This window comes from Brachyspira sp. (assembly GCF_029258575.1).
In the GTDB taxonomy this organism is placed as follows: Bacteria; Spirochaetota; Brachyspiria; order Brachyspirales; family Brachyspiraceae; genus Brachyspira.
Map to the genome: position 1 here is coordinate 1 of NZ_JARHYI010000120.1, position 41580 is coordinate 41580.

At 27.2% G+C, this 41580-nt stretch carries 39 protein-coding genes; 9 read left to right on the plus strand and 30 right to left on the minus strand.

What is annotated here, in order from left to right; all coding sequences use genetic code 11:
* The 3 genes from Q1J76_RS09195 to tmk form a co-directional block, all read left to right on the plus strand.
* A partial coding sequence (locus Q1J76_RS09195) for an NCS2 family permease (protein WP_300369770.1) occupies positions 1-853 on the plus strand: 853 nt, incomplete at its 5' end.
* A 256-nt stretch (positions 854-1109) separates the two neighbouring features.
* Positions 1110-2258: a phospho-N-acetylmuramoyl-pentapeptide-transferase gene (gene mraY / locus Q1J76_RS09200; RefSeq protein WP_300369771.1), complete on the plus strand. Its 1149-nt coding sequence runs from the start codon at positions 1110-1112 to the stop codon at positions 2256-2258.
* A gap of 53 nt (positions 2259-2311) precedes the next feature.
* A complete protein-coding gene (tmk, locus tag Q1J76_RS09205; RefSeq protein WP_300369772.1) occupies positions 2312-2923 on the plus strand; it encodes a dTMP kinase in 612 nt (203 codons plus the stop codon).
* Here tmk and Q1J76_RS09210 read toward each other — a convergent pair.
* Together Q1J76_RS09210 and Q1J76_RS09215 are read right to left on the minus strand one after the other, a co-directional pair.
* Positions 2892-3308, minus strand: a complete 417-nt coding sequence (locus Q1J76_RS09210) for a single-stranded DNA-binding protein (RefSeq protein ID WP_300369773.1) — start codon at positions 3306-3308, stop codon at positions 2892-2894. The genes tmk and Q1J76_RS09210 overlap by 32 nt on opposite strands.
* A gap of 67 nt (positions 3309-3375) precedes the next feature.
* On the minus strand, positions 3376-4416 hold the full coding sequence (locus Q1J76_RS09215; RefSeq protein ID WP_300369774.1) for an RsiV family protein: 1041 nt from the start codon (positions 4414-4416) through the stop codon (positions 3376-3378).
* Between the two features lie 161 nt (positions 4417-4577).
* Here Q1J76_RS09215 and Q1J76_RS09220 point away from each other — a divergent pair, with 161 nt between their 5' ends.
* A complete protein-coding gene (locus tag Q1J76_RS09220) occupies positions 4578-5456 on the plus strand; it encodes an AAA family ATPase (RefSeq protein ID WP_300369775.1) in 879 nt (292 codons plus the stop codon).
* A gap of 533 nt (positions 5457-5989) precedes the next feature.
* Here the strand turns inward: Q1J76_RS09220 and Q1J76_RS09225 are convergent.
* The 4 genes from Q1J76_RS09225 to Q1J76_RS09240 form a co-directional block, all read right to left on the minus strand.
* Positions 5990-6658, minus strand: a complete 669-nt coding sequence (locus Q1J76_RS09225) for a DNA alkylation repair protein (RefSeq protein ID WP_300369776.1) — start codon at positions 6656-6658, stop codon at positions 5990-5992.
* Positions 6659-6676: 18 nt separating this feature from the next.
* Positions 6677-7681, minus strand: a complete 1005-nt coding sequence (locus Q1J76_RS09230) for an Ldh family oxidoreductase (protein WP_300369777.1) — start codon at positions 7679-7681, stop codon at positions 6677-6679.
* A gap of 150 nt (positions 7682-7831) precedes the next feature.
* Positions 7832-8083: a PepSY-like domain-containing protein gene (locus Q1J76_RS09235; RefSeq protein WP_300369778.1), complete on the minus strand. Its 252-nt coding sequence runs from the start codon at positions 8081-8083 to the stop codon at positions 7832-7834.
* 23 nt (positions 8084-8106) lie between these two features.
* Positions 8107-8652, minus strand: coding sequence for a PepSY-like domain-containing protein (locus tag Q1J76_RS09240; protein WP_498034138.1), 546 nt, complete (start codon positions 8650-8652; stop codon positions 8107-8109).
* 263 nt (positions 8653-8915) lie between these two features.
* Here Q1J76_RS09240 and Q1J76_RS09245 point away from each other — a divergent pair, with 263 nt between their 5' ends.
* Positions 8916-9989 (plus strand): aspartate-semialdehyde dehydrogenase, encoded by a 1074-nt coding sequence (locus Q1J76_RS09245; protein ID WP_300369779.1) that lies wholly within the window; start codon positions 8916-8918, stop codon positions 9987-9989.
* Positions 9990-10320: 331 nt separating this feature from the next.
* Here the strand turns inward: Q1J76_RS09245 and ulaA (Q1J76_RS09250) are convergent, their stop codons facing one another.
* The 13 genes from ulaA (Q1J76_RS09250) to Q1J76_RS09310 all read right to left on the minus strand — a co-directional run bounded on the left by ulaA (Q1J76_RS09250) (position 10321) and on the right by Q1J76_RS09310 (position 24095).
* Positions 10321-11589, minus strand: a complete 1269-nt coding sequence (ulaA, locus tag Q1J76_RS09250; protein WP_300369780.1) for a PTS ascorbate transporter subunit IIC — start codon at positions 11587-11589, stop codon at positions 10321-10323.
* Between the two features lie 18 nt (positions 11590-11607).
* Complete coding sequence (locus tag Q1J76_RS09255; RefSeq protein ID WP_300369781.1) at positions 11608-11892, minus strand: PTS sugar transporter subunit IIB; 285 nt, start codon at positions 11890-11892, stop codon at positions 11608-11610.
* Positions 11893-11905: 13 nt separating this feature from the next.
* The gene (locus tag Q1J76_RS09260; RefSeq protein ID WP_300369782.1) at positions 11906-12376 is read right to left on the minus strand and encodes a PTS sugar transporter subunit IIA; all 471 of its coding nucleotides are present in this window, start codon (positions 12374-12376) and stop codon (positions 11906-11908) included.
* 17 nt (positions 12377-12393) lie between these two features.
* On the minus strand, positions 12394-13341 hold the full coding sequence (locus Q1J76_RS09265; RefSeq protein WP_300369783.1) for a transketolase family protein: 948 nt from the start codon (positions 13339-13341) through the stop codon (positions 12394-12396).
* Between the two features lie 25 nt (positions 13342-13366).
* Positions 13367-14176: a transketolase gene (locus Q1J76_RS09270; RefSeq protein ID WP_300369784.1), complete on the minus strand. Its 810-nt coding sequence runs from the start codon at positions 14174-14176 to the stop codon at positions 13367-13369.
* A gap of 52 nt (positions 14177-14228) precedes the next feature.
* On the minus strand, positions 14229-15497 hold the full coding sequence (gene ulaA / locus Q1J76_RS09275; protein WP_300369785.1) for a PTS ascorbate transporter subunit IIC: 1269 nt from the start codon (positions 15495-15497) through the stop codon (positions 14229-14231).
* Between the two features lie 13 nt (positions 15498-15510).
* Positions 15511-15786: a PTS sugar transporter subunit IIB gene (locus Q1J76_RS09280; RefSeq protein WP_300369786.1), complete on the minus strand. Its 276-nt coding sequence runs from the start codon at positions 15784-15786 to the stop codon at positions 15511-15513.
* 96 nt (positions 15787-15882) lie between these two features.
* Positions 15883-17742: a tRNA uridine-5-carboxymethylaminomethyl(34) synthesis enzyme MnmG gene (gene mnmG / locus Q1J76_RS09285; RefSeq protein WP_300369787.1), complete on the minus strand. Its 1860-nt coding sequence runs from the start codon at positions 17740-17742 to the stop codon at positions 15883-15885.
* 345 nt (positions 17743-18087) lie between these two features.
* A complete protein-coding gene (gene scpB / locus Q1J76_RS09290) occupies positions 18088-18759 on the minus strand; it encodes an SMC-Scp complex subunit ScpB (protein ID WP_300369788.1) in 672 nt (223 codons plus the stop codon).
* A gap of 133 nt (positions 18760-18892) precedes the next feature.
* Positions 18893-19627 (minus strand): ATP-binding cassette domain-containing protein, encoded by a 735-nt coding sequence (locus tag Q1J76_RS09295; RefSeq protein ID WP_300369789.1) that lies wholly within the window; start codon positions 19625-19627, stop codon positions 18893-18895.
* 22 nt (positions 19628-19649) lie between these two features.
* A complete protein-coding gene (locus Q1J76_RS09300; protein WP_300369790.1) occupies positions 19650-20642 on the minus strand; it encodes a FecCD family ABC transporter permease in 993 nt (330 codons plus the stop codon).
* A gap of 32 nt (positions 20643-20674) precedes the next feature.
* A complete protein-coding gene (locus Q1J76_RS09305; protein ID WP_300369791.1) occupies positions 20675-21799 on the minus strand; it encodes an ABC transporter substrate-binding protein in 1125 nt (374 codons plus the stop codon).
* A 13-nt stretch (positions 21800-21812) separates the two neighbouring features.
* Positions 21813-24095 (minus strand): tetratricopeptide repeat protein, encoded by a 2283-nt coding sequence (locus Q1J76_RS09310; protein WP_300369792.1) that lies wholly within the window; start codon positions 24093-24095, stop codon positions 21813-21815.
* A gap of 141 nt (positions 24096-24236) precedes the next feature.
* Here Q1J76_RS09310 and Q1J76_RS09315 point away from each other — a divergent pair, with 141 nt between their 5' ends.
* A complete protein-coding gene (locus Q1J76_RS09315) occupies positions 24237-24407 on the plus strand; it encodes a hypothetical protein (RefSeq protein ID WP_300369793.1) in 171 nt (56 codons plus the stop codon).
* A gap of 178 nt (positions 24408-24585) precedes the next feature.
* Here the strand turns inward: Q1J76_RS09315 and Q1J76_RS09320 are convergent, their stop codons facing one another.
* Genes Q1J76_RS09320 through Q1J76_RS09340 form a run of 5 tightly spaced genes read right to left on the minus strand, consistent with a single transcriptional unit; the run spans position 24586 to position 30245 of the window.
* Complete coding sequence (locus Q1J76_RS09320) at positions 24586-26196, minus strand: peptide ABC transporter substrate-binding protein (protein WP_300369808.1); 1611 nt, start codon at positions 26194-26196, stop codon at positions 24586-24588.
* A gap of 26 nt (positions 26197-26222) precedes the next feature.
* Positions 26223-27569, minus strand: a complete 1347-nt coding sequence (gene bioA, locus Q1J76_RS09325; protein WP_300369794.1) for an adenosylmethionine--8-amino-7-oxononanoate transaminase — start codon at positions 27567-27569, stop codon at positions 26223-26225.
* 20 nt (positions 27570-27589) lie between these two features.
* Complete coding sequence (gene bioD / locus Q1J76_RS09330; protein WP_300369795.1) at positions 27590-28255, minus strand: dethiobiotin synthase; 666 nt, start codon at positions 28253-28255, stop codon at positions 27590-27592.
* Positions 28256-28265: 10 nt separating this feature from the next.
* Positions 28266-29267 carry a biotin synthase BioB gene (gene bioB / locus Q1J76_RS09335; RefSeq protein ID WP_300369796.1) on the minus strand — a complete coding sequence of 334 codons (1002 nt, stop codon included), beginning with the start codon at positions 29265-29267 and terminating at the stop codon, positions 28266-28268.
* Entirely contained in the window at positions 29268-30245 is a 978-nt protein-coding gene (locus tag Q1J76_RS09340; RefSeq protein WP_300369797.1) for a biotin--[acetyl-CoA-carboxylase] ligase, read from the minus strand.
* Positions 30246-30615: 370 nt separating this feature from the next.
* Between Q1J76_RS09340 and Q1J76_RS09345 the strand changes: the two genes are divergently transcribed.
* Both Q1J76_RS09345 and Q1J76_RS09350 read left to right on the plus strand, forming a co-directional pair.
* A complete protein-coding gene (locus tag Q1J76_RS09345; RefSeq protein WP_300369798.1) occupies positions 30616-31071 on the plus strand; it encodes an Hsp20/alpha crystallin family protein in 456 nt (151 codons plus the stop codon).
* 52 nt (positions 31072-31123) lie between these two features.
* Positions 31124-31549: an Hsp20/alpha crystallin family protein gene (locus tag Q1J76_RS09350; RefSeq protein WP_300369799.1), complete on the plus strand. Its 426-nt coding sequence runs from the start codon at positions 31124-31126 to the stop codon at positions 31547-31549.
* 99 nt (positions 31550-31648) lie between these two features.
* On the opposite strand, the gene Q1J76_RS09355 is transcribed toward Q1J76_RS09350, so the two are convergent.
* From Q1J76_RS09355 to Q1J76_RS09375, 5 genes are all read right to left on the minus strand, one after another.
* Entirely contained in the window at positions 31649-31774 is a 126-nt protein-coding gene (locus tag Q1J76_RS09355) for a hypothetical protein (protein ID WP_300369800.1), read from the minus strand.
* Positions 31775-32125: 351 nt separating this feature from the next.
* Positions 32126-33094 (minus strand): beta-ketoacyl-ACP synthase III, encoded by a 969-nt coding sequence (locus Q1J76_RS09360; protein ID WP_300369801.1) that lies wholly within the window; start codon positions 33092-33094, stop codon positions 32126-32128.
* A gap of 224 nt (positions 33095-33318) precedes the next feature.
* A complete protein-coding gene (locus Q1J76_RS09365) occupies positions 33319-34773 on the minus strand; it encodes a DUF4026 domain-containing protein (protein ID WP_300369802.1) in 1455 nt (484 codons plus the stop codon).
* Between the two features lie 59 nt (positions 34774-34832).
* Positions 34833-35531, minus strand: a complete 699-nt coding sequence (locus tag Q1J76_RS09370; protein ID WP_300369803.1) for a M48 family metallopeptidase — start codon at positions 35529-35531, stop codon at positions 34833-34835.
* Positions 35532-35534: 3 nt separating this feature from the next.
* A complete protein-coding gene (locus tag Q1J76_RS09375) occupies positions 35535-38687 on the minus strand; it encodes a type I restriction endonuclease subunit R (protein WP_300369804.1) in 3153 nt (1050 codons plus the stop codon).
* A gap of 367 nt (positions 38688-39054) precedes the next feature.
* Here Q1J76_RS09375 and Q1J76_RS09380 point away from each other — a divergent pair, with 367 nt between their 5' ends.
* Positions 39055-39927: an Rpn family recombination-promoting nuclease/putative transposase gene (locus tag Q1J76_RS09380; protein ID WP_300369805.1), complete on the plus strand. Its 873-nt coding sequence runs from the start codon at positions 39055-39057 to the stop codon at positions 39925-39927.
* Positions 39928-40157: 230 nt separating this feature from the next.
* On the opposite strand, the gene Q1J76_RS09385 is transcribed toward Q1J76_RS09380, so the two are convergent.
* Positions 40158-41339: a restriction endonuclease subunit S gene (locus tag Q1J76_RS09385; RefSeq protein WP_300369806.1), complete on the minus strand. Its 1182-nt coding sequence runs from the start codon at positions 41337-41339 to the stop codon at positions 40158-40160.
* Between the last annotated feature and the right edge of the window lie 241 nt (positions 41340-41580).

The window sequence follows — 41580 nt, forward strand, 5'->3', positions numbered from 1 at the left end:
TAATAATGATGCTACTTTATTGGGACTTGGAAACATTACTTCAGGTAGTGCTTTACTTGCTATAATAGGTATTCTCATTATGGGCATTTTATTAGCTTATAATGTTAAAGGTTCAATACTTTTAGGAATATTTATTACTACAATTATAGGGATACCTATGGGACTTACTAAAATTTCTCCCGATGCAAGCTTTATACCTCCTTCATTAGAACCTATAGCCTTTAAACTTGATTTCCGTAATATATTTACTCCAAATATGTTTATAGTTTTGTTTACTTTTCTTTTTGTAGATATGTTTGATACAGTAGGTACATTGGTTGGAGTTTGTACTAAAGCTAATATGCTTACAAAAAGTGGTGGGGTTCCTAGATGTAAACAGGCTTTATTTGCAGATGCCATTGGTACAGTAGTAGGTGCTTGTTTGGGTACTTCTACAGTTACTACTTATGTGGAAAGTGCTTCAGGAGTTGCTGAGGGTGGCAAAACAGGATTAACTTCTTTGGTTGTTGCTATATTATTTACTATTTCATTATTCTTATCTCATATATTTTTAGCTATACCTAGTGCTGCAACTGCTCCTGCTTTAATTATAGTAGGATTGTTTATGATGACACCTATATTGGAAATCAATTTCAATGATTATACTGAAGCAATACCTGCTTTTATATGTATAATATTTATGCCTTTTAGTTATAGTATAGCTGAAGGTATTACTTTTGGTGTATTATCATTTACTATATTGAAATTTATTTCAGGTAAAACTAAAGATATATCCTTGCTTACTTGGATATTATCAATATTGCTTTTAATAAAAATACTTATACCTATGATTCAGGCTCATATATGTAAATAATTTTAATAAAGAAATCTTATTTTTATTAGTGACTGTTAAATTAATTTCTGTTCCTATATATTAGAATTTTGTATTTTAATATATAGGAATAATTTTATATAATGAAATTTATTTTGTATTCTTTCTTAATTGATAAAAAAATAAAAAAAGTATAAATTAACATAATTATTTTAATTGACAAAATAATTTATATATAATAGTATAATAAAATCATTTTGAATTTAACTTAATTTTTAAACAAAGGTTATTAATATACATGTTATATGAAATTTTTTATCCTTTAAGAGAGTCGTTTTTTGGTTTTAATATATTCAGATATATTACTTTTAGAACAGCAGGAGCCGTTGCTACAGCTTTAATTCTTATTTTAATATTTGCTCCGTCAATTATTAATAAATTAAGAAAATTAAATTTTGGTCAGGTTGTAAGAGATGACGGACCTGAAACGCATTTAGTAAAGACGGGTACTCCTACTATGGGCGGTATATTTATCATAGGAAGCGTTTTGATAAGTATACTTTTATGGGGAAAGCTTGATAATTTAAAGATAGTACTTCTTACCGTTTCTCTTATTATACTTTCTATAGCAGGCTTTTTGGATGATTTTTTAAAAATTAAATATAAGAATTCAAAAGGACTTCCTGGTAAATATAAAATATTTTTTCAAACATTTGTAGGTATCATAATAGGAGTTTATCTTTATTATTTTGATAACTCAACATTTTTAATGAATTTTGAGCTTAATCAGGGAATAGGTGTATTGGAGGCTGTTAAAGTTGCTCAGGTTCCTTCCTCTACAGTATTTCTTCCATTTGCAAGCAATATATATATAGATTTAAAACTTTTATATATACCTTTTGCTACATTTGTAGTAGTAAGTATGAGTAATGCTGTAAATTTAACTGATGGACTAGACGGGCTTGCTATAGGTCTTTTAATAATAATGTCTATGGCTTTGGCTGTACTTTCTTATGTATCAGGTAACTCTTTGATTGCAACTTATTTAAAAATACCTTTTATATCCGATGCAGGAGAGGTTACTGTTTTTGTAGGTGCTTTAATTGGTGCTGGTTTGGGATTTTTATGGTTCAATGCTCACCCTGCTCAGGTATTTATGGGAGATGTAGGAAGTTTATCGCTTGGAGGAGTTTTGGGTATCATTGCTTTATTCATAAAGCATGAATTATTACTCCTTATAATTGGTGTGGTTTATGTAGCTGAGGCTTTGAGTGTAGTTTTACAGGTATTTTCTTATAAGATGTTCAAAAAGAGAATATTTAAAATGGCTCCTTTACATCATCACTTTGAAAAATCAGGGTGGAAAGAAACTCAAGTTGTATTTAGATTTTATATTATAGGTATAATAGTTGCTCTTATAGGTATAGCAACATTGAAAATAAGGTAAATTGTTTTGAGAATAATATAAATTAATTATTATAATGTATATTGGAAATTATTATGAAAGGTAAATTAATAGTATTAGAAGGTATTGATGGTTCTGGTAAATCAAGTAGCGGAATAATGCTTACTGATACTTTAAACAATATGGGTATAAAATCAATATATAGTTTTGAACCTACACATGCTTATTATGGCTCTAAATTAAGAGAGAATATGTTTTCTAAAGATTTAAAGCCTGAAGAAGAATTATCCCTATTTATAGCTGATAGGAAAGAGCATATAAAACATATGATAAAACCAGCTGTAGATGACGGATATTTTATAATATTAGATAGGTATATGCATTCATCTATGGCTTATCAAGGTGCTAAGGGCATAGATGTAGAATACATATTTAATTTGCATAAAGATTTTATAATAAGCCCTGATATAGAATTTATATTTCATCTTCCAATAGATGCAGCATTAGATAGAATCATGAAAAAAAGAGGTTTTGTTGATAGATTTGAAAATAAAAATTATTTAGAAGAAGTTGATAAAATATTCTCTTCCTTTAATGATTCATATATACATCATATAGATGCATCCAAAGATGAAAAATCTATCAATGATGAGCTTTTAAATATTATGAAAGAATCTAAAATACTTCCTCCAAATTTTCTTCAATAGAATCGGATACTATTTGATTATTAGCCATTTTAGTATAAGAAGTATTTCCTATAGATTTCTTATCTAAATTTTTTATTTCTAATGCTAGTATATAAACAGCGGTTTTTTTTATTCCGTCTTTTGAGATATAGCTGTTTTGTCTTAACTCTCCATTTATAAGTACATGTCTTCCTTTGAATAAACTTACTGCTGCTTTGTCTGCATTATATCCCCAAGTAATTAAATCAAAGAAATATACTTCCTTCTGTAAAGAACCATTGGTATAGTAATACCTATTATTTGCTATTGAAAATTTGCATAAAGATTTTCCATTTTTAGTTTTCATATAAGTAGGATCTTTTGTCAATCTTCCCTCTATAACTATTATATTAGCATTTCCAGACATATTAAAACTCCTTATTATCTTTTATGCTAATAGTTAAACAAATTTTTTTATATATTTAAGCCTTATTTTATAAAAATAAATAATATAAAGGAGAATTTTCTTTTACATAGGGTTTTAATTCTTCAAAAGTAAAACTTATTTCGGTTATACCTGTAGAGTAGGGTGCTATATCATAAGTTTGCCATATAAAATTAATAGAATTAGGAAGTATTCTAAAAGTTGAGCTTTCTAATGTTATGGAATTAAATTCAAAATAATCTTCTTTTGAAGAACCTGTTTTTAATATTTTATCTCTCATTAGTGAAATTAAATTATCATTATTAAAATTGTTTATTAAGTCTCTTATTGTTATAAGATTAGAACTTTCTAAAGAAAATACTTCCTGTATATTTGCTTTTGTTTTATTATCATCACCTGTATACATTGAAGAATAATTATCAAGTGCTATTATTTTATTATCTATATAGCCTACATTTACTGTATTATCTATTTCATAAGTAGTATTACTTTCTCCAGTACATAAAAGCCCTTTCCATTCATTATAATAATTATCAGCTTCCTCTTTAGCATAATTAATAGATGATTCCATATCTAATGATTTGATATCAGTATTTTTACTAAATAAAAGTAAAGTTTTATGATAAGAAAATATAGAATTGTTTATATTATCATTTTTATAATAATCAACTATATCAGCATAATATACTGGCAAATTTCTATTTAAATAAAATTCCATATCTTTAACTTCATTTATTTCATCATATTTTATTTCAGCATTGAATGTTATATCATCACTTAAGGTACCAGATATAGAAGCATGTATATTATTATTTTCATCTGATTCATGTAAATTCAATTTATTGTTATTAATACTTCCTGTAATCATAGCTTTTTTATCTTTTGTATAATAGTATCCGCTTATTTTGTTATTTTTGGTATTTACATATAAATACATATCAGCTTTTTCTCCTGAAATATTTCCACTTAATAGATAGAATTTAGATTCTTCTATTTTTGTATTTTTTTCATCTTTTGTTATATTATCATTTTTATTACATGAAAAAGCAGCTATTATAAGAATAAATAATATTATATGCTTATTTAACATAATAATTTCCTTTTAATTTTTTTCTTTATAAAGTATAAATATATAAATTAAATATAAATAATCAATAATGATTGTTAAAATTATTATAAATAATTGACTTTTTATAAAATTAATAATATTATTGAGCAGTTGTAAATTTCTTTTATGAAGAGGCTTAAAAAATGGAAAAAGTTCAAATAGAAAATGTGGAGCTTACATTATCTCATCCAGATAATTTAAATATAAAGTGGACAGGACAAAATGATTTAGTAAGACAAATAATGGCCTCTTGGCATTTAATTTCAGAAGATGATATACCTCTTAATCCTAGAATAGTAGGAAAACCTGGTGCAGGAAAAACTACTCTTTCTTATTATGTTGCTAAAGAACTTCTTAATAGGGATGTTTATATATTTCAATGTACTGTAGATACAAGACCTGAAGATTTGATAATAATACCTGTAATATCTGAAAATAATAAAATAAGCTATCATGCTTCTAGTTTGGTTACAGCTATGATTAAGGGCGGAGTAGCTATATTAGATGAGGGAAACAGAATGAGCGAGAAAACTTGGGCTTCGCTTGCTCCTTTGCTTGATGATAGAAGATATGTAGAAAGTGTTATAGCTGGAATTAAAATAAAGGCTCATCCTGATTTTAGGGTAATAGTTACTATGAATGATGATGCTAGTACATTTGAACTTCCTGAATATATACATTCTCGTTTGCAGCCTACTATAGAACTTCCTTTTCCTGATGTTAAAGAGGAGTATGATATATTAAAAATGAATTTACCATTTGCTGATGATGAGATATTAAAAATTACTGTAGGCTTTTTGCAAAAATCTCATATGCATAATGCTTCTTTTTCTGTAAGAGATGGTATTAATATGGCTAGATATGCTATGAAACTGCATAAAAGTAATATTGCAGGAAGCAGAGACACTGCTTTTTTAATAGCATTGAAAGCGGTACTTGGTGCTGAAGGACTTAGAATATTAAGTTTGAATATAGATGATAGAGATAATAGAAAGAATATGAATGATGATGTTAATTTATAAAAAAACAATGCATTAAACTTATTTAAATTAAGCACAAGGCATTATTTTATGAAGTTAATTAGATGCTTCATGTAATTTAAAATATTCTAATTATGAGTAAAACATTCCGTATTATTACTAACTTCTTTTTCAAAAATTGCACAACTGTGTACTAGATTTGAAAATATTTTTCTTTTAAAAATTTTTCAAAAAAAATAATCTCTTGGGCGGGCTTGCTTTCACTAATTATAACTTTCAATATAAATAAAATGATAATAACAAATAAACGCAGAAAAACTAAAGGGCGGGGAATGATAAAAAAATTTTAAATTTAATCTAAATCCCCCACCCTTAAATTTTAAAACTTTATACATTAAGAAAAATTTTTATTTTCCTTTCTGTTTAATTATAAATTTTATCCCCACCCAAGTGGATTTAAAATTTATAATCTTATAAACGCACGAAGAATAAATTAAAAAATACAGATTTATTTGTGATTCAAATTTTATTATATTTTTAATTTAGTTTACCGTGCGTATTGGAAAATAAAAAAATTAAATATATTTGCTAGCTTCTTTAATGCTGAGATTAGACATATTTTCTCTATAACGCTCTAAAAAATTACGAACCCAATCGGGATTAGTTTTACTATAATCTCTTAATGCCCATCCTATTGCTTTATTAATAAAAAACTCTTTGTTGTTTAAATTGTTTATGATGATTTGTTCTAATAGCTCTGTGTTGGTTTTATCTTTTCTTAAAAGCTGATGATCTATAGCTATTCTTCTTAGCCAAATATTTTCAGATAATGACCATTCTAAAAGTATGCCGTTTACTGTTTGATCTCTTAAAGCAATATCTCCTATCACTCTGTCTAAAAAATCTATACTGTCCCACCATGATTTTGTAAGTGCATATTTTTTTAATATGTCTATATGATTTTTATTTAAATACTTATTTTTTGCAATAAGATAATCTACAGCTGCATATTGAAATTCTCTGTATTTGTTATCATAGCATTTATCGGTGAAATCAAAATCAATAAATTCTTTTTGTTCTTTTGGAATAGTTTTAAATATTTTCTTTTCTGCTTCTTTTCTCTCTTTTGAATGAATACCCAAAAACTCAAAATTGTTTTTCATGTATTTAGCCATGAATATAGCCTCTTTTTCATTTTTTAAACTATCAAATTCTTTTGAAAGTTTACTGTATAGATCAGACATTAAGTAAAATCCTCCAAATTATTTATTAAAAATATAATTATAAATATGTTCAGGCAGAGGTATGCCGTTTTTTAAATAATCTATAGAACAAGCTTCTTTTCTCTCTCCAGGTATAGATATAGTTTCTCCTTCTTTTAAAGCAGGCTCTTTTCTTATATCATCAATGAATGACTGAACAGTATCTAAATAAGTATCCAAATCATTATAAACAGCAGGATCGATAACAAGTATAAATGTAGAAAGATTTCTTTTTTTATCCATATCGCCATACATCTTTACTAAATTATTGCAGTACACCTGTCCGAATAAAAGCCCAGTGAAAGCCTCAACCATAGTCATTATCAAATAACCTTTAACACCTCCAAAAGGTACAACATATCTTATTTCATGAGGATTGCTACTAGAATTACCGTTCTCATCTACTCCCCAATGACTAGGTACTGTTTCATTATTCTCACGAGCAGTAAATATGCGTCCGAGTGATACCTCGCTTGTAGCCATATCTCCAAGTATAAAATCTTTCTTTGCAGGAAATCCGTAGCTTATAGGATTAGTACCAAAAAATGATCTCTTTCCTCCAAATGGTATAACACAAGGATCAGTATTAACCATTATAAGAGAAACTTTGTTTTTATCTATTGCCATTTTATTATAGTAACCTAAAGAACCCGCATGACTATTATTCTTTATACCTATTAAAGCAATACCCTGCTTTTCAACAGTTTCTAAAGCCCACTCCATAGCATATTGACTAGCCACATGTCCGAATCCTCCATTAGCATCCATCAATGCAAAAGAAGGCTTTTTTATATCTATATCAAATTTGGAATTTAAATTTATTCCTCCAAGCTTTATTCTTTCAATATAATGTTCAACTCTTAAAACTCCATGAGAATGTATGCCTCTTAAATCAGCATATAAGAGTATATCTGTTATAATAGAAGCCTGCTCATTTGATACACCAGCAGATTTAAATTTATTATACACAGCGTCCATTAACTCTTTTGCTTTAACTTTAATCATACCATAAATACCTTTATTATTTCTTGATAAATATAATAAAGTTTACATAATTATAAACATAATGTCAATAACATTATAAAGAATAAGTTAAAAAAAAGAACAAGGGATTTTTATGTCTCCCTTGCTCTAATATATTAAATATTTTTTATATTAATCGTCCCATTCTTGTCCTAATAACTGACCTGCTTCATCTATATATAATTCCATCATATTGTTCATTTTCACTTTATATATATTATAATGCTCCATTTCCACCGCCCAAATTTCTGCCTGAGGATAAGTTCTTCTAGCTGTTGATAATACCGCTTGAGGAACCTGATTAAGAGGTATATACCAGTCTGCAAATAAAGCTGATGTACTCAAAACTGTTAAAACTGCCAATAAACAAATTATTTTTTTCATTTAATGCTCCTTATAATTTTATATTAATCGTCCCATTTTTGACCTAATAATTGTCCGTTATTATCAACATACAATTCCATCATATTATTTAATTTTATTTCAAATATAGTAAATTGTTTTTCTATTTGTATTATAGCAGCATTAGGATAAGTTTTTTTTACTGTATTCATAATATTAGGCGGAAGTATAGTAGAAGGCATATTTGCATAAGATTTAACTTCTTTCCAATCACCATTAGGGAAGAAATCTATTTGTGTTCCATTTTCTAAATAAACCTCTATATCATCCCAATCTCTTTCTATGAAAGTTACTTCTATATTAGAAAAATGCTGTTTAATAAAATTTTGTGCATTTTGTGGTATAGATGATAACTGCACACCATAACCATACTGAGCAGCTTCTCCCTGCTGTCCTTGCTGGCTATAAGTATCTTGATATCCTCCTTGCAGTTCGTTATCATAATAATGATATTGAGCAAATAAAACTCCTGTGTATATAGATACAACAAAAAGTACTGATATAATTTTTCTTATATTAGCCATAATATTCTCCTTTTTTTCATTACTCATAATATTCTCCTTTTTTTATTTTATAAAAATAACTCAAAGTGTTAGTAAATTATCTTTACATTTATTATTATAGTTTAATTCTAAAATAATGTCAATAAATTTTACTATTTTTTTACTAATAATTTACATTTTTTATTAGAAATTAAAGAAAATGTATAAAAATAGTTGTAAGAGTAAAATTTTTAATACATCAAAATTGTTGATTTTAATATATAATCATTATATAATTGCAAAAATAATCAAATAATATAACGGTATATAGTATGAAAAAAGTAAATTTATGTTTATTAGGAGCTTCAGGGGCAGTAGGGCAGGAGATGCTTAAAGTACTTGAGGAGAGAAAATTTCCAATTAATGAATTAAGACTTCTTGGAAATAGAGAAGCTGGAAAAAAAGTAACATTTAACGGTAAAGAATATACAATAGAAAAAACAACTAAAGATTCATTTAATAATATGGATATAACATTAGTTGCTGTAGATTCTGATTTGAGTAAGAAATTAAGTCCTTTAGCCGTTAAAGCTGGAAGCATAGTTGTAGATAACAGCAGTGCATTTAGAATGGATAAAAATGTGCCTCTTGTTGTACCTGAGGTAAATCCTGAAGATGTTAAGCTTCATAAGGGTATTATATCCAATCCAAACTGTTCTACAATAATAGCTTTAGTGGCATTAGCACCTTTACACAAATTTGGTAAAATTAAAAGAATAATAGCCTCTACTTATCAGGCCGTTTCTGGTGCTGGAAAAGAGGGTATGGAAGAGTTAGAACAGCAGATTAAAGATTATGTTGATGGTAAAAAGATTGTGAATAAAACATTTAAATATCAAATAGCTTTCAATTTAATACCTCAAATAGATTCTTTTGATAAGAATGGATATACTAAAGAAGAGCTTAAGATGACTAATGAAGGAAGAAAAATACTTCATGATTCTAATATTCAAATAAGTTGTACTTGTGTAAGAGTTCCTGTCATGAGAAGTCATAGTGAATCTATTACAGTAGAAACTGATAAAAAGATAACTGTAAAAAAGGCTAAAGAATTATTATCTAAAGCCAAAGGGGTAAAAGTAGTTGATAATCCTGCAAAATTCAAATATCCTATGCCTTTGGATACTTCTAATCAGGACAATATATATGTTGGCAGAATTAGAGAGGATATCAGTGCTAAAAATTCTTTAGCATTCTGGTGTGCAGGAGATCAAGTTAGAAAAGGTGCTGCTACTAATGCAGTTCAAATAGCTGAGCTTTTATTAGATGAATTGGATAAGTCGGCAAAAAAAGCTGCTCCTAAAACTAGAAAACCATGCATAAGAAAAACAGCTACAAAAAAATAAAAAATTATAATCATAAAATATTGAAAGGGAGGATTTATAATCTTCTCTTTTTTATTTCAAAATCTTTTATCTAATTAAATTCCAAACTTAATACAAGCTTGGGTGGGTATGCTTTTTCTATATTAGTAATAAATAAAATATAAATGAGAATTTTTATTTTACATTAACAATTTTATAGGGTGGGGTATGAAAATAGGGCAGAATATATTAATATCTGCCCCTATAAAAAAGAATTATCGTTATACTCGTCTACCCTATAGTAAGCTATTGAGTAAACTCATTAGCTGGTTCCGACTCACTTTTTATATTTTAATTCTAATATTTAAAATTATTATTTTATTAAATTGGTTATAAATCCTATTATTCCACCTACTGCTACAAAATCAGCATCACTAAATGTAGTATTTTGGAAACCTAAATCTCCAAGTATAGGTAATAATATAATAGGGAGGAATGCAAGAAGAAGTCCATTAACAAAAGATCCAATTATACATCCTCTTCTTCCTCCAGTAGCATTTCCAAATACACCAGCAGTAGCACCTACAAAGAAATGTGGAACAACTCCAGGTATGATTAAAACACCACCTACAGCACCTAATATAGCCAATCCTACCAATCCACCTATAAAGCTAGTGATAAATCCTATTAAAACAGCATTAGGAGCATATGGGAATACTACAGGACAATCTAAAGCAGGTATGGCATTAGGAACTATTTTTTCAGATATACCTTTGAAAGCAGGTATTATTTCTCCTAATATCATTCTAACACCTGATAATACTATAGAAACTCCTGCTGCAAAAGTAACACCTTGTATTAATGCAAATACCAAATAATTCTGTCCATTAGATAATTCTTTTTCTATATATTCGCTACCTGCTGCTACAGCAACAACAATATATATTATAGACATAGTTAATGCTATAGCTAATATATTATCTCTCATGAAACTTAAACCTTTTGGTAATTTCAAATCTTCAACAGAAGGAGATTTTCCCCCTATTATTTTACCTATAAGTGCTGATATACTATAAGTAACATTAGAGAAGTGCCCAAGTGCTACTTGACTTGTACTATCTCCTATAACTTTAGGCATAGCCCAATAACTTAATAAAGGAGAAAGACTCATAGCAATAGCATTTATTATAGATGCTACCACAATAAGTGTAATACCACTAAGTCCTGCTACAGCCAATATGACAGTTATCATTACACCCATATAAAATATATGGTGTCCTGTTAAGAATATAAATTTTAAAGGTGAGAATTTAGCTATGATTATATGAAATACCATAGAAAGTATCATAACCATAGAAACTTGAGTACCATATTTAGTTAATGCCAAAGAAACTATAGCTTCATTATTTGGTACAACTCCTTGAACATTGAATGCTACTTCAACCATATTTCCGAAAGGAGCCAATGAAGCTGTTATAACTCCAGCACCAGCCCCTAGTAATATAAAACCTATTAAAGATTTCATAGAACCTGCAATTATTTCACTTATAGTTTTTTTTAATAAAATGAGTCCTATCATAGTAAATAAAGCTACAAGTATAGAAGCCTGACTTAGTAAATCAACCAAAAATTTTAATACCATTATCTAACTCCATATTTTTTATTCTATTGCAAGTTTTTCTTTAATTTTATCTTTTAATTCTTGCACGCTTAATATATTTTGTAAAGTTATGATTTTGTTTTTATCAATTGAACTTACTGCTAATGATTCTGCCACATCTCTTCCTAAAACATAATAATCAGCATTTTTGAATACAGCATTTGATATATCACTATGCTCTACTTCTGCCTCTATACCTAATTCTTTTAATACTTTAGTAACATTCATTGAAACCATTAAAGATGATCCCAAACCAGAACCACAAGCTGCTATAAATTTTAACATACGAATCTCCTTTTTAATTATATTTTTTACTTAAAAGATAATTAATTATATCTTCTTTTGTATTAAATTTTTTCAAATCATTAACAACAACCCCATCTTCTTCCCCGCCGAATATATCTAATATATCAGACATTATTTCTATATGTGAATCATTGTCTGTAGCAGATAATCCTATAAGGCAATAAACAGGATTATTATTATGACTTTCAAAATTAACACCATTTTTTACTATGAGTAAACTTACACCATTTTTAAATACACCAGATTCTCTTTTGGCATGAGGCATAGCCAAGTTTTTTCCTATAAGATAGTAAAAATTAAGTTCTTTTCCCGAATCTATAACTTTTTGTATATATTCATCATTAATGTACTTTTTGTTTAGAAGCGGTTTAAAACATTCTTTTACTGCATTTTCCCAATTATCAATATTATCTATAATATTAATAGAATCTATCTCTTTTAAAACATCTATAAATCCAGCCATTATTTTTTCCTATAAAATTATTTAATAACTTCTCTAACCTTTTCTAAAACATTTTTAGCCGATACACCATATTTTAATTTAAGTTCTGTAGATTTTCCTGATTCTGTAAAAGTATCATTACAACCTACTATTTTGAGAGGAGCAGCATCTTTATGTCCTGATAACACTTCCGCAAAAGCACTGCCTAATCCACCTATAACACTATGATTTTCTAAAGTTACAATACATTTTACTTTTTTAGCATACTCCAATATATTTGTAGTGTCTAAAGGCTTTAAAGAACGTACATGTATCAAATGATATTTAATATTATTTTCTTCTAAAAGATTAACAGCAGCTATAGCCTGTTCAAAAGAAGAACCATCAAAGAATAAAGCAACATCATCTCCAGTAGAATTGATAACTTTATTTGTAATATCAAAATTAGCCTCTTCAGGAGAGTTATAAATAATAGGTACAGGCTCTCTTGAAACTCTTACATAATATAAGCCTTTATTATTCAAAGCATAACTAATAGCTGATTTAACATCATTTTCATCTAAAGGAAGAATTACATTCATATTTGGTATGCATCTCATTAGAGCCATATCTTGAGTAGCTTGATGGCTTGCTCCATCTGGACCAGCATCCAAACCTGGGTGAGTAGCTATTATTTTTAAATTAGCTTTAGCATAAGCCGCTTGTCTTATTTGTGTCCATATAGTTCCTGTGGCAAATATGGCAAAATTAACATATACAGGAAGCATTCCTTCCAAAGCTAAACCTGTAGCAGCACTTAAAGAACTTTGTTCTCCTATTCCCAATTCCCAAAAATTATTAGGATATGTTTTAGATACATCTGCAGAAGAAGTAGAAGTACCTAAATCATTATCTATAACTATAATTTTATTATTTTTTTCTATTAAGCTTGTTAAATGTTTTCCTATTATTGCTCTAGGAGCAGAAGTTTTTTCTATATTCATCATAAATTTCATTCCTTAAAATAATTATTTACATATCTAAATCTTTTTTTACTTGTTCATAATCTTTATCACTAATAGTAAGAGAATGGCAATTAGGATTATTTTCTAAGAAAGAAACACCTTTTCCTTTTATAGTTTTCATAATAATTGCTATAGGCTTTCCGCTTAATTTATCCATATTATCCAAAGCTTTTACTACTTCAGACATATTATTTCCATCTTTTAAAGTGATGACATTCCAATTAAAACTTTTGAATTTATCTTCTAATGAACCTAAATTGATTACATCATCAACAGGATCATGTGAAGATAAACCATTATTATCTATAATAGCCACTAAATTATCCAATTTAAAATGTGCTGCCTGCTGAACAGTTTCCCAAATTTGACCTTCATGCATTTCAGCATCTCCACATAAAGCAAATATCTTGTTCTTATTGCCATTAATTTTTCTAGCATAAGACATACCCATAGCAACAGCAAGTCCCTGACCCAAAAGACCTGTATTCATTTCTGTTTCTGGTATTTTATTAATATCAGGGTGCCCTTGTAAATGAGTACCTATATGCTTAAGAGTTTTTAATTCTTCCATAGGAATAATATTTTTTTCTGCTAATATAGCATACTGCATAACAACAACATGACCTTTTGATAAGACAAAACGAGATCTATTTGGATCTTTTAAATCATTAATATATCTGTCATAAACAGCCACTGCCATATCCATAGCAGACAATGATCCTCCAATATGTGCTACACCTTTGGAATCATAAACCATTTTTAAAAGTATTTGTCTGCATTTCTTAGCTTTTTTTTGTAATTCATCTACTGAACTCATTAAATTTCTCCTGTTTTTTTATTTTTATAAAAAATTAAATATTTAACATTTATTAATGAAAAATACTTAAAATAGCATTTAAAATCAAACCTACACCTACAAAGTCTGTTTCTGGGAAAGAAGTACCAGTCAAACCTATAGAGCTCATTATAGGATATATTAAAGCAGGACCTACTGCTATTAATATTCCAGTAATAAATCCTCCTAGTATAGCTCCTTTCCATCCTCCTGTTGCATTACCAAATACACCAGCAGTAGCACCTATAAAGAAATATGGAACTGCTACAGGTATAATTACAGGCGTTTTAAGAAGTACAAATATAGGTATACAAATAAGTCCACCTATATATGCTGATAAGAAGCCTAAAACAGTTGCAGTAGGAGCATATTGGAATATAACTGGACAGTCAAGTGCTGGTTTAGCATTTGGAATTATTTTTTCAGATATTCCAACAAATGCCGATACTATTTCACCCAATACCATTCTAACACCTGTTATTATAATAAATAATGATGCTGCAAAAGATAAGGATTGTAAAAATGGAAATAAAATCCAACTTACATTTCCTGATAATGATTCTACAGCTTCTTTACCTGCTACAAATGCTGATATATAATAAAATACAGCTACTGATAGAGTAACAGAAACTATATAGTCTTTAAATATCATAAGCCAGCCAGGAAGTTTTAATTTTTCAGTGCTATCTTCAGGTTTTCCAACTTTTGAGCCTATAAAACTTGATAAAGCATATGCTATAGTTACATAATGTCCCATAGCTATTTCATTTTCGCCTGTTACCTTATTCATTCCTTTTTGAGCCAATGCTGGGAATAAAGTAGCTGATGCTCCTAATATTATAGCACCCAAACATATTGTTAAACCATCTGATACACCATTTGCTTTAAATATTACAGTTAAAAGAGCAGCCAAATATAAGTTATGCTGTCCTGTTAAAAATATATATTTAAATGGTGTAAATCTTGCTATTATTAGGTTGGCAATAAAACCCGTAACCATTATTAAGGCTACTATAGGACCAAATTTATTTTGAGCTAAAGCAGTAACCGCTTCGGCTAAAGGTAAAACACCTTCCAAATTAAATGCTTTTGTAAATAGTGTTTGAAATGCATTTAATGAAGTAGTTGCCAAAGAAGAACCTGCACTAAAAATAATAAACCCTACTATAGTTTTTATAGTACCTATTGCAACTTTGTCCCATTTCTTTTTTTGTAAAATAAGACCGAACATAGCTATAAAACCAACTAATATTGAGCTAGTTCCCAATAAATCATAAACTATGAATTCTAAAACTGCATTCATAAACTTATCCCCATTAATTATTTAAAGCTTCTGATATTTTTGATTTTATTTCTTCTTTATTTGTAATGGATTCTATACCTATTACTATAGGGAATTTTCCTTGAACTTCATCGGCTAAATCTTTCATTGTTACCAATATATCAATATCATTATAACCATCCATGGCTGATGTAACATCATGATATACTTCAGCATCTACATTCAAAGCAGACACTATTTGTTCTACCTTTATTTTTAATAGCATACTGCTTCCCATACCTGTTCGGCAAACAACTAATATTTTTTTCATAAAATTAATCCTTATTTTTTTATAATAATTTATTATATAATTTGTGATAAAAAAATAAAGTTATTTTTATTTATTAAATATACAAATAAATTTATTTTAATTAGTTTTATTTTTGTTGGTAAGTGCAAGTATAAGTATATGCACAACCGATTTATCAACTTCAGGTATTCTCAAAGCCTGAGATATATTATAAGGCTTATACTGTTTTAATTTATTAATAGCATCAATCTTCACGCTCTTTAAACTAGAATAATCAAAATCTTCAGGTATAAGCATATTTTCATATTTCTCAATATCTCTTATCTCATTAAGATACCTTGCTATATATCCTTCATACTTTATAAATATTTCAGCATTCTCCAAAATATTTTTATTATAATCATCGTCTATCAAATGCAAAAGCATATCAATAGAACATTCAGGACGCTTTATTATAGAAGCCAAACTCATGGTACGGTATTCTTTAGCTTCTTTTATAAATCCCAAATCTTCTGTTTCTTTTTGAGTTAGTGTTCGTTTATTTAAAAACTCAACTAGTATCTGAGTTTTATGTTTTTTATCTATTACTTTCTCCAATCTATCTTTACTAGCAAGACCTATATTATAAGAGATTTCTGTAAGTCTTTCATCGGCATTATCCTGTCTTAAAAGCATTCTATGTTCAGCCTGCGAAGTAAACATTCTGTGAGGTTCTTTAGTTCCTTTAGCAGTTAAATCATCTATTAAAACGCCTATATATCCGTCGCTTCTTTTTAATATTAATGGAGCTTCTTTTTTTATTTTCAAACTTGCATTTATACCTGCCAGAAGTCCCTGACATGCAGCTTCTTCATAACCGCTTGTGCCATTAATTTGTCCTGCTAAAAATAACCCTTCTATTTTTTTTGTTTCTAATGTAGGTTTTAATTCTATAGGATTCACATAATCATATTCTACCGCATAAGCAGGCTTTAATATTCTCACTTCCTCAAGTCCTTTCAAAGCCCTTATCATTTTTATCTGCACTTCTTCAGGTAAACTTGATGAAAAGCCGTTTATATAAACTTCATTTGTTCTGTAGCTTTCTCTCTCCAAATGCAATTGATGTCTAGGCTTGTCTGCAAATCTCACAACTTTATCCTCTATGCTTGGGCAGTATCTAGGACCTATTCCTGTTATTACTCCGCTGTACATTGGAGATAAATGTATATTATCTTGTATGATTTTATGAATATTAGTATCTGTATAAGTAATATAGCAAGGCTCCTGAACTATATCTATTTTTTCATCTAAAAATGAGAAAGGAGTTATTTCATCATCTCCTTTTTGTATTTCTAATATATCAAAATTAATAGAATTATAATCTACTCTTGCAGGAGTACCTGTCTTTAATCTTCCAACCTCAAACCCCAAACTTCTTAAATTATCAGAAAGTCCTATTGCAGGAAGTTCTCCGATTCTGCCTGCTTGCTTCTGGTATTCACCTATATGAATAAGTCCATTTAAAAATGTTCCTGTAGTGAGTATTACAGCATGACATTCATACTCTCTACCTCTTTCTGTTCTAATGCCTTTTAATATATTATTTTCTGTGACTATTTCCGTTACTATATCCTGATGAAGTGTGAGATTATTTTGTGCATATAAGGTTTTTGCTGCCTCTTCTTTATATGAATATTTATCTGCCTGAGCTCTTGGTGCCCATACAGCTTTACCCTTACTTCTATTAAGCATTCTAAACTGCATCATAGTTTTATCTATCAAAATACCCATCTCTCCGCCGAGTGCATCTATCTCTTTAACTATAGTTCCTTTGGCAACTCCTCCTATAGAAGGATTGCATGACATTTGTCCTATAGTATCAAGATTTATGGATATAATAAGTGTTTTCATTCCAAGTCTTGCAGAAGAAAGTGCAGCCTCTATTCCTGCATGCCCAGCACCTACTACTATAATATCGTATTTATTATCATTCATGTATAATGTTCTCATTTTTTTATAAATTTTGCAATTTTTACTGTTAAAGATAATATATTAAAAACTTTTTATTGTCAAAGCAAATAGTAAAAACTAATTATATAATTTTTTTAAAATATAATTGACAATTTTTTATATTATGCTATTTTCACGAAAATTATAATTTATTATAAAGAGGTGGTGCTATGTTAAACGATGAAACTTCTTTTTAAATGTGATAATAATTTTAAGCATGATAACAGTATAAGAATTAATAAGATTTATTTTGGTTTTATATCATTACCAAAAACTTTTATTCTATTTTTACTGCCTTGTATATTTGCTTATATATAACATAAATATTTTTTATTCGTCTTTATTAAACTCCAAATCTTTAAGCTCTCTTAATTTTGGAAGATCGTCCAAACTGTTTATACCGAAATGCATTAAGAATTTATCGGTAGTTCCATAAGTTTGTCTTTTATCTAAATAATCCTTTCTTCCCTTCCAAGCAATGAAACCGTCTTCCATTAAAACTCTTAAATGATATCCGCTGTCGCTTTGTCTTATATCATCAATTTCAGCTTTAGTTAAAGGCTGTTTATATGCTATTATTGATAAAGTCTGAAGCATCGCCTTTGATATTTTTTTCTTTCTTTTCTTATCATAAATAGCTGACAATGTACCGAATGTAGAAGGTATTATGGTCATAAGAACAGAATCGCCCACTTCAAGTATTTCTATAGCACTTTTAGCTTCTCTGTATCTTTTATTGATATTTTCTATATGATTTCTAATATCTGAATTTTCGCATTTGAAAAGCGTTCTTAATCTACTTATGGGAACATTTCCTTCAACATATATTACAGCTTCCATAATCTTTTCAAGTTCTTCTTCATTATTAAGTATAGAACTATCTATTTCTAAAACATTTTTATTTTCAGTATTTTCTGTCTGAACTTCAACATTACTTTCAGAATTCTTTTCTGAAATTTCATTTTCTAAAATAGTATCGTTAGTTTCAATCATCTCATCCATAGTAATTATATCCCTAAAAAACAACTTCCTTTTTATTTTTTAATATTTAAATTATAACATATTGAAAACTTTTTTCAATATGTTTATTACATATTTTTAGGTATATTATTTTATGGGAAAATAAATTTATTTTTTAATTAATTACTGCAGATATTCCTTTTAATATTTCATCATAATCAACATCAGGAAATATATCCTTTAATATGTTTTTATTTATATCTTTTTTTGCTATTGCTTTATAATCAGAAAACTTTGAAAATTTGATTATATAATCCGATTTTGTAATTGATACTATATCATGCGATGAGAGTATTATTATTTTATCATGTTTATTATTCTCTAAATATTTAAAAAGTTTTACTTTATTTTGAAAATCTAATGAACTGTCAGGTTCATCTAAAAGTATTATATTAGTATTTTTGCATAATGTTTTTGCTAAGAATACCAATGCCCTTTCTCCGCCAGATAGATTCTCTACATTTCTATCTGCCAAATGAAGTATATTAAGAGAGTCCATTATTTCCAAAGCATATTTCTTTATTTTTTTCTCATCTGAAAATATACTGTATTTTCTATGTCCCATCATTACAACCTCAACTGCTCTGAAAGGAAAATTAACATTCAAAAACTGAGGCATAAAAGCTATTTCATTAAATATTACTTCTTTAGAAAGAGTTTTATTGTTGATATTTATGATTCCGCTTCTCTTTACACTTCTGTCCATTATAAGAGATTTTATTAATGTACTTTTACCGCTTCCATTGGCACCGAGAAGTATATATATGCCGTTTTCTGTTATATTAAGTTTATCTAATTGAAGAACTTTTTTATTTTTATATTCTAAAATCAAATCTTTACAATATATCATATATAATCTCTTTCATAAATTATCAATCATATTTGCTTCTTCTAAATAAAAATACAAATAAAAATATTGCCCCAAATAATGAAGTAGCTACAGATATAGGAAGTTCTCCTGCTATTCTTCCTCCAAATAAAGGCATTTTAATAATAGACCTTATAATCAAATCACATAATAAAAGAAGTATAGCCCCGCCGAATGCAGAATTAATCAATAACTTTGAAGAAGATGAAGTTCTCCATATAATTCTTGAAAGATGAGGCACTCCAAGTCCTACCCAGCTTATTATTCCTGTGGCTAATACAGACATAGACATGAGTATTGAAACCACAAAAAGTAATTGAAGTCTGAAAAATCTAATATCTTTAACTTTATCATAGGCATGAAGCTCTCCCAATGTAAGGGCATCTATTTTTGAAGATTGAAGCAAAAAGAAAAATAAGGCTATAATAAATACAGCAAATAATATTAAAGTATATCTTATATTAGTATTTCCCAAACTTCCCATAAGCCAAAAAGTTATTTCTCTGAGTTTTCCTATCTCAGCTATAACTTTTAATATGGAAAGTCCTGAAGAAAATACTGAATTAATAACTATACCCATAAAAAGTAGCTTTAATATAGATGTGCTTCTAAATGAAAAAACTATTGGTATCAGTACAGCTATGAAAGTAAATAAAGGAGCTATTAAAAATATAGGTAAGGAAAAAACTATAGCAAATGCCGCTCCAAATGCCGAACCTGATGATATTCCCAAAAAGTAAGGATCAACAAGAGGATTTTGAAAACAGGACTTGCATATAACGCCGCATACACCAATTATAGCTCCGCTTACAGTAGCTAAAAGTATTCTTGGAAGTCTTACATTAAGTATTGCTGTAGCCTTATTTATATCTTCATATCTATTAAAAAATAGATCTATAATTTCAAAAAAAGAAATATCCCAAGAACCTATAAATAAAGACATTATAAATAATATTATAAATATAGATGATAATATTATTAATGATTTATTTTTCATATCTGTACCTTATTATAAAACTATATAATAAACTATTTCTTTATTTGTTCAAAAAAAGGCTCTAATTTATGAAGCACTATAAGTTTATCAGTTTCTTTTATACCAAATATATCAGACATATAATTATCATATATTTCTCTTATATTTACATTCTCAGGCATATAATATATATAACTGAAAAGTATAAGCTGAACAGGAAGAAGTAATTTAGGATCTGACCACCATAAAATCTGTCCCATACTATATACTCTTTTATTTTTTACAGCATTGATATTTTGGAATATTGGATTTTTTGTATAAGTTTCTACAGCTTTTGAATATTGAGGAGAATCTATCATAGCTATAATATCAGGATTCATTTCTAATATTTCTTCTGCTCCTAGTATAGGTATTTCAGATTTTTCATAAACATTATTTATACCTAAAATAGAATAAGTATAAGCAGCTCCGCTATAATCTTTTCCATGAACATATCCTGCACCTGTTTGAGAATCTGTAAGTCCCAAGAAAAGCATTTTATCTGTATTGTTATCTTTTTTAAAAGACTTTGCCAAATCAATATAACTTTGAAGTTTCTTTATAAGTTCTTCAGATTTATCTTCTGCATTAACAGTTTTTGCTATTATTCTTATATTATCATAATAAGCATTTAAATTATCCGCTATTGTATGATCATTCAATATTATTACAGGTATTTTAAATTCATTTTCTATTCTATTAATCAATTCCTGATGATAACTATTTTCTGATAAAGAACCATAAGGCACTATTATAACCACATCAGGAGATACCTCCAATATCTTTTCAAAATCATAACTACCGTATCCTGCCCAACCTATATTTGGAATCGATAATATATTTGTAACTATATAAAAATTATCGGATTTATCTGTATTATAAGGTCCTGACTGAGGATATACTCCGCCTGTAGCCGACAATAAATCATCTTTTCCTAATGCTTTTAAAGTTTGAGGTATGAATCCCCTGTCTATTGATACTATTTTCTTTATATCTTTTTTTAATTTTACTTCTCTTCCTAAAGCATCTGTTATTGTTATATAATCAGATGAATCATTTGTACCATCATTTTTGGTATTACTGCATGAGTTAAAACAAAATACTAATAATGATACTATTATAAATAAATATTTACCCATTATAAAAAACTCCTTAATTATTATATTTGCATAGCTTTATATTTTCATCATTTAGAATTCTTCTTATAATTTCTATATTGGAATCATCAAAGCATTTAGGAAAATAAATACTTTTAATTTTTATATTCTCGTTATTTTGTAAAATTACCGTATAATCATTATTATTATTACAGCAGAATACATAAAGTAGAGATTGATAATTTATTTTATCATCTTTCGTAATAAATTTAGCAGTTTTTCCATAAATATTTTCTTCTCTATTATGCATTTTGATAACAATTGAATTTGCTATTTCATATTCTATACATATATTATTGTCATTTAAATCATTAATAGAATTTTCTAAAGATGATGAGAACGAATAAAAATTTATATTCATTTTTTCTATAATAGGTTTTATTAATATTAATTTTTTATTTTCTAAAATATTATTTTCTATTTCAGGCATATTGTTTAATAATAATTTAAGAGTGTCTATATTATAATTGATATTCTTATATAAAATTACAGAATTATTTGATTTATGAATATTATGAAACTCTAAACTTTTATTTAAAGATTTTTCAAATAAATTTAGAAAATCATCATATTTTATTATATTCGCTTTTAGTAATGTATATGATAATAGGAAAATATTATAACTTGCAAAATTATTATTTTCCAAATCAAAATTATCAATATATCTAATGTAAGTATGAAAAAGCAAATCATAATCTTTTTTCAAATAATAAATAACAGCCAAATTATTATAAAATTCAAAAATGGATTTATTTGTTTCTAATAATTTATTATAGCAAAGTATAGCATTATCATAATCCTTTATTCTATAATACGACTGAGCAAGCATATTATGAATATCATCATTTCTTACATCTGTCCTTGATGCATAATCTATAACTTTATCATAATCTTTATTATAGAAGCATACTGAAATTAATTTATCATAATACTTAAATGAATTAGGATTTTCTTCTATTATTTTATCAGCAATAAGTAATGCCTTATCATATTCTTCAAAATCAAAGTATATTTTAAACAATGTTTCATAAGTGTTGCTGTATGATGGATTAATATCCAATACTTTATTTAAATATATTAATGCCTTTTCTTTTTCGCCTAAATGATAATATGATAATCCTATTCCGTTATATGAGTCTGCATTATTATTATTTATATCAATGGACTTATTAAAGTTTTCTATTGCATTATCATAATCTTTTAAATTATAATATGCAAGTGCCAAATTATTATATGCTTTATAATATCTGTCATTTATTTCTATTGATTTATTGAAATAATTTATAGCCTTATCATATTCTTCATTAGAGGAGTAGCATATACCTATAAAATTATAAGCCTTATAAGCATTAGAATTTTTTTCTATTACTCTTTCAAAACATTCTATAGCTTCATAATAATATTTTTTAGAATAGTAGCTTATACCCAATTTATTATAATCGGTAAATGAATTTGCATCTAACTTTTTCGCCTTATCAAAATATAATGCAGCTTTATCAAACATTTTTCTATTGAAATAAACTAAAGCTAAATTATTATAAGCATTAGCATATTTAGGATTTATGTCTATTGATACATTAAAATATTTTATGGCATTATCATAATCTTTCAGAAATGAATAAACTGCTCCTAAAGTATTAGCCATTTTATATGATTTATTATTGCACTGTAGAAATCTGTTAAAGCATTCTATAGCTTTATCATAATTATTGATATTATAATAGCTCATTCCAAGCATATCATAAGCTTTAAAAATTCTTTCATCTAAAGATTTGGAATGTTCAAAAAATTCTATAGCTTCATTATATTTTTTATTTTTATAATAGAATAATGCTAAATTATTAAAAGCCTTATCATATTTAGGATTGATTTCTATAGCTTTATTAAAATTTTCTATTGCTTTGGTAAAGTCTTGTTTTTCAAAATAGCTTATTCCAAGAAGATTATAAGCTTTAAAAGAATTAGGGGTAATTTTTAAAGTTTCATTAAAACATTCTATAGCTTTATCATACTGCTTTATGGCATGATAGCTTATTCCAAGAAGATTGTATGATTTAAAAGTTTTTATATCTACTTTTCTCGCTTCTTCAAAATATCTTACAGCATCTTTAAACTCTTTAAGCTCTACGCATACTTGTCCTTTATATAGATTCGCTCTGTAATTTTTAGGTACTTTTTTTAAGATGCCGTCTAGTATTTTTAGAGTTTGATGATAATCTTCATTATTGATTCTGTATGATACCTCATTTAAAAGATTTTCCATCTTTGTATTATACATAAAAACCCCATATATATTATTATAAATATTTTACAATGAATATATATATTATGTCAACAATAAAATAATTTTTTTTTATTACATTAAATTTTTAATTTTTTGTATATAAAAATTAAATATATTATAAAGATATTATAAATCATGTATGAACCTAAAATAGTAGTACTTTACAGATTAAATTGTTATATAACTCCTAATACTATAGAGGCTAGAACTAGGATTATGCATAAAGTTTATGGAAATATAAAAGCTTTTTTGGAAACTAATTCAATAAATGTTTTAACAAAATCAATTTTCATTACTTTATCTTAATAATATTTAAAATTAAAAAAAAACTTGGGTGGGTATGCTTTTATTAATTTAGTGAAAAGATAAATAAAGGTTTTTTATTTTTAATTAAAGTAATAAATATAAAGGGCGGGGTATTAGAATAAAATTCTAAACACCTGCCCAAATATTAATGATAGCTAAAAAATATATTTAATAATTCTTAATTTTCTATATAAGAATTAAAAAATCTGTATAACCCTTGCGAATCATATTCTACACCTTTTAATTTTTGAGAAACCAGCAATGCTTCTGAATAAAAATATATAGGTATTATAGCATTATCATTCATAAAGATATTTTCTGCTAAATGAAGAGTATGCATTCTTATTCTATTACTTTTATTTGTAGAAGCTATATCTATATATTCATCAAATGTATTATTTGAATATGATCCATAATTATTAGGAGCATCACTTTTAAAAATATTCAAAAAATTAATAGGATCATTATAATCTGCATACCATAAATAAACAGCCAAATCAAAATTTTTATCATACATATTCTGCAGATAAGAAGCCCATTCATGCTTAACTATTCTTACATCAATATTCAATGCCTCTTTAAACATATTTTGCACAGCATCTGCTATATTTATATCAAACTCTCTAGTTGCTATTAATAAATCAAGCACAGGAAAATTTTTACCGTTTTCATATCCAGCTTTTGTCAATAATTTTCTAGCCTCTTCAACATCTTTTTTATAATTGTCCGTACCTATATGCATTCCACCTTTTTCTCTGAAATCGCCATTTATATCATTAATACCATAAGGCACCAAACTTCCAGCAGGGCGTTCTGATGATTTTGTAACAGATTCTACAATATATTTTCTGTCAATTGCTAATGATAATGCCTTTCTTATCTTTTCATCTTGCAATACTTGTTTATTTAAATTGTATCTGTAATAATAAGAGGCAGCTACGGGTACAATATGAACTATTCCTTTTTCTTTAAGATTTTCTATATCATTTCTAGGAAAAGGTTTGGCAAAATGAATATAATCTCCTAATACTCCTGCAAGTGATGTATTAGGTTCTTCCATCAAAAGAAAAGTTAATTTATTAGGCTTTATATTTTTTTCATTCCAATAATTAGTGTTTCTTTCTAATATTATATTTTTATCGAAATTTCTTTCAGTCATTTTGAAAGCACCGTTTCCTATATATGTTTCAGGCTTTAATGTCCATTTATCTCCATATTGATTTATAATATCTTCTCTTACAGGGTAGAAAGGCGGATACGCAGCAAGTTCCAAAAAGTACGCAGTAGGGCTGTTTAATTCTACTTGAAATGTATAATCATCAATAGCCTTAACTCCAAGTTCTTCTATACTTTTTAATCCTCCTATTATATCTTTAGCATTTTTTATTATTTCAAAATAAAAACTATATTTGTTTCCTGTTTTAGGATCAACGGCACGTTTCCAAGTATATACAAAATCTTCTGCTGTAACATTTTGTCCATCGCTCCATTTAGCATTTTTTCTCAAATGAAAAGTATATATATTTCCTGCATTATTAACATCCCAGCTTTCGGCTGCCCCTCCTATTATTTTATTTTGCTCATCTTTTTTCGTAAGTCCTTCAAAAGCATGAAGAATATATATCATAGTGAGATTATCTGTATTTAGAGTGGGATCAATTGTTAAGGGTTCTGGAGCTAAATTTATAACTATTTCATTTTTATTAATTTCTTCTTTTGAATGATTTGAGCATGATAAAAGTATTATTGAGAATAGCAGTAAATTAACAGTGAATATTTTTTTCATTATAATTTTCCTTTTTTATTGAAATTAATTTATGGATTTGCAAGTATATCATTTATAGAAGATATGCATAAATTAATGGACTTATCAATTTCTTCTTCATTTATTATTAAAGGCGGATTAAAATAAATAACATTTCCTAAAGGTCTTAATAAAAGACCTCTTTTAAGAGCTTTCTTATATATTTGATATCCCATTCTTAATTTTGAATCGAAACCCTCTTTAGTATTTTTGTCAGCTACCAATTCCATGGCATTAATAAGTCCTATATTTCTAATCTCTCCTATATTTTTATGAGCTTCTAATTTTTCTTTTAACTGATTATTTAAATATTTTGCTCTTATCTTTGCTTTATTTATAATATCATGTTCTCTCAAAATTTTTTGTACGGCAAGAGCAGCAGAACAGCCAAGGGGATTTCCACTGTAGGTATGACTATGCATAAAAGCTTTACCTTCATTATACTCAGCATAAAAGGCATTGTATATTTTATCTGTAGTGATTGTTATAGCCATAGGCATGTATCCGCCTGTAAGCCCTTTTGATATGCACATTATATCAGGGCTTATTTCAGCATGATCGCATGCAAACATTTTACCTGTTCTTCCGAAATTTGTAGCTATTTCATCAGCTATAAAAATTACATCATATTTATTGCAAAGCTCTCTTAATTTCTTCAAATAAAGTGGAGGATATATTCTCATTCCCGCACTTGCTTGAAGTAAAGGCTCTATTATAACAGCAGAAACTTCTTCTGCATACTTTTCAAATTTTTCTTCAGCATCTTCAAAGCATTCGCAATTGCATTTTTCTCTGCTAAGATTATATTTACATCTATAGCAATCAGGAGCCTCTATATGTATAGTTTCCATTAACATAGGTTTGTATATTTTAGCATATAAATCTAAACTTCCTACAGATAATGCTCCTACAGTTTCACCATGATATCCATCAGTAAGACACATAAATTTTGTTTTTTTAGTATTACCTATTTGATGCTGATATTGAAAAGCCATTTTTAAAGCAGCTTCCACAGATGATGAGCCATTATCCGAGAAATTGAATTTTGTAAGTCCTTTTGGTATTATCTTTACAAGTTCTTCGCATAATTCAATAGCTCCATTATGAGAAAAGTTAGCAAATATAACATGCTCCAACTTTTCAAGCTGAGTTTTTATACTAGCATTTATTTTTTCATTGCAATGACCGAGTAAATTACACCACCAAGAACTTACAATATCAATATACTCTTTTCCGTTTTTATCATAAAGATATATTCCCTTTCCTCTTTCTATAATTATAGGAGGAAGCTCTTCATAATCTTTCATTTGTGAACAAGGATGCCAAATATATTTCAAATCTTTTTCTTCTAATGTCATAAAAAATCCTTATGGTTAATTCATTCAAAAAGCGATTCTAAATTTCTTTCGTCTAATTTTAAAATACCATTTACAACAACACCAGCAATTTTTATATTAGTAATATCTTCTATCATTTTTTTATTATCCTCATGCATCACATTTGATATATTGAATCTATTTAATATTACTCCATTGATTTTTAAATTTCTGCTTTTCATATACTCTATTGTAAGAACAGTAGAATTGATAGTACCAAGTCCCGCATCTGAAATTATAATAGAAGGTATATTTAATTCTTTTATTATATCTTCCAAAAATATTTTTTGATGTTTATCATATCTTATAGGACATATTATACCGCCACTTCCCTCTACTATCATGTAATCATGTTTTTTTGATATATTTTTATAGGCATTTTTTATGATTTTTATATCAGGAGGATTCCCCTCAATTTGTGCTGCTAAATGAGGGGAATAGGCATGCTTATAACTATAAGATACCATTTCGTTATAAGAATCTAATAAATCAGCTTTTTCTTTTACATACCAAGCATCGCTATCTGTTTTATCTCTGCTTCCGCTTAATGCTGCCTTATAATAACCAACATTCAAATTATTATCTTTTAATGATTTTGCAATTAATGCTGATATATAAGTTTTTCCTATATCTGTTCCTGTTGCGGTTATAAAAAGTGCTTTAGTCATAATAATTTTCTCAGTCTTCTATTAATTGAATTTTGTATCCTAATTCTTCAGCCATTTTTTTATCTGTTTCTATTGATATTCCAGCAGTTGTAAGCATATCTCCTGTTATAGCGGCATTAGCTCCAGATGAAAAACATGATTTTCCTTTATCTTTCAAAAGTCCTCTTCCTCCAGCAAGCCTTATGAATGCTTTAGGATTTATAAATCTATAAATAGCTACAATTCTTCTCATATCATTTTCAGTAAGAGGTTCAATATTTTCAAAAGGGGTATTTTCTATTGGATTGAGCATATTAACAGGTATGGACATTATTCCAAGCTCTCTTAATTCCAAAGCCATATCAATTCTATCCTCCCAAGTTTCTCCCATACCCATAATACCGCCGCTGCATACAACTATTCCAGCTTTTTGTGCAGCTCTTATAGTGTTAATCTTATCATCATAAGTATGTGTTGTGCATACATTCGGAAAGAAATTTCTTGAGCTTTCTAAATTATTATGTACTCTTTTTAAACCAGCCTCTTTCATTTTTTTAAAACCATCTTCATCAAGTAATCCCAAAGAAGCACATATATATCCGTCAGTTTCTCCATTAAGAGTTTCTAAAGCTTCATAAACTTTATCCATTTCTTCGCTGTATAATGCTCTTCCTGATGTTACTATAGAGTATCTTAAAACTCCTTTATCAAAATCACTTTTTCCCTGTTCTAATATTTTTTCTTTATCTAATAAATTATAATCTTCGCAATTTGTTTCATAATGAGATGACTGAGCACAGAACTTGCAGTTTTCTGAGCATTTTCCACTTTTGGCATTTATTATAGAACACATATCAAATATATTAGAACAATAATGTTTTCTTATTCTATTTGCTAAAAAACATAAAGTTTCTAAAGGAGCATCTACTAATTTTATAGCTTCTTCTTTTGTGATATTATATCCATTCAAAATTTTTTGTTTTAGCTCTTCAAGAGATATTTCATTTTTTATAATTGATTCTATATTACTCATTCATACTCCCCTGTAATTTATACTTCCTGATACAAGTCTATCGACCTTACCATCTTGAAATTTTACTATAAGTGCAAAAGTTCTGTCTATATCTAAAACTTTTACTGTATAATCTTTATTATCTACATTGATAGAAACTTCCTTTCCGATTAAAAATGAACGTTTTATATATTCATCATAAAAAGCTACATTGTTAAAATAATATTCATACAAGTATTCCAATATTTTGGCTATTAAAATATTTCTTATATCAGCATTATTTTCTGTATTGATAGAAGATGCTATAGAGTCAATTTCTTTTGGAAAACCATTCTTTGGAAAATGTACATTTATACCTATACCTATAACAGCATATTCTAATCTTCCATCTTCAAAACTGAAAGCTCCTTCTGTAAGTATTCCGCATACTTTTTTTTCATTGATAAAAACATCATTAACCCATTTTATTTGAGTATTTTTATTGGATATTTCTTCTATAGATTTTGAAACAGCCGTAGCTGCTGCAGTTGTTATAAGTGATCTATTAAAAAATTTCTTTTTTTTTAAATTGAGTATTATACTCATATAAATGCCTGTGCCATAAGGTGAGAAAAAAGATTTTCCATTTCTTCCATATCCGCTAGTTTGTTCCTCAGCAATAATTACCGTACCACTTTCGGCTCCATTAATAGCCATTCCTCTTGCTATAATATTTGTAGATTCTACAGTTTTATATATCAAAAAATTAAATTTATCAGAATAGTTAGGCATATTATTTTTTATTATTTTTGATGATAGAATATCAGTTTCTTTTGAAAGTGCATATCCTTTATTTGATACAGAATGAATATCATATCCCGCTTCTTTTAAATTTTTTACAGCTTTCCATATAGCGGTTCTGCTTACATTTAATTCATTAGCCAATTTTTCACCAGATATGAATAATCCTTTATTTGATTCCAATATTGATATTATATTTTCTTTAATATTTCTATTCATAATAATCATTATAATAACAGAATAAATAATAATTGTCAACTTTATATTTTATATAGGTTTACAATCTTTGTTCTATTTTGTATATATACTAAACAGAAATTTATATAATGCTTATATTTTGTATAAATGTTCTACAAACATCAAATAATAGTGTATATATATTTTATATAGTTTATAATCTATATCTTAATTATATTCATTTAATTATTAATAGTGTTTTATAAATATACATTATCTGGAGAATAATTGGCATAGTTATTGCATATATAATGTTGTAAGCGATAAAGACTTACTAAAAGTCAATAAAAAAATAAAGTTAATCGCTTTAAATTAGAAATATAAAAGTTTATATAAAAAAGGAGTTTTAATTATGACTAAAAGATTATTTTTTCCAGAATTACATTCTATGTTAGATGATTTCAGAACTTTTGATGAGGCATTCGGTAATTTATATAATAATAATGAAACTAGAAAATTATCTCATTATAATATAGAAGAAGATGATAAAAATTACACAATAGAGATGGATATGCCCGGAGTGAAAAAAGAAGATTTAGAAATAGGTATAAAAGAAAATGTTCTTTCTATATATGCTGAACGTAAAAAAATAAATAAATCAAATGTTGTTATAGATAATAATGATAACAATGAAGAGAATAAAAACAATAATGAAATAGTTGTTTCTAAGTATGAGCAAAGTTTCAATATTAATACTAAAGGGATTGATATTGAAAATATAGAAGCTAATTTGACAGAGGGCGTTCTTAAAATAACTCTTCCTAAAAAAGAAGAAGTTAAATATGAGAAGAAAATAAATATAGCTTAATAATTATATAGGTTTATGAAAATTGTATTATGAAGATTAAAGGAGATTAAATATGTCAAGAAGATTATTTGTACCAGCTTTACATTCAATATTATCAAATGCTAATAGATGTAGCTCTTTAGGAAATTGCGATCATTATAATCGTTATAATGATTATTCAAGCTACAGTATAGAGGAAGATGATAAGAACTATACTATAGAGATGGATATGCCCGGAGTGAAAAAAGAAGATTTAGAAATAGGTATAAAGGAAAATATACTTTCTATTTCTGCTAAAAGAAAAAAGATGATTAAAGCAGAAAATGGAGATTCAAAGGAAGAGGTAATTTCAAGTTATGAGCAGAATTTTAATGTCAGTTCAAAAGGTATAGATGTTGAAAATATATCTGCTAATTTGGATAATGGCGTTTTACTCGTTACTCTTCCAAAGAAAGAAGAGCTAAAATATGAAAGAAAGATAGAAATTAAAACAGCATAAGAAATATATATAATAAAGCTTTAAAATCATAAAATATAATCCATAATAAAAGGCATAAGTATAATTTTACTTATGTCTTTTAATTTTTATTTAATAAATTTATTTCAATTTACTTAAATCTATTTGTTTTGTAAATTTAGTAACGGTAGCAGTAGCACATAAATCGCCTAATATATTTAAAGCAGTTCTAACTATACTGAGTAAAGCATCTATTCCAAGTATCATTCCATATTAATATCGAGTCCTATTTGTAGCTACAATTAAAAGTAATGTATCTATAATATTAGGATTTACAAATTATTTTGTAACAGCTGCAGCATTATTCAAGTCCAATCCAAGTCATAGCTTTAAAATGTTACCTATTATCAATACTAATATAGAAGTGATTATATTTAGCAAAAAATACAAAATAATTCAATTATTTATAATATTATATCTATTACTATATATACTATATTTAATCTACTGTAAATTTTTTCTTTTATGAAATGAATTCTATAAAAGAATGCAATAAAAAAAGGATAATATTTTATTAATACTATCCTTTTAATTTTTATAATAAAGCCTATTTTATTATTACCAAATCATAAGAGTAGATCCCCAAGTAAATCCTCCACCGAAACCTGTAAGAAGTACGAGATCGCCGTCATTTATTTTATTATTTTCTATGGCATCAGTTAAAGCCAATCCTATACTTGCAGAAGAACAGTTTCCAAATTTATTAAGCACAACACTTACTTTTTCCATAGGGAGTCCTATTCTTTTAGCAACAGCCTGCATTATTCTTAAATTAGCCTGATGAGGAACAAAATATTTCACATCGCTTAGTTGTTTACCAGAACTCTCTAAAACTTTATCTATACTATTTGAAAACTCAGTAACAGCCCTTTTAAAAGTTTCAGAACCGTCCATATGTATTTTAAATTCAGGAGCCTCTAAATCATCAGCTCTTATAGGGCAAACACTTCCACCATTAAGTACAATGCTCATATCAGGCTCACTTTGCATATGAATTCCTATTATTCCTTTTCCATCATCTCTTGTTGTTATTAATGAAGCAGTAGCAGCATCTCCAAATAAAATAGCAGTACCTCTGTCTTTCCAATTAATATCTTTAGTGAGTTTTTCACATGATACTATAAGTACATTTTTACATTGACCGCTTTCTATTAATGCAGAAGCAGTGTTTAATGAATATATATATCCAGAACATGCAGCGGATAGATCCAAAGCAAAGCAGTGTTTAAGTCCTAATGCATTCTGTAATTGTCCTGCCATAGAAGGGAATATATAATCTTTTGTTACAGTTGGAACTAATATAGCATCAACTTCTTTTAAGTCTACACCTTTTTTTTCTAAATTTCTAAGAGCATTAAGTCCCATCTCAAAAATAGTTTCATCTTCTCTAGCCATATGTCTGGTTTCTATACCAGTTCGGGTTATTATCCATTCATTATTTGTATCCAAAATACTTTCAAAATATTTATTATCTAATATTTTTTCAGGAACATAATAGGCTATGTTTTTTATATATGCTCTCATCATACTTTTCTCCGTTATTATTAATGTACTTAAATATAGAATGATTACTTATAAAAGTTTATTAGAAATAATAAAAAAATCTATAGCTAATAATAACTATTTTGTGCATTTATATGTACTATAAAGAATATTTTGATATAGAATTATCTTATATAGTAATATATTAAGCTTTAAAAGAGCTTCAAGTATAAAAATACCGAAACTCTTAATGATTTTATCGATTATTATTATTCCTTAAATAATAGATAAATATTACCTGAATTATACTGACCTTCTTCTGTATATATAGTCCAGTCTGTAAGTCTTTCTATACTATGCATTCCTCTTTCACCCTCATGCATATCCAAATCTTTATAAGGCTCATTGATTAAAGTAGCATCAAAATAACCATCATCAGTGAAATCATGAACATCAAACCATAAATGCTCTAAATCAGTAGGATTTTCTTCAGTTTCACCGTATCCCAATTTCACTAAGAAAGAAGTTTTTTCATCACCCTTATTTTTGTTTAAAAGCTCTAAGAAATATTCTAACTTTTCAAAAGCAGCTTCCCTCATAAGAGAAGTTTCAAAATTGCTCATCATAAACATAGGATTATCTGTAAGTTCATTTTTATAATAATCAAGTGAATGATATTTTCCTTTATCATCTACAGCAACTAAAATACCAGAAGGAGTATTATGCATTCCGTCATTTCTATCTTTAGCACTTCCAGAAATATCATCAGCAATATTTAGTTTTTTTAAAGCCTTCTGCCAAGGTAACCAGCAAACATAAGTATTATAAGCAGGATTGAATTTAAATCCAGGTTCAGGAACTCCTCTTTCTATAAACATTTTAGCACAAGTATTTAGAAGCGGTCCGAAAGCTGCATTAGAATCTTCAACTCCTACTATCTCCAATTCTATAGAACCAACTCTGTATAAACCATGCGTATGGAACCAATATTCTATTTTATTAGGATCCTTATCATCATCATAAACCGCATGAATAGTAAATAAATAATCCAAAGAAGGAGGAAGAGCAAAAGTGGAAGTATATGAAAGCCAATCTCCAGAATGAGCAGTATAGCATGACATATCTAAAAATATAGAACATTCAGGAACTAAACTATCTAATAATCTTAATTGTCTTTGATAGTCTGTAAGAGGGTGATTATCAAATGTTGTAGATATATGTACAGCGTATTGGCATTTGCAGGACTCATTATAATCTTCTTCCCTTACGGTGTTTACAGAAAATATTTCAGATACATTTTCAGTAACGCTTGAAGCATCAACTAAAGCTACATAGAAACTAAGTTCATCATTATTTTCCTCATCATCATGATTGCATCCGCATACATGTTCTTCACCGTTATTATGATTGCATCCACATACATGTTCTTCGCCATTATTATGATTGCATCCGCATTCATGTTCCTCATAATCTTCATCAATAACCATAGGAAGATACTGTAATTTTATTTGTACCTCCCATTTAGATTTATCTCTTATATAATTGCTTTTATCTATTTCATTAACTTCAAGTACCATATATTCATCAGATTCTGATAATATATCTTTAAGTTCATTAATACTCATATTATGATCATATTCTTTAGTAAATACGGCAGCCATCCATGATTCTAGTCTTTGTTCTCCGCTTGAAAATACATTGTATAATTTTTCATTATAATCCATTATTATTACCTCTATCATTTTATTATATTTTAATTTGTATTTTTTTCAACTTTTTTAAGTTATAAATTATTAAAAAATGTATCAAGAATAATTTTTGATTTTTTCCATTCTGGCATATATAAACTTACTATATTATAGAATTTTTTACTATGATTTGCCTCTATAAGATGTGCTAATTCATGAACTGTGATGTATTCTGCTGCTGTAATAGGATATTTCATAAGCTCCAAATTAAATGTTATATGCTTTTTTTTGATATCGCAGGATCCCCATTTACTTTTTAATTTTTTAACAGTAAATGTATTGATTTCCAAATTCATAATAGAACAGTATTTTTTTAATAATGAATCAAATAATTTTATAGCCTCTTTTTTGTACCATGTATCAAGGAGAATCTGTTTTTTTCTTATGTCGCTATTTTTTAATTCTTCATTATCCTTTATATTAACATACATATACATAATTCTGCCTGCAAGTATTATATTTTCTTTTTTACATTTCAACACTCTAAGCATATAATTTTTACCGAGATAATATAGTTCATTTCCACTTTTTAATTCCTTTTGGCTTATATCAAAAATATTTTTCTTTTTTATAGCTTCTTTTTTTTCTTCAATCCAATCTTTTCTTTTTTCTATAAGTTCATATATATATTTTTTGCTAACTCTTTTTGGGGCGGTAACATATATATTTAAATCCTGCTTTACTCTTATATAGATATTTTTGATTTTTTTGTATTCTATTATTATTTCACTCATATATCATTTAATATTTTTATCGCTGTAATTTGAATATATATTTAATCCTATTTTTAGAATCATTTGTAAAAAAGATAATATTTCTTCATTGTTGTTGCTTAAGTTTAATATTTTCTGATTATTTTCTCCCAATTCTAATAATTTATCGTCTATATTACCTTCTATTTCATCTCTTATCGATTTCATATTCTGCCAATCGGGACGGCTACTTTGTGATTGGAATAATTTATCAACAAATAAAGAGAAGTCTATCAAAGTATCATCATTATCTATATATTTTTTTGAGTTATCATAAACTGATCTGGCACATCTGTTATTTCTTATACGCTCATCATATTTAATATTTTCTTTTTCATTTTCGCCTTTGATTGTTGAAACTATTTCCATAGCCTCTAAAAGTTTTTCTTCTTCATTTATTCTGTTATTTTCATATCTTTCTATTATGTTTAATATTTTTTCTGAAAGTCTTCCGTACATTTCTGGGTTTTCTTCCATTTTTTCTTTTATTACACTATTTGCAGCACTTAATGCAGCATCGGATTTTGATTTGTTTAGAAACTCTATTTCTTTTTCAAAATCTGTATCGAATATGCTTGGTATTTTATTTAACACTTTAACATTATTGTCAGTGCCTACAAATTCATCATAAAGTTTCTGCATTTTTGATTCATATTCTTTGAAATCTACCGCCTCATGATGAGTGATTCTCAAGCGATTTCTAATTTCTACAGAGGTTTTAAATAAGTCTTTATATTTCTTTATTTCTTCATCATCAAAACTCTCTAAAAAATGACAACTGAACTGACATATATTTAAAAGTTTTGAATAGTTTAAAAATAGTTCATAGAATTTTTTTCTTTTATCTTCATCGTTTAATAATGGAGGGCATATATCATAGGCATTATCTGAAAGAAGTTCAGGGAGAAAGTTTATTAATTCTTCATAAGCATTTTTGAATTCTTTAATCTTTTCTTTTATATCGAATACAACATCTTCAATATCTTCAATATCATAATTTGCAAGTTCATCATAGGCATTTAAAGCATTATCCAAGTTTCCTAGAAGTCCTTTATAATCTATTAATATCCCATTATCTTTTCCTGTATATGTTCTGTTTACCCTTGCTATAGCCTGAAGAAGTCCATGATCTTTTAATTTTTTATCTATATATAAAACCTGAGTTCTTGGAGAATCAAAACCTGTAAGCAGTTTATCTACTACTATCATTATATCGATATTTCCTTTCTTGAAACTTTTTATTATTTCTTCTGTGTATTTAGTTTCATCATTTGAGTATTTGCTGTATAGTTCTTTCCATTTTTCTGATACATACTGTTTTTTTTCAGAACCGTTTTTACTACCATATTGTTTATTATCTTCTCCCTCATCTGCCTGAGAAGATATAACCACTGCTGTTTCTAGGCTATAATATATGTCGAATATTTCCTTCATTTTCAGAGCTTCATATTTGCTTGAAACGGCAAGCATAGCATTAAACTCTGTATTTGATAGATTCTTTTTATAATGTTTTGATATATCATCTGCTAATAGTATCAATCTCTGTTCACTTTCAAGTATAACTTTTTCATTAACATTTTTCTTTTTTAAATCTTCTTTTTCTCTGTCTGTTAAATCTCTTGTAATCAAATCAAATCTGTAATCCATTCCTGCTTTATCGTATATTACCTGATTTATTAATCTGCTTTCATAGTATAGAGGTACTATTACTTTATCTTCCAAAGCATCTCTTATGGTGTATGTATCTATAAAGCCTCCGAATTTTTCTGCGGTGCTTTTTTCTGCTCTGTATAAAGGTGTACCTGTAAATCCTAAATAACATGCATTAGGAAAAACTTTTCTCATGTTATTGGAGAACTTACCGTACTGCGTTCTATGGCTTTCATCTACCAAAATAAAAATGTCTTGGTTTTCTATTACTATTTTTTTGTCGAATACTTTTTCAAATTTATTTATTACTGTTGTTATTATGCTTTTTCCACTTTCTATTAATTTGATTAAGTTGGCTCCTGTTGAAGCTCTTTCTGCTGATATATCTGTATTTTTGAAAGTATTGTGAATCTGCTCATCTAAGTCAACTCTGTCTGTAACTACTATTATTTTAGAGTTTTTTATTTTTCTTGATATTATTTTAGTGAGCATTGACATTGTAAGGCTTTTACCACTTCCCTGAGTATGCCATATTACGCCGCCTTGTCTTTTTCCTTTATTATCTTTATTTTGAATTCTATCTATTATTTTTTTTGTTGCGAAGTATTGATTGTATCTTGTTACTTTTTTTACTGTTCCGTCAAATATGATAAAATATTCTAATATATCTAAAAATCTTTCCTTTTGAAATAATGAGTATAATGTTATATCTATTTCATTGATTACTCTGTCTTTTACTATTTTTTTTAATTCTTTTATAACTTTGCTTTCTTCTTTATTTGCTGATTTATTTTTTTTATTGTTATCTTTATCTTTCCAAACATTGTATAATTTTTCAGAAGTTCCTGCAGTGCCATATTTTGCTGTATCATCATTGGCACATATAAGTAATTGAGAGAATTTGAAAAGCTCTCTTATTTCTTTTTCGCCCTGATTTCTTATCATCTGCTCAATAGCATTTTTTGAGTTTACGCTTCCTTTTTTTAATTCTATCACTGCTAAAGGTATGCCGTTTATAAATACAATTAAATCTGGTCTTCTTGTTTTTTCTTTCTCATCTATAGAGCTTCTGTTTACTGTGAATTCTTCTGTGATATGAAATACATTATTTTCTATGTTATCAAAATCTATATATTTAATATTAAAACTTCCCTGTTTATTTCCGATTTTTTCTTTGTATGATTCGCCTTTTAAAATTCTTTCTGTGATTTCCTGATTGGTGATGAGATATCCTTTAGTAAGCGGAACATCCAAATCATTAACTGCCTTTTTAATATTATCTATTGAGAATTTATTTTTTTTGCCGTCATAAATGAAGTGATTAATTTCTTTAAGTTTTTCTTCCAATATATTTTTGAACATCACATTTGCTGTATTATTATCTCTTTCTTTTAGAGCATCTTCAGGGCTTATATACTGATATCCCATATTTTTAAAAAGCTCTATAACTTTATCCTGCAAAACTCTTTCGCTGTATTGTTTATTCATAAAAAACTCCTGTACTCGCCGTACTGGCATTCCTCACCGTATTTCTTATTCTTATCAAACGCCTTATGTACGTGTGGCTGATTACTTTTCATTATACAATGAATTATAATAATAAAAAGCTAAAAAATATTATAATGCAATCCTAGAGATAAAAATTAATTCTTAAGTAATACGGTTTCGGAGAGCATAACAATAATAAAATCGTTTTTTGACTTCTTCTTTTACAAAAAAGAACGAAGAAAAAAGATTTTATATACAAACATAGTACATGATTTAATTATATTCCGCTGTATATAAATATTTTTTATATAATATAAAAAGAAAATCTGATAATTTACTTTTATTGTCTTTTTGTTATAATTTTTATATGAGAAATATTAACAGAATGAACGATTACTTTGTGCGCTATCTTTTAGGCTCTATTGGTAATGAAGATATACTTGAAAATATAGTGAATTCTGTGCTTACAGATTCAGGCTTTGAAGAGGTTCATAATTTAGAAATAATTAATCCACATAATCTGCCTGAAAATATTAATCTTAAAGAATCCGTACTTGATGTTAAAGCTATTACTAAAGACAATAAAAAAATCATTATAGAAATACAATTATCAGGAAATATAGATTTTGTAAAAAGAATATACTATTATATTTCAAAGAATATAGTAAGCGAATTAAATGAAAATGAATCTTATGATATTATCAGTCAGGTAATAAGTATCAATTTTGTCAATTTCAATATGGACTTTAATGATGAGGGCAAAGCTCATAGATGCTTTAAATTAACAGATACTCAAAATCATAATGTATCATTAGATATTATTCAGATGCATATCATAGAAATACCGAGATTTTCAAAAATATTAAATAATTCATCTATAGATGATATTAAAAGAAATCAAATATTATCTTGGATAGAGTTTTTTACAGTTAAGGATTTATATAAAGTCAAAGAAAAACTAAAGGAGCTTAATAATATTATGCCTAAAGTAATAGATAAATATGAGAGATTTGTATCAAGTGAAGAAGAGATGGAAGTTTATAATGCCCGTGATGCTTTTTTATACGGTCAGACTTTAATGCTTAAAAGAGAAAGAGAAGAAGGAATAAAGGAAGGAATAAAGGAAGGAATAAAGGAAGGAATAATAAAAACAGCAGAGAATTTAAAAAAGTCAGGATTAGATATAGAATTCATAAGCAGAAATACAGGTCTCAGCATAGAAGAAATAGAAAAATTATAAAAATGAATTCTCCTATATAATCTTAATCTCTTCATTATTAAGACCGTACAAAGAATACGCAGTATTAATTTACTTTTTTTTATTTTTGGTTATAATAATAATAAAGTTTTTTAATGAATATATAAAGTAATGAAAGAACAGCTGTTTTTTCTCCGGTAATTTTTCAGCAGTTCTTTCAGAGTTTTTTACAGTTAAAGATTTAGATAAAGTAAAAGAAAAATTATAAAAATTTAAATCCTCACTTCCCCCGTTAAAAGCCTCTGCATTAATCCTTTCTTCTGCTGTTTACGAAGCTCGAGCTGCTTTTTAAGATTTTCTATTTCCTCATCTATTACAGAAATGAGTTCAGCAATTTTCTTTTGTTCTTCTAGGCTTGGAATTAATAGAGTAAAATTTAAAAAATCATTTTCGGATAATTCTTTTTGTCCTGTTCCATTAGCAAGATGATAATATCTTTTCATATATGACTCTCTTGATAATGAGAAATATAGAAATTTATTATTACAACACTTATTGACTGTAAAACTCATTATAGCATTTGAGCATATTGTATTATCAAATTCTTCACTTACTATTGCAATACTCCCATTAAAATAATTTTGTTTTCCTAAAATAATTTCATCTTTTTTTCTAATATAAAAAGGTCTTTTATCTGCCATTTTTCTTTCAATATTTGCAAATTCTATTCCTTTATTATGTAGCTTTATCGTAATTTTTTTATATTTTGAAGTATCATTAACTCTATTTTTTGAACCAGAAGATAAAATATCCCCAAGCCTCACAGTTTGCCACTCATCATTAAAACCGTTAAATCGCACTTCACCGCTTAAGAGTCTTTGCATTACACCTTTCTTATAAAGCTCTTTTTTTTCTATTAAATTCATAAGGTTCTCTATTACTTCATCGCATAATGATAAAATTTCCGCTATGCGTTTTTGTTCCTCTAGGGGTGGAAAGTAGAAACTTAAATTTTCTAAATTTGATTTTGATATTTCTAAAAATGTACTACCTGAGGAATTTGATATTAAATGATTTCTATTATGGTTTATGAGATAATATAAAAATAGTACATTATGATTTATATTTGGAATAATAGATTTAAATCCTTGATTTGTTGATATTTCTTTTTTATTTATACAACAATCCCCAATAGTTGCTCTCGTACATATAATTAAAGAATTAGGTTTTATAATTTTTGCGGAACTATTTTTTAATCCTAATTCTGTGATTTTTCTTTCCGTATCATATAAATATTTTGTTTTTAAAGCTGTTACTTCTGTAGGTGTTAGCCATAATATATCACCATTCCAATATTTTTCATTTTTCGTACTTGGAGTACCTCCTCCTAATATTTCACCTATATCTTTCAATTTAAATTCTTGCCAGCCTGTCGGCAAATGTGTATTTTTCATAAATACGCCTCTATTAAATATAATATGCAATTCTTAAAAATATTATAATATGATATGTAAAAAATTTAAAACTATTATGATATTAGTTTTTTACTTTTTAAAAATTAAATAATCGTATAAATTATTAAAAAATGGTGTATTTACTTAATTCAATATATCGTATATAATCGGACTAAATAAAATATAGGAGTTCTATTATGATTAAATTTATTGAAATGAACGAAGATTTGAAGAATAAAGA

Bases quoted from the DNA above. Each gene is read 5' to 3' on its own strand.
- Q1J76_RS09340 (WP_300369797.1), bottom strand. From the start codon at position 30,245: ATGAATAGAAATATTAAAGAAAATATAATATCAATATTGGAATCAAAT.
- mraY (WP_300369771.1), top strand. From the start codon at position 1,110: ATGTTATATGAAATTTTTTATCCTTTAAGAGAGTCGTTTTTTGGTTTT.
- Q1J76_RS09315 (WP_300369793.1), top strand. From the start codon at position 24,237: ATGTATGAACCTAAAATAGTAGTACTTTACAGATTAAATTGTTATATA.
- Q1J76_RS09230 (WP_300369777.1), bottom strand. From the start codon at position 7,681: ATGATTAAAGTTAAAGCAAAAGAGTTAATGGACGCTGTGTATAATAAA.
- bioB (WP_300369796.1), bottom strand. From the start codon at position 29,267: ATGAGTAATATAGAATCAATTATAAAAAATGAAATATCTCTTGAAGAG.
- Q1J76_RS09385 (WP_300369806.1), bottom strand. From the start codon at position 41,339: ATGAAAAATACACATTTGCCGACAGGCTGGCAAGAATTTAAATTGAAA.
- Q1J76_RS09220 (WP_300369775.1), top strand. From the start codon at position 4,578: ATGGAAAAAGTTCAAATAGAAAATGTGGAGCTTACATTATCTCATCCA.
- Q1J76_RS09370 (WP_300369803.1), bottom strand. From the start codon at position 35,531: ATGAGTGAAATAATAATAGAATACAAAAAAATCAAAAATATCTATATA.
- Q1J76_RS09215 (WP_300369774.1), bottom strand. From the start codon at position 4,416: ATGTTAAATAAGCATATAATATTATTTATTCTTATAATAGCTGCTTTT.
- ulaA (WP_300369785.1), bottom strand. From the start codon at position 15,497: ATGAATGCAGTTTTAGAATTCATAGTTTATGATTTATTGGGAACTAGC.
- Q1J76_RS09245 (WP_300369779.1), top strand. From the start codon at position 8,916: ATGAAAAAAGTAAATTTATGTTTATTAGGAGCTTCAGGGGCAGTAGGG.
- mnmG (WP_300369787.1), bottom strand. From the start codon at position 17,742: ATGAATGATAATAAATACGATATTATAGTAGTAGGTGCTGGGCATGCA.
- Q1J76_RS09240 (WP_498034138.1), bottom strand. From the start codon at position 8,652: ATGAGTAATGAAAAAAAGGAGAATATTATGGCTAATATAAGAAAAATT.
- Q1J76_RS09375 (WP_300369804.1), bottom strand. From the start codon at position 38,687: ATGAATAAACAATACAGCGAAAGAGTTTTGCAGGATAAAGTTATAGAG.
- bioD (WP_300369795.1), bottom strand. From the start codon at position 28,255: ATGACTAAAGCACTTTTTATAACCGCAACAGGAACAGATATAGGAAAA.
- bioA (WP_300369794.1), bottom strand. From the start codon at position 27,569: ATGACATTAGAAGAAAAAGATTTGAAATATATTTGGCATCCTTGTTCA.
- Q1J76_RS09210 (WP_300369773.1), bottom strand. From the start codon at position 3,308: ATGTCTGGAAATGCTAATATAATAGTTATAGAGGGAAGATTGACAAAA.
- scpB (WP_300369788.1), bottom strand. From the start codon at position 18,759: ATGGATGAGATGATTGAAACTAACGATACTATTTTAGAAAATGAAATT.
- Q1J76_RS09365 (WP_300369802.1), bottom strand. From the start codon at position 34,773: ATGGATTATAATGAAAAATTATACAATGTATTTTCAAGCGGAGAACAA.
- Q1J76_RS09350 (WP_300369799.1), top strand. From the start codon at position 31,124: ATGTCAAGAAGATTATTTGTACCAGCTTTACATTCAATATTATCAAAT.
- ulaA (WP_300369780.1), bottom strand. From the start codon at position 11,589: ATGGTATTAAAATTTTTGGTTGATTTACTAAGTCAGGCTTCTATACTT.
- Q1J76_RS09295 (WP_300369789.1), bottom strand. From the start codon at position 19,627: ATGATATATTGTAAAGATTTGATTTTAGAATATAAAAATAAAAAAGTT.
- Q1J76_RS09280 (WP_300369786.1), bottom strand. From the start codon at position 15,786: ATGAAAAAAATATTAGTTGTTTGCCGAACAGGTATGGGAAGCAGTATG.
- Q1J76_RS09255 (WP_300369781.1), bottom strand. From the start codon at position 11,892: ATGTTAAAATTTATAGCAGCTTGTGGTTCTGGTTTGGGATCATCTTTA.
- Q1J76_RS09265 (WP_300369783.1), bottom strand. From the start codon at position 13,341: ATGATGAATATAGAAAAAACTTCTGCTCCTAGAGCAATAATAGGAAAA.
- Q1J76_RS09360 (WP_300369801.1), bottom strand. From the start codon at position 33,094: ATGATGAGAGCATATATAAAAAACATAGCCTATTATGTTCCTGAAAAA.
- Q1J76_RS09225 (WP_300369776.1), bottom strand. From the start codon at position 6,658: ATGTCTGATCTATACAGTAAACTTTCAAAAGAATTTGATAGTTTAAAA.
- Q1J76_RS09260 (WP_300369782.1), bottom strand. From the start codon at position 12,376: ATGGCTGGATTTATAGATGTTTTAAAAGAGATAGATTCTATTAATATT.
- Q1J76_RS09345 (WP_300369798.1), top strand. From the start codon at position 30,616: ATGACTAAAAGATTATTTTTTCCAGAATTACATTCTATGTTAGATGAT.
- tmk (WP_300369772.1), top strand. From the start codon at position 2,312: ATGAAAGGTAAATTAATAGTATTAGAAGGTATTGATGGTTCTGGTAAA.
- Q1J76_RS09300 (WP_300369790.1), bottom strand. From the start codon at position 20,642: ATGAAAAATAAATCATTAATAATATTATCATCTATATTTATAATATTA.
- Q1J76_RS09380 (WP_300369805.1), top strand. From the start codon at position 39,055: ATGAGAAATATTAACAGAATGAACGATTACTTTGTGCGCTATCTTTTA.
- Q1J76_RS09355 (WP_300369800.1), bottom strand. From the start codon at position 31,774: ATGATACTTGGAATAGATGCTTTACTCAGTATAGTTAGAACTGCTTTA.
- Q1J76_RS09235 (WP_300369778.1), bottom strand. From the start codon at position 8,083: ATGAAAAAAATAATTTGTTTATTGGCAGTTTTAACAGTTTTGAGTACA.
- Q1J76_RS09310 (WP_300369792.1), bottom strand. From the start codon at position 24,095: ATGTATAATACAAAGATGGAAAATCTTTTAAATGAGGTATCATACAGA.
- Q1J76_RS09305 (WP_300369791.1), bottom strand. From the start codon at position 21,799: ATGGGTAAATATTTATTTATAATAGTATCATTATTAGTATTTTGTTTT.
- Q1J76_RS09270 (WP_300369784.1), bottom strand. From the start codon at position 14,176: ATGAGTTCAGTAGATGAATTACAAAAAAAAGCTAAGAAATGCAGACAA.